Below are 53,838 nucleotides of genomic sequence, written 5' to 3' on the forward strand. Positions count from 1 at the left end.
CCGTCGGCCGCGCGGTGGCCGTCGGCCAGAACCGGTGGGCACCGCCCAGCGCGGTGGCCCCCGCCCAGAGCCGATGGGTGCTGCCCAGCTCCGGTGGCCCCTGCCCAGAACCGGTGGCCGTCGGCCCGAACCAGTGGCCATCAGTCAGCGCGGTGGCCCCTGCTCAACGCCGCTCGCCGCTGACCAGAACCAGTGGGCACCGCCCAGAACCGGTGACCGTCGGCCGCGCGGTGGCCGTCGGCCAGAACCGGTGGGCACCGCCCAGCGCGGTGGCCCCCGCCCAGAGCCGATGGGTGCTGCCCAGCTCCGGTGGGCCCTGCCCAGAACCGGTGGCCGTCGGCCCGACCAATGGCCATCAGTCAGCGCGGTGGCCCCTGCTCAACGCCGCTCGCCGCTGACCAGAACCAGTGGGCACCGCCCAGAACCGGTGGCCGTCGGCCGCGCGGTGGCCGTCGGCCAGAACCGGTGGGCACCGCTCAGCGCGGTGGCCCTCGCCCAGAGCCGGTGGGTGCTGCTCAGCTCCGGTGGGCACTGCTCAACGCGGTGGCCCCTGCTCAGAACCGGTGGGTGCTGGGCAGGGTCGGTGGTGCTGGGCAGGGTCGGTGGGTGGGGCTCAGCTGTTGAGGGCTCCGGTGGCCAGGAGGCCGAACAGGGCCAGGCCGATGACGATGCGGTAGACGACGAACGCGTTGAAGGAGTGCTTGGCGACGAACTTCAGCAGCCAGGCGATGGAGGCGTAGGCGACGACGAAGGACACGGCCGTGCCGACGGCCAGGGGCGCCGCGCCCGCGCCGGTGCCCAGGGCGTCCTTCAGCTCGTAGATTCCGGCGCCGGTCAGGGCGGGGATGCCGAGGAAGAACGACAGCCGGGTGGCGGCGACCCGGTCCAGGTCGAGGATGAGCGCGGTGGACATCGTGGCGCCGGAGCGGGAGAAGCCGGGGAAGAGCAGCGCGAGGATCTGCGAGCTGCCGACCAGCATCGCGTCCTTGAACGAGGTGTCGTCCTCACCCCGCTTGTGGCGGCCCATCTGGTCGGCCGCCCACATCACGCCGCTGCCGACGATCAGCGAGCCCGCGACCACCCACAGCGAGGCCAGCGGCCCCTCGATGAGCGGTTTGGCGGCGAGGCCCACGACGACGATCGGGATGGTCGCGTAGATCACCCACCAGGCGAACTTGTAGTCGTGGTGCTGGCGCTCCTCGCGGTGGCGCAGTCCCCGGAACCAGGCCGACACGATCCGCACGATGTCCTTGCGGAAGTACACGAGCACGGCGGCGATCGCCCCGACCTGGATCACGGCCGAGAACCCGACGACGGCGTCGTCGTCGACCGGGATGTGCATCAGGCCTTCGGTGATCTTCAGATGTCCGGTCGAGGAGACGGGGAGGAACTCGGTCACTCCCTCGACGGCTCCGAGGACGACGGCTTGGCCGACGGAGATGGCGCTCATGGAATCCAGTTCTGAGGAGACGAATCGGTCGACAGCGTTGTAGACGCTCCGGTGTCGTACACAGTCCTACCAGGCCCGCAGCCGACGCAGCCGCTCACGGCCACACCGACTGGCCGATCGCCACCCCGGCGAACGCGGACCCGAGGCCGACGACGACGCTCGCGACGGCGTTGGCGGCGGCATACAGGCCCGCGCCGGTCTCGGTGAGCCGGAGCGTCTCGTACGAGAACGTCGAGTACGTCGTCAGGGCCCCGCACAGCCCTGTCCCCAGGAACAACCGCAGGTCGGGGCCGACACCGGCGGCGCCGGTCAGCGTGCCGAGGACCAGGCAGCCGGTCATGTTGACGACGAAAGTGCCCCAGGGGAAGACGGAGTCGTGCCGGGACTGCACCGCGCGGTCGGTCAGGTAGCGCAGCGGGGCGCCGATCATGCCGCCGGCGACGACGACCAGCCAGTTCACAACGACTTCTTACCCTTCGTGTCCGAATCGCCCCGGTTGTCGCTCCGGTTCCCGCCCCGGCCGACGTACCTGATCACCTCGCACGGATCGAGGGTGACCATGCCCTCCGTGACCAGTTCGTCGAGCTCGGGCAGGAAGGCCCGCACCCGTTCCTCGGTGTCCACGACGACGACCGCCACCGGCAGGTCCTCGCTGAGCGAGAGCAGCCGGGCGGTGTGGATGAGGGACGACGCGCCGAAGCCCTCGATGCCCCGGAAGACGCTGGCGCCGGCGAGACCGGCCGCGTGGGCGCGGTGCACGATCTCCGTGTAGAGGGGCTTGCGGTGCCAGGTGTCGTTCTCGCCGACGAAGACGGTCAGCCTCAGGGCGCTGCCGGTGAGTCTCGTCATGGTCGCCTCCACTGCAGAGTGCGGCGGGTCGCCGTGGCCGCGAGCCACACCGCCGTGAGCGCCGCGCACAGGGTCCCCGCGAGGTAGGCCAGGGCGGTGCCGGGACGGCCGCCGTCGAACAGCTTCTGAAGGTCGACGGCGTACGTCGAGAAGGTGGTGAAGCCGCCGAGCACGCCGGTGCCGAAGAAGGGGCGCACCAGCCGGTGGGCGGTCATGGCCTCGGTGACGAGAACCAGGAAGACGCCGATCACCGCGCAGCCGATCACGTTCACCCAGAAGACGGTCCAGGGGAAGCCGCCGGTCGGGGTGGGCCACCACAGGGAGGCCGCGTAGCGGGCGGCGGCGCCGATGCCGCCGCCGGCCGCCACGACGGCGACCACCGGGAACTGACCCGTCCCGGCGGTGCGCCGCGGTGCGCTGGTGCGCAGGCTCTCGGCCTGCGGGGCTGTCATGTCGTACGTCTCCTGCCCGGTCCGGGAACAGCCCCCTCGTCGGGGTGATCACGGCCGGGCACCAGCGTAGCGCCGCCTCATTTGGGCACGGGCGCCTCACAGACCGCGATGCCCCGCTCCCAGAGGCTGCCCAGGACGAGTCGGCCACCGGTCTCGCAGACGCTCGTGACCATGCGGAACCCGGAGCGGCGGCGGGTGAGGTGGTGCAGGATGCGGCCGTCGTCGTCGATCGCCAGCACACCGGCCCGCCCCGAGGGACGGTACGGCGCTTTCAGGGCCAACCGGGCGGCGCGCCTGCGGACTGCGGGGCCGGTCCGGTGCAGAAGGTCGAGCGGGGGGACGCGCGGCCCGGCCAGCGCCACCCAGACGGGGCCGTCGGGCGCGCCGCGCCACAGGTTGTCCGGGAACCCCGGCAGATGCTCGACGAGGGGTTCGGCCTGTCCGGCCCGGGGGCCGGTGAGCCAGTAGCGGGTGAGGCGCCGGGCGCCGGTCTCGGCGACGATCAGGAAGGAGTCGTCGGCGCTGCGGGCGAGGCCGTTGGCGAACTGCAGCCCCTCCAGGGCGACTTCGGCCTCGCGGGCGCCGGGGGCGAGGCGTAACAGACGTCCGGTGCCGGTGTGTTCGACGAGGTCTCCCATCCAGTCCGCCAAGGGGTGGACCTGGCTGGAGACGGTGAAGTAGACGGTTCCGTCGGGCAGGGCGACGACATTGCTGCAGAAACGCAGCCGCTCCCCCGCCGCCGACTCGGTCAGGACCCGCACGTTGCCGGAGCCGCCCTCGGGGTCGACGCGCAGCAGGGCGCCGTCGGCGCAGCAGACCAACAGGTCGCCGTCCGGGAGGAGTTCGAGGCCGAGCGGACGGCCGCCGATCTCGCCGATGTGCTCGACGCGGGCCGTGGGCGGATCCTCGAGACCCTCGACGCGCAGAATCCTCCCGTCCGACACCCCGGTCAGGATCCGCCCTCTGGGGTCGGCGACGACGTCTTCGGGGCCGTGACCGGGGAGAGTGATGTACCTGAGGGGGACGAGAGGCGCCCGACGGTCCATATGGGTCCGCCCTTCCTTGAGGAGGCGGCCATCCTCGCAGGCGGGAGGGTGGGCGGCGGGTCGTAGCCGTGGTCTTTTGCCGGGCTTTTCCGGAAGGTGATCTCTCTGTCCTCTGTCGCCTCTTCCCGACGTTCTCCACCACTGTCCGTCGAACGGGCGTGCCACTTCGGCACGGTGTCGCGAAACGGGCGGGGGCCCGGCCGCGGGGTGCGGCCGGGCCCCTGCTCGACGGGGTCGGGGATCAGCGGTGGCTGAACCAGGACATGGAGGACAGGGCCTTGTCGTCGTAGCCGAACAGGGCCTGGTTCTCCCAGCCGTTGCCGGAGGCGGCGTCGGTCGGGTCCCAGCCGTTGCCGGTGACGGCCGTCCAGGTCGCCTCCCAATAAAAGACGCCCAGGCCGCGGCCGTTCGGGACGGCCTCCACGATGTTCGCGACGGCGTTCATCCAGGCCAGCTGGCCGGCCGCGGTCGCCGGGTAGCCGGAGACCAGTTCGGAGGACAGGTCGATCTGGTTGGTGAGCGAGTCGTCGCTGTCGAGACGGAACGGGTAGGCCGTCTCGGCGACGAACACCGGCTTGGAGTATCGGGAGGCCGCGTCGTCCAGGGTGGTCTGGAAGTCGGCGAGGGTGCCGTGCCAGTAGCCGTAGTACGACAGGCCGATCGCGTCGAACTTCACTCCGTTGGAGACGGCGTTGTCGAACCACCAGCGGGTGCCGCTCAGGTCGCCGCCCTTGGCGAGGTGCAGGGCGACGGTGGTGGAGGAGCTGACCGCCTTGACGGCGTCGTAGCCGGAGTTGAGCAGCCCGGCCAGCTGGCTCCAGTTGTCGGTGGAACCCTCGGACCACAGCATGCCGCCGTTGATCTCGTTGCCGACCTGGACCATGTCGGCGGTGGTGCCCTGGGCCTTCAACGCGTTCAACACGTCGTAGGTGTGGTTGTACACGTCGGTCTTGAGCCGGCTGTACGAGTGGCCCGCCCAGGCGGCCGGCTTGGACTGGGCGCCCGGGTCGGCCCAGGTGTCCGAGTAGTGGAAGTCGACCAGGAGCTTCTGGCCCGCGGCCTTGATGCGCTTGGCCATGGCGAGGACGCGCGTCTTGTTGTTGTAGCCGTCGGCCGGGTTGACCCAGACCTTCAGGCGCGCGTAGTTCATGCCTGCGTTCTTCAGGATGGTGACCGCGTCGCCGGTGGCGCCTGAAGCGGTCCTGTAGACACCGCCCTTGGCCTCGCTCTTGGCGAGGGAGGAGATGTCGGCGCCCTTGATCGACAGTCCGGTCGTGCCGGATGTGAAGGCCAGGTCGTCCACGTTGATCCAGTTGCCCGCGTTCGCGTCACTGTTGATGCTGATGGTGCACTGGTTGTTGGTGACGCTGACCGGCGTGACGATGTGCACCCAGCCGCTGGACGAGACCGGCAGGTCGGTGCGCTGGTCCGGGCCGCCGCAGTTCTTGAGGGCGATGTAGGCCGCGTTCTGGCCGCCGCTGGAGCGGACCCAGGCGGTCAGCTTGTAGGAGCCGTTGGTCAGGCCCGAGAGGTACTGGTACGTCTCCACCTTGTAGGCGGTGGACGCCCAGTGGGACAGGCGGTAGCTGCCGCCGTGGCCTCCGGCCTCGGTGAACGAGGCGGAGTTCTGGCCGGCCGCCGAGTACGTGGACCAGCCGGCCGGTGTCGCGGTGCCGGTGCCGTCGGACTCGAAGCCGCCGTTGGTGAGGGTGCTCGCCGCCTGGGCGGTCTGCGCGGGCAGGGCGGTGAGGGCGAGTCCCGCGGCGAGCGGCAGCAGCAGTGCCCTGAGGGTGCGTCTGGGATGGAACATCGTCGTCCGTCGTCCCTTCGACGTGATGGGGGTGGTGGGGTTCCCTCGTGCGGGAGGGACCCCCTCCGCCCGCGGCTCGCGGCTCCACGGGCGGAGGGGGAGTCGGCTCAGCCGTCGAGTCGCACGACCCGGACGGCTCCCGCCGGAACCGCGAGGCGGCCGGCGGCGCGTTCGCCCGTCAGCAGTTCGGTGCCGGAGGTCTCCAGCGGCACCTTGGCGTCGGTGGCGGTGTGGTTGATCGCGAAGAGGTAGCTGCCCGTCTCGCCGGAGCGGCGCACGACCTCGACGTCGTGGGGCAGGTCGGCGCGCGGGGCGATCGACGCGTCCTCGGCGGCCCAGCCGAGCACGGCGTCCAGGCCCTCGTGGCCGAGGCGGGTGGAGACGTACCAGGCGGTGCCCTCGCCGAGGCGGTGCCGGGTGACGGCCGGGTGCCCGGCGGTGAGTCCGTCGTCGTAGGTCCAGACGGTCTCGGCGCCCTTCGGGGCGACGAACTCCGTCCACACGTCGCCGCCGAGCTCGGAGCCGTCGGGGCCGGTGAGGCGCACGCTCTCGCCCTGGAGCAGCGGGGAGAACTCCTCGACGGTGAGGCCGAGGACGTCCCGGAGCGCGCCGGGGTAGGCGCCTTCGTGGACGGCGTCGTGCTCGTCGACGATGCCGGAGAAGTACGACACGACGAGGGTGCCGCCGTTCTCGACGTACTCCTTGAGGTTGTTCCCGGCCGCCTCGGTCATCAGGTACAGGGCGGGGACCACGACCAGCGGGTACTGCGCGAGGTCGGCCTCGGGGTGGGCGAAGTCGACGGTGAGGTGGCGGTCGTAGAGGACCTCGTAGAAGGCGTCCGCGCGCTCGCGCGGGTCGGCGTCCTCGCTGGGGCGCCAGGCGAGGTTCTGCGCCCACCAGGAGTGCCAGTCCCAGAGCATCGCCACGTCGGCTTCGGTGCGGCTGCCGCCGATCATGCTGAGGGAGTCGAGGGAGGCGCCGAGCTCGACGACCTCGCGCCACACGCGGGTGTCGGTGCCGCCGTGCGGGACCATCGCCGAGTGGAACTTCTCGGCGCCGCGCCGGGACTGCCGCCACTGGAAGAACATGGCTCCCTCGGAGCCGCGGGCCACATGGGCGAGGGAGTTGCGGGCCATTTGGCCGGGGGCCTTGGCGGGGTTGCGCGGCTGCCAGTTGATGCCCGAGGTGGAGTGCTCCAGCAGGATCCAGGGCGCGCCGGCGCCGACGGAGCGGGTGAGGTCGGCGGCCATCGCGAGGTTGACGTGGGTGCGTCGGCCGTCGGTGATCAGGTAGTGGTCGTTGGTGACGAGGTCGACCTCGCGGCCCCAGGCCCAGTAGTCGACGGAGTCGCACTGGCTGAGGGCGGTCATGAAGTTCGTCGTCACCGGGACGCCGGGCGCGAGACGGTGCAGGATGTCCCGCTCCGCGCAGAAGTTCTCGCGCATGGTGGCGTCGGCGAACCGCTTGTAGTCCAGAGCCTGGCCCGGGTTGCCGACGGTCGGGGTGGCGCGTGGCGGGTTGATGTCCTCGAAGTCCGCGTAGCGCTGGCCCCAGAAGGCGGTGCCCCAGGCCTCGTTGACCGCCTCCACCGTGCCGTACGTCGTCCCCAGCCAGCGGCGGAAGTGGGCGGCGCAGGAGTCGCAGTAGCAGGCCGAGACGGGGACGCCGTACTCGTTGTGCACGTGCCACATGGCCAGCGCCGGGTGGTCGCCGTAGCGCTCGGCGAGCCGGGTGGCGATGTTCGCCGACGCGGCGCGGTAGTCCGTGTTGCTGTGGCAGATGGCCCCGCGCGAGCCGAACTCGTAGCGCACGCCCTCGGGCGTCACCGGCAGCGCCTCGGGGTGGTTGCGGAAGAACCAGACCGGCGGGACGACGGTGGGGGTGCCCAGGTCGACGCGGATGCCGTTCTCGTGCAGCAGGTCGATGATCCGGTCCAGCCAGCCGAAGTCGTACACCCCGGGCGAGGGCTCCAGCAGGGCCCAGGAGAAGATCCCGACGCTCACCATGGTGACGCCGGCCTCCCGCATCAGCCGGACGTCGTCCTGCCAGACGGTTTCCGGCCACTGTTCGGGGTTGTAGTCCCCACCGAAGGCGAGCCCGGTGAGGCCCCTGGGGGTGGTCTCCGGCATGGATTTTCTCCCGTTTGATCGAACATATGGGAACGTGCACACATCAGGTTGGCGGTGCGGGCCCAACATAACCGCACAGCAACAACCATTGACAAGTGTCCGGGATGTTTCTCTACTGTGAACGCTCACAGACACCAGGACCCAGGTCAGGGGAGAGATCCATGCCCAACACGAAGCGTCGGCGGCTCATTGTCAGAGGTGCAGCTTCCGCCATCGCCGTCACGCTCGGCGCCACCGCGCTCGCCGCGTGCGGCTCGTCCGACGACGACAGCAAGGCCGAGTCCGGTCCGGTCTCGCTGACGTACTGGACCTGGACGCCCGGCATGGACAAGGTCGTGGACCTGTGGAACAAGGGCCAGGGCAAGAAGGACCAGATCACCGTCACGGTGAAGAAGCAGGCGTCCGGCGACACGCTGGTCACCAAGATCCTCACCGCGCACAAGGCGGGCAAGGCGCCGGACCTGGTCCAGGCCGAGTACCAGGCACTGCCGACGCTGGTCAGCAATGACGCGCTGGCCGACATAGCCAAGAACGTGGGCGACGCCAAAGCCAAGTTCGCCGACGGTGTCTGGCAGCAGACGACGCTGGGCACGGACGCCGTCTACGCGGTGCCGCAGGACATCGGCCCGATGATGTTCTACTACCGCGCCGACCTCTTCACGAAGTACGGCCTGACGGTGCCGCAGACCTGGGAGCAGTTCGCCGAGACGGCCCGCGCGCTGAAGAAGAAGGCGCCGGACCTCGACCTCACCACGTTCTCCGCCAACGACTCCGGTCTCTTCGCGGGCCTCGCCCAGCAGGCCGGCGCCAAGTGGTGGACCACCTCCGGCGACAAGTGGAAGGTCGGCATCAACGACACGGCCACCAAGAAGGTCGCCGACTTCTGGGGCGGTCTCGTCAAGGAGGGCGCCATCGACAACCAGCCGATGTACACCCCGGCCTGGAACAAGGCGCTCAACACCGGTAAGCAGATCGCCTGGGTCTCCGCCGTGTGGGCGCCGGGCACCCTGACCACGGCCGCGCCCGACACCAAGGGCAAGTGGGCGATGGCCCCGCTCCCCCAGTGGTCGAACGGCGAGAGCGTCACCGGCAGCTGGGGCGGCTCCTCCACGGCCGTGACCACGGACTCGAAGCACAAGGAGGCCGCCGCGAAGTTCGCCGCCTGGCTGAACACCGACGGCGACGCCCTGAACGCGCTGGCCAAGGAGAGCGGCATCTACCCGGCCTCCACCTCGGCACAGCTCAGCGGCGCCTTCACCACCCCGCCGGCCTACTTCTCCAACCAGGCGGACTTCTACACCGCCGCCGCCAAGATCGCGAAGACGACGGCGCCGTCGGCCTGGGGCCCGAACGTGAACGTCGCCTACACGACCTTCAAGGACGCGTTCGGCGCCGCCGCGAAGAACAAGTCGGACTTCTCCGCCGCTCTGGACAAGATGCAGTCGGACACCGTCGCCGACATGAAGAAGCAGGGCTTCGAGGTCTCCGAGTGACCACCGCACGCCGGAAGTCGTACGGGGTCAAGGGGGCCCCGTATGCCTTCCTCCTCCCCGCGACGATCCTCTTCGCCCTGTTCTTCGCGCTGCCCATCGGGTACGCGGTGTGGCTCAGCTTCCACAAGGTGCACGTCTCCGGCCTCGGCCTGGGGTCGGGCGCGCGGAAGGAGGTCTGGGCCGGCGTCGAGAACTACACCGACGCCCTCACCGACAGCGAGCTGGTCGACGGCGCGCTGCGCGTCCTCGGGTACGGCTGCATCGTCGTCCCGGTGATGCTGGGCCTGGCGCTGCTGTTCGCGCTGATGCTCGACTCCGACAAGGTGCGCCTCGCGCCCTTCACCCGGCTCGCGATCTTCCTGCCGTACGCCGTCCCCGGCGTGGTGGCGGCGCTGCTGTGGGGCTTCCTGTACCTGCCGGACGTCAGCCCCTTCTACTACGTGCTGCAGAAGCTGGGCATGCCGCAGCCGGACCTGCTGGACGGCGGTCCGCTGTACCTCGCCCTGTCGAACATCGCGGTCTGGGGCGGCACCGGCTTCAACATGATCGTCATCTACACCTCGCTGCAGGCCATCCCGGCCGAGGTGTACGAGGCGGCGAAGCTGGACGGCGCCACCCCGCTGCAGATCGCGCTGAGGATCAAGATCCCGATGGTGGCGCCCTCGCTGGTGCTGACCTTCTTCTTCTCGATCATCGCGACGCTCCAGGTGTTCAACGAGCCGACCACCCTGAAGCCGCTCACCAACTCCGTGTCCACGACCTGGAGTCCGCTGATGAAGGTGTACCGGGACGCGTTCGGCACCGGTGACATCTACCAGGCGGCCGCCGAGGCCGTGATCATCGCGATCGCCACGCTGGTGCTGTCGTTCGGCTTTCTGCGGGCCGCCAACCGTCGTAACAAGCAGGAGGCAGCACGATGAGTTCTCTTGCCGTACAGAAGGTTCCTTCGGCGGCCGGTACGACGGGCACGGCGCAGAGCCGTCCGCCGCTGCGCAGCCGGATCGCGCTGGTGCCGACGATCACGCTGCTGGTGGGCGCGATCTACTGCCTGCTGCCGGTGGCGTGGGTGGTGATCGCGTCCACCAAGTCGGGCAGCGAGCTGTTCTCCACCTTCACGTTCTGGCCGGGCACCGGCTTCGCCGACAACCTCAGGGACCTCAACGCCTACCGTGACGGCATTTACTGGCAGTGGATGGGCAACTCCGCCCTGTTCGCGATCCTCGGCGCGCTGCTGTCGACGTGTGTGTCGGCGTTCAGCGGCTACGCGCTGGCGACGTACCGCTTCCGGGGCCGCGAGACGATGTTCAACGTGCTGCTCGCGGGCGTGCTGATGCCGCCGATCATCCTCGCCATCCCGCAGTACCTGCTGATGGCGAACGCGGACCTCACGGACTCCTACTGGTCCGTGCTGCTGCCGCAGATCCTCTCGCCGTACGGCGTCTACCTCGCGCGCATCTACGCGGCCGCGGCCGTGCCGAGCGACGTGGTGGAGGCCGGCCGGATGGACGGGGCGAGCGAGTGGCGGATCTTCACCCGGATCGCGCTGCCGATGATGGTGCCCGGCATGGTGACGGTGTTCCTGTTCCAGTTCGTGGCGATCTGGAACAACTTCCTGCTGCCGTACATCATGCTCAGCGACGACGAGAAGTTCCCGATCACGCTCGGCCTGTTCACGCTCCTCGAACAGGGCGCCAACACCCCGGCGCTCTACACGCTGGTGATCACCGGCGCGTTCCTGGCCGTGTTCCCGCTGGTGGCGCTGTTCCTGGTCATTCAGCGCTTCTGGAGCCTGGATCTGCTGTCCGGAGCCGTAAAGTCATGACCATGAACAATGGTGCGGGGGGCCGGCGCAAACCGCCGACCATCCACGACGTGGCGCGCGAGGCAGGGGTCTCACGAGGCACCGTCTCGCGCGTCCTCAACGGCGGGCACTACGTCAGCCCGTCGGCGGCGGAGGCGGTCAACGCCGCGATCCGCAGGACGGGTTACGTCGTGAACCGGCACGCCCGCTCACTGATCACCGGCCGTTCCGACTCCGTGGGCTTCCTGCTGACGGAGCCCCAGGAGCGGTTCTTCGAGGACCCCAACTTCAATGTGCTGCTCAGCGGCTGCACCCAGGCGCTGGCAGCGCACGACATCCCGCTGCTGCTGATGCTCGCGGGCACCAAGGACGAACGGCGGCGCATCACCCGGTACATCACCGCGGGCCATGTCGACGGGGTGCTGCTGGTCTCCAGCCACTCCGGCGACCCGGTCGCGGAGGAGCTGCGGGAGGCGGGGGTGCCCCTCGTGCAGTGCGGCAAGCCGATGGGGCTGCGCTCCAAGGTGAGCTATGTGGCGGCCGACGACCGGGACGGCGCCCGCGACATGGTGCGCCATCTGGTGTCGCTGGGCCGGCGCCGGATCGGCATGGTGAGCGGTCCGCTGGACACCCCGGGCGGGGTGGACCGGCTCGCCGGCTACAAGGAGGTGCTCATGGAGGCGGGCGTCGAGGTCGACGAGCGGCTCGTGGTCTCCGGGGACTACAGCCGGGCCAGCGGCAAGGCGGCGGCCGAACGACTGCTGGCGCAGGCCCCGGACATGGATGCCGTGTTCGTCGCCTCCGACCTGATGGCGCGGGGTGCGCTGAAAGCGCTGCGCCAGGCGGGCCGCCGGGTTCCCGAGGACGTGTCCGTGGGCGGCTTCGACGACTCCGTCGCGGCTACGGAGGCCGTCCCCGCTCTCACCACCATCCGCCAGCCCTACGACCGCATCAGCGCCGAGATGGTGCGGGTGCTGCTCGCCCAGATCGGCGGCGAGGACCCGGCGGCGGTGATCCTGCCGACGGAGCTGGTGAAGCGGGACTCGACGTGAGCTGACCGCGTCGGCGGGACCGGTCAGGATCGGAGAAGCCGTCCCGCGCTCCCCCGGCTTAGCGTGAGAACACGGACGCGGACACCGCGTACCGCATCTCATTCAGGAGGACGCCATGACTGCCGGCCTGCAGACGATCATCTACCCCGTCAAGGACCTCGACCGGGCGAAGGCCCTGTTCAGCGCGCTGCTGGAGGTCGAGCCCTACGCCGACACGCCCTACTACGTCGGCTTCAAGGCCGCCGGGCAGGACGTCGGCCTCGACCCGAACGGACACGCCAAGGGAATGACCGGACCGGTCCCGTACTGGCACGTCACGGACCTGCGCGACCGGCTCGCCGCGCTGGTGGCGGCGGGTGCGGAGCTGCTGCAGGACGCCCAGGACGTGGGCAACGGCCGGCTCATCGCCTTCGTGAAGGACACGGACGGCAACCTCGTGGGGCTGCTCCAGGACCCGTCGTAGGGCTCGGCGCAGCCCGGCGTGGGACCCCCCTCGCCGCCCCCCCGGGGGAAAACTGCTTGCACCCGCACTAGTTGCACTGTAAACGAATGCGCGAAACGGTGTTACCGTGCGGGTATGGCAGCGAAGACGGCCGGGGCGGGCCTCGAAGAACGATGGCGGGACATCCTGTCGGTGCACGCGCGCACCATGTGCGAGATCGACCGCGCGTTGCATCCGCACGGCCTCGGTGCGAGCGACTTCGAAGTGCTCGACATCCTCGCCTCCGAGGCGCCCCGCGAGGGCGACCAGTGTCGGGTGCAGAACCTCGTCGGCCGGGTGCATCTCAGCCAGAGCGCACTGTCCCGCCTCATCGGCCGGCTGGAGAAGGAAGGCCTGGTGGAGCGTTCCGTCTGTGTGGAGGACCGGCGCGGCGTGTATGTCGCCCTCACCCGCAAGGGCCGCAACCTGCACACCGAGGTGCTGCCGCTGCAACGGCAAGCACTCGACCGGATGCTGGGCGCCGCCCCGGAACAGGGCTAGGGCCCGAGGTGCAGCCCGGTGCTGCCCCCGCGCCCGTCCGTCAGACGCACTGCCGGTGATTGTCGCTAGTGCTGTGACCGCACTAGACGCCCTGTTCGCCCTGTTCGCCCGGTCTTCGGTCCGCCGGGCGGCGCGGGGGGATCGGGGTCGTCGGGAAGTCCCGGGGGCCCGTCCACAGGGCGGGAACGGCGTCGCATCGGCGGCACAGGTCGTAGGCGATCGCCTCGTAGTTGACCCGCCAGCCCTGGAAGTGCGGCCAGGCCTCCTCGGTGCCGCGTTCGGCGGTGAAGCCCGTCGTCTCCAGCATCGCCACCGCCGCATCGAACTCGACGAGGGTGAGCCGGATCGGGGCGTCCGGGGCGGGGTCGGAGTCGAAGGGGATGCGCAGGACGCGGGCGATGTCGCGCAGGGCGGTGAATCCGGCGCGCAGGACGAGCCGGGCCTCCGGTGGGGCGCTGCGCGGTGACAGCGCCAGCTGCATGGCCGCCGCGTCCAGCACGGCGACCAGTCCGACCAGCCAGCTGCGGTACGGGCGCGGGGAGCGGAACGCCAGCAGCACGGGGTAGGTGGAGTGGCTCTCCCCCATGTCGGCGGCGAGCCGCTCCCAGGACCGGTACAGCTCGGGCAGCGCGGTCTCGGTGTCGACGAGCCACTGCCGGGCCAGGATCTCCGGACCCCAGGCGGGCTCCCCGGCCCGGGACTGCAGCAGGGTGACCTCGAGTTCGCGGCGGTTGTAGGCGCCGTACAGGGTGGGCAGGTAGGCGATCTGCAGGGCGATGACGACGGGTCCGGTGGCCGCGGCGGCGAAGTCGAGCGCCGACAGCCGCAGGCGGGCGCCGCTGGCGAAGCCGAGGGTCAGCAGGCTGGATCCGGCCTCGCGGAAGGCGGTGGTCCAGGACAGCGGGGACAGGGCGTAGAGCACCAGCCCGTAGCCGGCGAGGGCGCCGCCGAGCCAGATCGTCAGCATGCCGACCAGCATCAGCGGGGCGAGCCAGGCCTGCAGCTGGTCGATGGTCTCGTAGCCGCGGCGCAGGGCCGCGAGGTGCAGCAGCCGGCGCAGCGTCCACCACAGCCGGTAGACGACCACGGAGTACAGGCCGCGCGGGACGACGAGGGTGCGCAGGATGCTGCCGAGGACCAACGCGAGCACGAGTCCGCCGGCCAGACCGGAGAGCCAGATCATGCGGCCATTGTCGATCAGGCGGGCGGTATGCCCCGCACACCGCCTCCGCCGGGCCGGTTGCGGGGCGGGCCGACGGCGGCGAGGAGGGGACGGGTCAGCGGGCGAGCAGGGTGCGGACCCCTTCCGAGGTGAGGGTCAGCGGATGGTCGCCGGCCGCGTCGATGGCGAGGGACAGCTCACCGGTGGGCCACTGCGCGGCGAGCGCTCCGAGGGGCACCAGTCGGTAGCGGGCGACGTCCGGGAGCAGGTCCGCCATCTCGGGTTCGGAGGTGAACACCGGCACGACGGGCGCGCCGCCGGTCTGTTCCAGCACGGGCAGGGCGACCGTGGTCGGGTCGGTGACGTCCTCGTCGGTGGCGTCGTCGGGCACGGGCACCAGGACGTCGCAGTGCGCGAGCGTGTCCAGTGCCGCCGTGTCCTCGGTGTCGCGGGCCAGCGCGTCCAGCGCCAGCGCGGCGGGGTTGTTCGTGCGGTCGTGCGCGGGTGTCTCCATGGCAGGCTCCCCTGGTAGCGGCGGTCCGACCTCGCGTACCCGAGGGGCGGGGGATCAATCCCCCTGGTGGGGGCCGAGGAGTCGGGTCGCCGGGGTGCGCAGCAGTTGCGCGACGGTCGTGACGCGCACGAGCGGCCGGTACAGGTCCATGAGGTGCAGGGCCTGGGCGTGGGAGGCGTCGTCCGCGCCCGCGCACGCGTCGGCGACGACCAGCACCTCCGCACCGGCGTCGGCGGCGGCGAGCGCCGTGGACAGCACGCAGCAGTCGGTGCTGACGCCGGCCAGGACCAGGCGGCCCGTCGGTGCGACACGGGAGGCGAGCGCGGGCGTCCACTTGCCGAAGGTCGAGGCGTCCAGGACGTCGTGCGCGAGGGGCGCGAACTCGTCCGTCAGCCGCCACAGCGGGGCGTCGGGCGGACGGCGGGCGAAGGGCCACCGGTCGTAGTAGGCACGCCAGGCGCCGGTGGGCTGCGCGGGGGCCAGGAAGCGGGTGAAGGTGACGCGGTCGCCGAAGGCCGGCAGCAGGCGTCGTACGCCTGCCGCCGCCTCGGTGTAGCGGGGGGTCGCCCAGGGGCTCGCGGGGTCGGCGAAGACGTGCTGCATGTCGATGACGGCGAGTCGGCCGGCGGTCATCGGCTCACCGCCTGCTCCTGTGCGCGCACGCGGGCGCGACCCAGGGTGAGGGTGCCGAGGAAGCCGAGGGCGAGGGCGGCGAGGACACCGAGGTTGGCGTAGGCCCAGTCCCCGGACCTGCCGCCGAGCCCCAGCGGGCCGAGCAGGTAGCCCTGCCAGTCCAGCCAGTCGGCGGCGGCGTTGGTGACCAGGCCCCAGCCGAGGGCGGTGGCGGTCAGGGTGAGCAGCAGCGGGAGGGCGGGTATGTCGCCGTAGCGGCCGTCGGGCCGGTAGAGGTCGGCCTCGGTGTAGTCGCGGCGGCGCAGGGCGAGGTCGGCGAGCATGATGCCGCACCAGGCGGCGATGGGGACGCCGAGGGTGGTGAGGAAGCCCATGAAGGGGCCGAGGAAGTCGTCGGCGAAGAACACGATGTAGACGGAGCCCGCGATCATCAGGACGCCGTCGAGGAGGGCCGCCACCGGGCGCGGGACGCGCAGGCCCGCCGAAAGCAGGGCCAGGCCGGAGGAGTAGATGTCGAGGACGGCGCCGCCGACCAGCCCGAGGACGGCGACCACGGCGAACGGGACGAGGAACCAGGTGGGCAGGATGGTCGTCAGCGCGCCGATCGGGTCGGCGGCGACGGCCGTGGCGAGCCGCTCGGAGGAGCCGGCCAGCAGCAGGCCGAAGACCAGCAGGAGCAGCGGGGCCACGGAGGCGCCGAAGGCGGTCCAGCCGATCACGCCCCGGCCGGAGGAGGAGCGCGGCAGGTAGCGGGAGTAGTCGGCGGCGGCGTTGACCCAGCCGAGGCCGAAGCCGGTCATCATGAACACGAGTGCGCCGATGAACTCCTGGGCGGATCCTGCGGGGATCGCGCTGACGGTGCTCCAGTGGACGTGGTCGGCGACGAGGGCGATGTAGACGAGGGTGAGCACGCCCGTGACCACGGTGATCACGGTCTGCAGGCGCATGATCAGGTCGAAGCCCATGACTCCGCCGACGACGGTCAGGGCGCCGACCAGGACCAGCGCGACGATCTTGGTGCCGGTGCCGCCGCCCCAGCCGAGGCGGTCGAAGACGGTGGCCGTGGCCATGGCGGCGAGTGCGACCAGGACGGTCTCCCAGCCGACGGTGAGCATCCAGGAGATCGCCGAGGGCAGGCGGTTGCCGCGCACGCCGTAGGCGGCGCGGCCGAGGACCATGGTGGGCGCGGAGCCGCGTTTGCCGGCGACCGCGATGAAGCCGCAGAGCAGGAACGAGAAGACGATGCCGATCACGCCGGCGGCCAGGGCCTGCTGGAAGGAGATGCCGAAGCCCAGCGCGAATGCCCCGTAGCTGAGGCCGAGAATGGAGACGTTCGCGCCGAACCAGGGCCAGAAGAGGGTGCGGGGGGTTCCCTTGCGTTCGGTGTCTCGGATGACGTCGAGGCCGTGGGTCTCCACCTGGAGCGGTCGGTCCGCCGGTGTGCCGGCTCGGGAGTCCGTCATCGTCGACCTGCCTGTCCGGGTGGGTGCGTGGCGGGAGCTTGTCCGTCACAGTCCTACCCGTCGGAAATCCCCGCGATCCACGGAGGGGCCGGCCGGGGTCCACCTGGGGTGGAGTCCCCGGCCCGCCCGGAATCGGCTCAGGCACCGACCTCCGTGACGCGTAATCCCTCGCTGCGCACACACCGCTGGATCATCGCGGCGGCGGCGCGCACGTGGGCCGCCACGCGGACGGGCTGGATCAGGTCGACGGGGCCCACGACCCCGACGGCGGCGATCACCGTGCCGCGGCTGTCACGAATCGGGACCGCGAGGCCGCTGCGGCCCTCGGTCAGGGTGCTGTGGGCGACGGCGTAGCCCTCCCGCCGGATCTTGGCCAGGCTCTGTTTGAGCTGGGTGCCGTGGGCGAAGCCCGTCGGGGTGCGCGAGGGGGCGGAGCACACCTCGTTCTGCACCGCGCTGCCCGCGTGGGCGAGCAGGACCAGTCCCGTCGCGGTGACGTTCAGCGGCATCCGGCGGCCCGATGTGCCGTACGCGGAGGGCGTGTCCGGGTCGTTGGAGACGAACGCCAGGCACACGCTCTCCTTGCCGTCGCGGATGGCGATCGTCGCCGCCGCCGAGGTCTGGCCGTGCAGCGCGACGAGGTGTGGCTGCGCCGTCTCCACCAAGGAGGAGGAGCGCGGCGCCAGGACGGCCGTCTCCCAAAGGCGCAGGCCGATGCTGTATCCGCCGTCGGCGCACCGTTCGAGGGCGCCCCAGCCGTGCAGTTTGTTGACGATGCGGTGAACGGTGGCGACGGGCAGCCCCGAGCGGCGGCTGAGGTCGCTGAGCGACAGGGTCCTGTTGTCCCGGTCGAAGGCGCCGAGGATGCTGAGCGTCCGGTCCACGACTGAGCGCTCCGGAGTGGCGGAGTGGGGAGTGGTCATCCCGATCAGAGTCCCTTCAACCTTCAGTTCTGGGGTGCGTGCTGACACGTGCGTGCACAGATGCGTGCACGCACATGCACCAGGAGTGATCTGGCATCGGGCGACCACCTCTATCATTGAACCCTCAAGTGGCCATTGAAAGGTCGATTCCGGAACGCTCATGGTCGATTTCGCATCGTTACCGATCCCCGTCGTCCCCTACAGACCTGTCTGCCGACCCGGTCTCGGTATCGCGGCGACGACCTTGGACGAACTGCTCGCGTGCGCCCCCCGCGGCTTCGTCGCCGCCCCGCACCGGCTTGAGTTCCACCAGATCATGCTGGTCAGGCAGGGCACGGGGACCTACACGGCGGATTCCACGCAGTTCGACTGCCGACCCGGAACGCTGGTGTGGACCCGGCCGAACCAGGTGATCCAGCTCTGCCCCGACGCGGGCATGAACGCCGACGTCATCATGTTCGAAACGGCGTTCCCGCTGCGGATGGGCGCCCACATGCAGATGCTCGACGACGTGCTGCGGCCCTCGCACTGGCAGCTCCAGGACGACGAACTCAGCGCGCTGCAGCGGGTTCTGAGTCTCCTTCAGGAAGAGTTCGAGCGGCCCGACCAGGGCCTGGGCGTGGAGTTGCTGAAGCATCTGCTGGCCGTCGTGCTGCTCCACATCGACCAGATGTGCCGCCGGCGCCACGACGCCGACCTGGCGGTCAGCGGCGACAACGGCGAACTGTTCCTGCGCTTCCGCCAGGAGCTGGACCGCTCCTTCCGCTCCAGCCGGCTGGTCGAGGACTACGCCACCGCCCTCAACTGCAGCACGCGCGCCCTGGCCCGGGCCTGCCGCGAGGTCGCCGGCACCTCCACCAAGGACATCATCGACGCCCGGGTCGCGCTGGAAGCGCGCCACCTGCTCGTCCACTCCGACCTGCCGATCAGCGCCATCGCCCGACAGCTCGGATTTTCCGAAGTGACCAACTTCGGCAAGTTCTTCGCACGGCGCGTCCAGATGACGCCGGGCGCCTTCCGACGTGTGGCAAAGGTGGGAAAACAGGCGTAATGCGGCCGTGCCGACCGGCACTTCACCCGCGTTTCACCTATTGCCTTCACAAGTCCCCTACCAGGTCTACGCCCGTAAACCTCGATTTCTTTCCACTCTTCGGAAGAGTGCTTGTTCAAGATTCCGAAAACTGGCAAGACTTGGCCTGCGTGCTTCGGGCGGCCACTCCGAGGCACTCCCCACACCTGCGGACTCGCAGGTCTGCACCATCGAGCACAACTGAACGATCGACGGCTTACTGACGAGTTTTAGTCGCCGCACCCCCACGGCGTTCACCAGGAAAGTTTGCGCATAGTTCAAATCCCCGAAATTTAGTCTGGTCCGGACTTTCGACCCGCCGCTTTCACGCCATGTGTGCGTCGCCCCAGTGAGAAATCCGGGCGGTCCCCGGCGCACACGCGAGCCGTGAGGCGCCGTCGGCGCGCCGTCCGCCGCTGCCCACCGGACCCTACCCCCGTTTGCACCAGCATCCATCCGCCCTCCGGCAATCGCTCCGGAGGTGTGCCCGAAGGAAAGGACGTCGCATCATGCCCGCAGTCACCGCACCGGAAGCCGAGGGCTGGCTGATCGAGAAGATCGCCCACCGACTCGGCGTGGCGACCACCGAGGTCTCGCGCGAGGTCTACTTCGACGAGCTGGACCTCGACTCCACCGAAGCCCTCATCCTCGCGGGCGAGTTGGAGAGCTGGCTCGGTTTCGAGCTGAGCACGACGACGCTGTGGTACCACCCGACGGTCAAGGATCTGGCAGCGTACCTGGCCGAGGAGAGCGCTCAGCGTGCGTCCGTCGCGTGAGACAGCGCCGCCGGTCGCCCGGTCGTTCCGGGCCGCCGCGCCCGGTCGGCGCACCGTGTACGTCGTCCACCCCGGCGCGCTGGCGGCCCAGGTGTACCGGGGCCTCGCGAACGCGCTCCCGGAGGGCGACGGGCTGACCGTGCTGGACCTGAGCGCGGTCGCCGAATACGCGGAAGCCGCGCTGACCGGGGGCCGGGCGGCGACCACCGTGGAGGCCCTCGCCGACCGGCTGCTCGTCGCCCTCGGGCCGACCGACGGACCGTACACCCTGGCCGGCTGGTCCTTCGGCGGCACTCTGGCCCTCGCGATGATCCATGCGTTGCCCGCCGACCGACGCCCCGAACGCCTGGTACTGCTCGACAGCATCGCCCCGACCGACGCGTACAAGCAGCCCGACGAATCGCTGGAACCCGACCTGCTCCTGGGCTGGTTCGCCATGTATCTGGGCGCGAAGCGGGGCCGTCCCGTCGACCTGCCGCCCGGCCGGCTCACCGGCTGCGGCGTCGACGACGGACTACCCGTCGTCCTCGACACGGCGGTCGCCTCCGGGGCACTGCTCCCGGACACCCCGCTGCCGGGCCTGCGCAAGCTCTACGACACCTACGTGGACGGGCTGCTGCGCAACAACCGTCTGGTGGCCCCGCACCGAGCCGCCCCCGCTCCGCTTCCCCTCGTGCTGGTCAAGGCCGAGCGGAGCCTGGTTCCGGACGACCCGCACCTCGGCTGGCAGCCGCTCGCCCCGCACGGCCTGACGCTGCACAGCTCGCCCGGCGACCACTACACGATGCTGGGCCGCGCCGACGCCTTCGACGTGATCGTCCCTCTGCTGCACACCGTCTGACTCCTCCACGCGTGTCACCCCCAGGGCCCCGAACCGACCCGGGCTGTCCAAGCCCCGCCGTCCGACCAAGAGAGCCTCGCCGTGAACGCTTCGCACCCTTCTGACCTCGACCGCCGACTCGCGCGGGATCCCATCGCGATCGTCGGTCTGTCCGCGCTGTATCCCAAGTCCCGTGACCTGCACGAGTTCTGGGCGAACGTGGTCTCCGCCGCCGACTGCATCGAGGACGTCCCCGCGACGCACTGGGACGTGTCGGAGCACTACGACCCCGATCCCACCGCGCCCGACAAGACGTACTCCCGGCGCGGCGGCTTCATCCCCACCGTCGACTTCAACCCGCTGGAGTTCGGCCTGCCGCCGAACACCCTCGAAGTCACCGACGTCCTACAGCTGTTGAGCCTGGTCGTGGCCCGCGACGTGCTCAAGGACGCGGGCTCCGACCAGGAGTGGTACGACGCCTCGCGCACCGGTGTGATCCTCGGCGTGACCGGCGCCAACCAGCTCACCCAGCCGCTGTCGAACCGGCTCCAGACCCCCGTCCTCAAAGAGGTCGTCCGCTCCTGCGGGCTCTCCGAGCGGGACGCGGAGGAGATCGCGGAGAAGTTCAAACTGGCCTTCGCGCCCTGGGAGGAGAACTCCTTCCCCGGCATGCTGGGCAACGTCGTCGCCGGCCGGATCGCCAACCGCCTGGACCTGGGCGGCACCAACATGACGATCGACGCCGCCTGCGCGAGCTCGCTGGGCGCGGTGAAGAGCGCGATCAGCGACCTGCTGGAGCGGCGCTCGGACACGATGCTGGTGGGCGGCTGCGACGCCGAGAACACCATCTTCATGTACCTGTGCTTCAGCAAGACGCCCGCCTTCTCCAAGACCGGCGGCATCCGCCCGTTCGACGAGAACGCCGACGGCACCCTCATCGGCGAGGGCATCGGCATGCTGGCCCTGCGCCGACTGTCGGACGCCGAGCGGGACGGCAACCGGATCTACGCCGTCATCCGCGGCATCGGCTCCTCCAGCGACGGCCGCTTCAAGTCCATCTACGCCCCGCGCAAGGAAGGCCAGATGGCCGCGCTGCGCCGCGCGTACGAGGACGCCGACGTCTCCCCGGACTCCATCGAGCTGTTCGAGGCGCACGGCACGGGGACGGCCGTCGGCGAGGCGACCGAGCTGTCCGCGCTGAGCGCGGTGGTCTCGCAGGACGGCCAGGACCGGCAGTTCGCGGCGGTCGGCAGTGTGAAGTCGCAGATCGGCCACACCAAGGCAGCCGCCGGCGCGGCCGGAATGATCAAGCTGGCGCTCTCCCTGCACCACCGGCTCCTGCCGCCCACGATCAACGTGGAGCGGCCGAACCCGTCGGTGGACTGGGAGAACAGCCCGTTCTACGTCAGCACCCGCACCCGCCCCTGGATCCGCGACCCGCGCCGGCCCCGACGCCGGGCAGCCGTCTCGGCGTTCGGGTTCGGCGGCACCAACTTCCATGTGGTGATGGAGGAGCACGGGGTCGGGGACGACCTGCAGGTCATGTTCCCTGTGAGCCGGGTGTATATGTGGCATGCACCTGACACGAATGGTCTGATCAGGGAGCTCGACGAGGGCCCGGAGCCCGCGTCCGCCCCCGCCCCGGCCGGTCACCCCAGGCTCGCGCTCGTCGCCCGCTCCGACGCCGAACTCGCCGAACTGCGCGCCCTCGCCCTGGCCGAGCTGCGCACCCGGCCCTCGGCCGACTCCTGGTCGCATCCCAAGGGCGTCTACTTCCGCGCGTGCGACGCACCCCTCGGCAAGGTGGCCGCGCTCTTCGCCGGCCAGGGCAGCCAGTACGTCGAGCCCGGCCGGACAGCGGTGCTGGCGCTGCCCCCGCTGCGGGCGGCCTTCGACGAGGCCAACGCGGCCTTCGGGGAGCACGAACGCCCGCTGTCCCGGGTGGCGTTCCCGCCCCCCGCGTTCGACGAGATGACGCGCACCGCCCAGGAGAGCGAGCTGCGCCGCACCGAGTACGCCCAGCCCGCGATCGGCGCCCTGGCCGCCGGCCAGTACCGGTATCTGACCGAACTCGGCTTCGACGCCGAGGGTTTCCTCGGGCACAGCTTCGGCGAACTGGCCGCGCTGTGGGCCGCCGGCGCCCTCGACGACGCCACCTACTTCGCGCTGGCCCGGGCCCGCGGCGCCGCGATGGCGCCGCCCGCCGACGCGCCCGCCGGCTTCGACGCCGGCGCCATGGCCGCCGTCACCGCCACCGAGGAGCACGTCGCCGAACTGCTCGCCGCACACGACGGGTTGACGGTCTGCAACCGCAACGCCGCGGACCAGATCGTGGTCGGGGGCGCCACCGACGCGGTGGAGCGGTTCGTGGAGGCGGCCGGGGCGGCAGGCGTCCGCGCACTGCGGCTGCCGGTGTCGGCGGCCTTCCACACCCCGTTCGTCGCCCACGCCGTGGAGGCCTTCGGACGCCGCGTGGCCGAGGCGCAGCTGCGTGAGCCCCGGCGCCCGGTGTACGCCAACTCCCCCGGGGCCGCCTACGGTTCGGACGTCGAGGCCAACCGACGCACGCTGGTCGAGCAGATCGGCAAGCCGGTCGAGTTCGCCGACCGGGTCGAGGAGATGTACGCGGCCGGGTTCCGTACGTTCGTCGAGTTCGGCCCCAAGGGCGTGCTCACCAAGCTGGTCCGGCGCATCCTCGGCGAGCGCGAGCACTTCGCGGTGCAGCTCGACCCGGGCAGCGGCGCGGACGCGGACCTGACGCTGAAGCGGGCGGTGGCCCAACTGGCCGTGCTGGGCCTGCCGTTGGCCACCGACGACCGCTACACCGCCGAGCCGATGAGCACCGAACCCGTCAAGGGGATGACCATCCCGCTCAACGGCATCAACCATGTCCCCGAGACGCGGAAGGCGGCGTACCGCGACGCGATCGAGAACGGCTACCGGGTGAGTCCGCCGGGCGGCGCCGACAGGTCGCGGCCGCTCGCGGGCGTGCTCTCGGCGCCCGCCCCCGCACCCTCCGCACCGCAGCCCGCTGCGGTCCTGCGGCGAGCCGAGGCGCCGTTGCCCGCGCCGGTCGCCGCCGTGACCTCGGGCGCCGTGGCCGGCGCCGTACGGACGGCGCCCGCGGCCGCCCTGCCCGTCCCCGCCGACGTCCTGGAGAGCGAGCCCGTGCACGAAGAACATCCCTCCCCCGCCCCGGCCTCCGCTGCCGCCCCCGCCGACGACCGGCTCTCCGCGCTGATCGCCGATCACCTCGCCCTCCACGACGACTACCTCCAGGGACAGCTCGACAGCGCGCAGCGCATGATGGGGCTGCTCGAGCGAGCCGATGAGCAGGGCCGCGTCGACGTGGTGATCCCGGGCGTGTCCTCGGTCAAGGAACACGGGCTGGCGATCGGGCGCGCACACGTCCGGGCCAACGAGATCCTGCGGGACCTGGCCGCCATGGAGTTGGGGAGCGCGGCTCCGGCGGGCCCGGCGCCTGTTGCTCCGGTCGCTCCGGCCGCCCTGTCCGTGTCCGCGCCCGTGGAGCTGCCCTCGGCTGCGGCCGCTGCTCCCGCAGCCCTTGAGCCGGCCCCCGCCCCGGTGGTCCCGGCGTCTCCCGTCGCGCTTCCCGAGGCTCCGCCGGCCCCCGTCGCGGTGAGCCCGCGGGCGTCGGCACCGACGGCTCCCGCGCCGTCGCAGGCGCCGTCGGCCGACGGCCCCTCGCAGGACGACGTCGCGGCGGCGCTGCTCGACGTGGTGGCGCAGAAGACCGGCTACCCGGCGGAGATGCTCGAACTCGGCATGGACGTGGAGGCGGACTTGGGCATCGACTCCATCAAACGCGTCGAGATCATGGGCGTCCTCCAGGAACGCTTCCCCAGCCCCACCCCCGTCGGCCCCGAACAGCTCGGCGAACTGCGCACCCTCAGCGAGATCGTCGGCTTCGTGCTGAGCCTCGGCGGCGCGAACCCCGGCACCCCGGCCGCCGCCGCGCCCCTCACCGCCCCGGAGCCCGCCCCCGCCGTCAGCACCGAGGACGTCGCCGCCGCCCTCCTCGGCGTCGTGTCGGAGAAGACGGGCTACCCGGCGGACATGCTCGACCTGGGCATGGACGTCGAGGCGGACCTCGGCATCGACTCCATCAAACGCGTCGAGATCATGGGCGTCCTCCAGGAACGCTTCCCGAGTTCCACCCCCGTCGGTCCCGAGCAGCTCGCCGAGCTGCGCACCCTGAACGAGATCGTCGGCTTCGTCCTGGAGCTGCGCGGCCCGGACGCATCCGCCGCCGGCCCGGCGCGGGTCGAGGCCGCCCCCGCGCCGCAGGCCGCCCCGGCGGCCCCGACCGCCACCGCCGACGACGTGTGCGGCGCCCTCCTCGAGGTCGTCTCCGCCAAGACGGGCTACCCGGCCGACATGCTCGACCTGAGCATGGACGTCGAGGCGGACTTGGGCATCGACTCCATCAAACGCGTCGAGATCATGGGCGTCCTCCAGGAACGCTTCCCCAGCCCCACCCCCGTCGGCCCCGAGCAGCTCGCCGAACTGCGCACCCTGAACGACATCGTCGGCTTCGTCGCGGGCCTCTCCGGCCCCGCCGCCGAGCCGCAGAGCGTGCCTCCTACGCTCCAGGCGCCCGAAGCACCTCACGCCTGCGATGCGCCCGCGCCCGCCGGGATCGGCCGCGGACAGGCCTCTCTCGTGGAGCTCCCGGCGCCGGACCAGCTGGTCGACGCCTATCCGCACGGCGCGGCCGCACTCGTCGTCGACGACGGCAGTGAAGTGGCGCGGGCCTCGGCGGCCCGGCTCGTCGAGAGCGGGTGGCAGGTGCGTGTGCTGCGGCTGCCGGGCGTGCCGCAGCGCGTCAGCGGGGCCGCGGACGTGGCCCTCGGCGGCTGGGGCACCACCGAACTGTCGTCCGGCATCGAGCAGTTGGGCAAGGACAAGATCCATCTCGTGCTCGGCTTCGGGGCCGCCGAAGGCCTCACCTGGGCCGAGGGCATGCGCCGGCTGGCCCACACCCTGCTGATCGCCCGGCAGCTGGTCGGACCGCTCGGCGAGGCGGCGGCGAGCGGCCGGCGCGCCGCGTTCGTCACCGTGACCCGGCTCGACGGCTCCTTCGGACTCGACGGAGTCGCCGAGGACGCGGTGCCCGCCGGCGGCGTCGGCGGACTGGTGAAGACCCTCGCGGTCGAGGCGCCGGAGCTGTTCTGCCGGGCGCTGGACCTGTCCTGCTCGCTCAGCGCCGCCGAGGCCGCCGAACTGGTCCTGGAGGAGGCGTACGACGCGGCGGCCTCGCCGGTCCAGGTGGGCCGCGACGGCGTCCGCCGGGTCGCCCTCACCCTGGGCGACGCGACGCCCCCCGCGACGGAGACGGCCGCGGCGGAGCTCACCGAGCAGGATCTCCTGGTGGTCACCGGCGGCGGACGCGGCATCACCGCCGTATGCGTGGCCGAGCTGGCCCGGCGCCACCGGCCCGGACTGCTCCTGCTGGGCCGTACGCCGCTCGACGACGAACCGGCCTGGGCCGCCGGCGTGGCCGAGTCCGGTCTCAAGGCCGCCGCGGCGGGCGAGTTGCACCGGCGTGGGGAGAAGCCCACTCCGAAGCGGGTCGAGCAGCTGTACCGGGCGGTGACCGGCGCCCGGGAGATCCGCGCCACGCTGGCGGAGCTCCGCGCGGCCGGCAGCCAGGCCGAGTACCTGGCGGTGGACATCACCGATCCCGCCGCCACCGCCGCCGCGCTCGCCCCCTACCGGGAGCGGGTCACCGGTCTGGTGCACGGCGCCGGAGTCCTCGCGGACCAGTTGATCGCCAACAAGAAGGCGTCCGAGATCGAGCGGGTCTTCGCGCCCAAGCTGGACGGTCTGCAAGCGGTCACGGCCGCACTGCCCGGTGAGGCGCTGCGGCACGTGGTGCTCTTCTCCTCGGTGGCCGGCTTCTTCGGCAACCGCGGCCAGTCGGACTACGCGATGGCCAACGAGGTGCTCAACGCCTGGGCCGCGTCCTTCAAGCGGCGCCACCCGGCGGCCCGGGTCACCTCGCTCAACTGGGGCGCGTGGGACAGCGGAATGGTCTCGCCCGAGGTGAAGGCCGTCTTCGCCGAGCGCGGTCTGGTCCTGATCCCCTCGGACACCGGCGCCCGGATGTTCGTCGAGCAGTTCGCGGCCGAGCGCTCGCACGACCTGGTGACCGTGCTCGGCCCCACCACACCGCTGTCCGAGCGCGAGACGGCACTGCCGACAGCCCCCGTCACGGTGGAGCGGCCGCTGGCCGGTCTGGAGCACGACCCCATGGTCGCCGACCATGTGATCGGCGGGGCTCCGGTGCTGCCGGCGGCGGTCCCGCTCGGCTGGGCGCTCGCCGCGGTGGAGCGCACGTTCGGCACGACGGCCGCCGTGGTCCGGGACTTCACCGTCTACAAGGGCGTCGTCTTCGACGCCGGCCGGCCGGAGCGGTGGCAGCTGACCATGACGCCGGCCGGGGACGCCGTACGGATCGACATCCGCGGCATCGAGCAGGACGGCACCGCACGGCCCCGCTACGGCGCGGTGGTCGTGCCCGGCGCGGCGCCCGTCGCGACCGAGGTCGCCGGGCTGCCCGGACTGGGCGGCGGCCGGGACGCCTCGGACTTCTACCACGACGGCACCCTGTTCCACGGGCCCGCGCTGCAGGGCGTGCGCCGGGTGCTGGCCGAGGAGCGGTCCCGGCTGGTCCTGGAGTGCGCCCTGCCCGAACTCCACCCGGCGGCAGGCGCCTTCGACAGTTCCCGGTACGCCCCCGGCACCGCCGACCTGCTGCTGCAGGCCGGTCTGGTGTGGGGCAGCCTCTTCCGTGACACGGCCGGGCTGCCGCTGTCGGTGGAGGGCGCCGTGCTGCACCGGCGGCTGCCCGACGCCGAGCCCTTCCTGGTCGTGGTGGAGCCCGTCTCCTCCGACCGGGAGTCGACGGCCTCCTTCACCATCACCGCCTGCACTCCCGACGGGCAGGTCCTCGCCCGTCTCGACGGGGTCTCGGTGGTCTCCGCTCCCCAGCTCGCGGCCAAGTTCGTCAACGACTGACCGTCCAGGAGCGACAGACGCAGGCGATCGCCGGTCCGCACGGCTCTCCCAGCCGCACGCCGGAGCCGTCCGGACCGGCGGTCCCCTCAGAAGGGATCCCAGCTCTCATGAACACCTACGCCATCGTCGGCCTCTCCTGCCTGTTCCCGGGCGCCGCCTCGCCCGCCGGATTCTGGCGGAACCTCCGTGCCGGGGTGGACAGCCGCCGGGAAGGAGGCGAGGAGATCTTCGGCGCGGCGCCGAACGCCCGTGACGCCGACCCGGACCACCCCATCTACTGCCACCAGGGCGGCTTCATCGACGACTTCGCCTTCGACCCGGCCGGCTATCTCATAGCCGCCGACCGGCTGGCCCGGCTCGACCGGCTCTTCCACTGGTCGCTCCATGTGGCCCGGGAGGCGCTGCGCGACTCCGGTCACGCCGACCGGCCCGAGGTGCTGGCCAGGACCGGCCTGATCCTCGGCAACTACTCCCTGCCCACCCCCGTCTCGGCCGAGGGGAGCGTGCCGCTGTTCCAGGAAGCGGTGCTGGCGGGTCTGCGCCAGGCCGGGCTGCCCGCGCTCGACGGGCTGGCGGGGCCCGAGGCGCTCGTCGACCGCAGCGCCCTGCTTCCGGAGAACGCCCGCGTCAGCGGCTCCCCCGCCGGGGTGGCGGCCGCCGCCCTCGGCCTCGGCGGCCCCCGCTACGCCCTCGACGCCGCCTGTGCCTCCGCCCTGTACGCGCTGAAGCTGGCCTGCCATCACCTGGACACCGGGCGCGTCGACCTGGTGCTCGCGGGCGGTGTCTGCGCCCCGGACCCGCGCCTGCTGCACGTGTCCTTCTCGGATCTGCACGCCTACCCGGAGGACGGGTTCAGTCAGCCCTTCGACACCCGTTCCGGCGGCATCGTCACCAGTCAGGGCGCCGGCATGCTCGCGGTGAAACGGCTGGCGGACGCGGTGCGCGACGGCGACCGGATCCACGCCGTGGTGGACGGCGTCGGCCTGTCCAACGACGGCAGCGGCCGTCATCTGCTCGTCCCGCAGGCGGCCGGCCAGCTCCAGGCCTACGAACTCGCCTACGCGCAGGCCGGGTTCGACCCGGCCGAGATCGACTACGTGGAGTGCCACGCCACCGGAACCCCGATCGGCGACAGCACCGAGGCCGAGTCCGTGAGCGCCTTCTTCGGCGGCCGGGGACGGGTACCCCTGATCGGCTCCGTCAAGGGCAACATCGGGCATCTGCTCACCGCCGCGGGTCTCGCGGGCCTGCTCAAGGTCGTACTCGCCATGGGCGAGGGCCACATCCCGCCCACCATCGGCGTCGAGCAGCCCGTCACCTCCAAGGACGGCCGGGTCGGCGCCGACGTCCTGGTGCGGACCGGGCGGGACTGGCCGCGGGGCGCCGGGCCGCGCCGGGCCGGGGTGTCCGCCTTCGGCTTCGGCGGTGCCAACGCGCACGCCGTGCTCTCCGCGCCCGCCGAGCGGTCGGAGGCGGCGGACGGTCCGCCGGTGACCGCCCCCGACCTCGACATCATCGGGCTCGGCGCCCACTTCGGCTCCTTCGAGTCGCTGGAGGCCTTCGAGAGTTCCGTCCACGACGGCGCCGACGCCTTCCGCGACCTGCCCGAGCGGCGCTGGCGCGGCCTGGAGCAGGCCCCCGGCGGTTCCCTGGACCGGGTGGGGACGGGACCGGACCCGCTGCCGGTCGGCGGCTTCGTGGACGGCGTCGGCATCGACCCGCTGGACCTCCGGATCCCCCCGGCCGACCTGCGGATGTACAACCTCCAGCAGGCGCTGGTGGTGAAGGTGGCCGACGAGGCGCTGCGTGACGCGGGATTCAGCCGGGCGCCCGCCGAGGGGCAGTCCGCTCCTCCGCCGCGGCGGATCGCCGTCGTGGTGAACATGGAGATCGAGCCCTACACCCACGCCAGGATCGCCCGCTACGGCCTCGGCGACTTCCTGCGCCGTGAGTTCGAGCGGGCCGGCCTCGATCTGACCGAGGAGCAGCGGGCCGCGCTGGCCGCGCTGTCCCGGGAGGCGGTGGCCGACACCGTGAGCACCAACGAGGTGCTCAGCTTCATCGGCAACGTGATGGCCAGCAAGATCTCCTCGCTGTGGAATCTGACCGGCCCGTCCTTCACCGTCTCGGCGCATGCCGCGGGCACGGTCGAGGCGCTGGAGATCGCCCGGCTGCTGCTGCTCGACCCGGGTATCGAGGCCGTCCTGGTCGGCGCGGTCGATCTGGCGGCCTCCGCCGAGCAGTCCCTGCTGCGTCCCGGGGCGGTCGCCGAGGCCGGGCTGTCCTTCGGCGAGGGCGCCTGGGGGCGGCGGATCGGCGACGGCGCGGGCGCCGTGGTGGTCACCCGCCCCGGCGCCGGCGGCCGGGTCTACGCCCGGCTCGACGGTCTGGCCCTGCGCCACGCCGTGCCCGTCGACGGCGCCGTGCCGGAGGCCGCCGTGGAGCCGATGGCCGAGGCCGTCGAGGCCGCCCTCGCGGAGGCCGGGGTGAGCGCGGCCGACATCGGCTACCTGGAGGCCCACGCGGGCGGATCCGCCGACCAGGACCGGGCCGAACTCGACGCACTGGCCCGCGTCTACCCGGCCGGTCTCGGCAGTACGGCCCTGGGGAGCGCCAAGGCGCAGCTCGGCGACACCGGCTGCGCGGCCGCCATGGCCGGCCTGATCCGCACGGTGCTGTGCCTGCACCACGGCTATCTGCCCGGCGTCCCCGGCTGGAGCCGGCCCGCGGCGGAACTCACCGACGTCTTCGCCGCGTCGGCGCTCTATGTGCCGGAGTACTCCCGGCCGTGGCTGCGGGCGCACGGCGGGGACCGGCGGTACGCGGCGGTCGACGTCATCGGCGCCGACGGCGCCCACGGTCATCTGGTGCTGTCGGCCGACGCCACCAGGGGCCGCACGGTGACGGCCGACTGGCGGCGGGCCGGCGGCCCGGTCCTGCTGCCGCTGTCCGCCGGCACGGTGGACGGGCTGCTGGACTCGGTCGAGCAGCACCGGAAACTGCTGGCCGAGGGCGCCGACGCCGGTGCGCTGGCCCGGACGGCCGCCGCCGCACTGCCGGACGCGGCGCTGCGCGCCGTGCTCGTCGGCGGCGACGGGGCCGAGCTCGCCCACCAGTTGGAGCTGGCGGCCCGCGGTCTGCCCGCCGCGCTGGCGCGCGGCGAGGAATGGGCCACGCCGGCCGGGTCGTTCGCCACGGGCCGCCCGATCGGCCCGCAGGGAAAGGTGGCGCTGGTCTATCCGGGCGCCTTCAACTCCTACCCCGGTCTCGGGCGGGACTTCTTCCGGGCGTTCCCCGGGCTGCTGGACCGGTTCGAGGCCCGCACCGACGAACCCGCCCGGCTGCTGCGCGAGCGTCTGCTGTACCCGCGGACGCAGACCGCGTCCGGGCGGCGCGAACTGATGGAGCACGAGTCGGCGCTCGGCGACGACATCCCGTTCATGCTCGCCACCGGCACCAGCTTCGCCATCCTGTACACCGAGCTGGTCCGTGAGGTCCTCGGCGTCCCCGTCCAGGGCGGGTTCGGCTACAGCCTGGGCGAGTCCAGCATGCTGTTCGCCACCGGCGGCTGGCTGTCGGAGGGCCGCCGCGACACCCTGATCAGCGATACGCCGATCTTCCGCGACCGTCTGTGCGGTCCGCGCCGCACGGTGCGTGAGCTGTGGGGACTGCCGGAGGACACCCCGGACCAGGAGGTGTGGGGCAGCCATGTGCTGCTGGCCGACGCGGAGACGGTGCGCGAGGCGCTCAACCGGTACGACCGGGTGTTCCTCACGCATGTCAACACGCCCGGCGAACTGGTGATCGCGGGCGATCCCGCCCAGTGCCGCGCCCTCATCAAGGACGTGGGCTGCCCGGCGGCCCGCTCCCCCGTCAACGCCGTGATGCACGCCCCCGTCGTGGACGCCGAACTCGACGCTCTGGCCGGCCTGAACGACTACCCGACCGGCTCGCTCGGCGATCTGGAGCTGTTCAGCGCCTACGACTACCAGGCGCTGCCCGGCCTGGACCGCGAGCGGATCTCCCGGCGGATCGCGCACACCCTGCGGTCCACGATCGACTTCCCCCGTCTGGTGCGCACCGCCTACGACGCCGGTTACCGCTACTTCATCGAGGTCGGCCCCAGCGCGACCTGCTCCCGCTGGGTGCGGGACACGCTGGGCGACGCGGCGCACGTGGCCGTGCCCGTGGACCGGCGGGGCAGCTCCGCCGCCAGGTCGGTGGCCCAGCTGGTGGCCCGGCTGGTCGGTCACGGTCTGCCCGTCGACCTGGCAGCGCTGCTCGGCCCCGAGCCGGCCGCGGCGCCGGCCCGTCGGCAGGTCCGGGTGGGCGGGGGCGAGCCGATTCCGGCCCGGGTCGCCCGCGGGGCCAGGGAACTGGCCTCGCTCGCCGTGCGGTCCGCGGCACCGGTCCCGGCCGCACGGTCCGCCGCACCAGCGGCATCCGCCGGGTCCACGACGGCAGCCGCCTCGTCCCTGCCCGGCCTGCCCGAAGCCCCGGCCGGACCTCCCGTACCGCCCGTCTCTCCTGTTCCTGTTCCTGTTCCGTTGGAGGAGCCAGCGCCCATGCCCGCTGACCCGACGCTCGCCGACCCCGAGACCCTCACCTTCGACGGTGACCCGATCGCGTTCCTGCCCTGGGCGCCGCAGGAGCCCGCCACCCCGGCCGACCGCCCCTCGGTCCCGTCCCGCCCGGCGCCCCGGCCCCAGCCGGCCGCGGCGCCCGGCACGACGACGACCGCGGACGTCATCCGTGAACTGCGCGAGCAAATCGTCACCACGCACTCGGTGGTCATGGAGACCCAGCGCGTCCTCCAGCAGGCCACCCTCAGCCGCGCCGAGGCCCTGCTCGACGCGGGAGGGACCCCGACGGCCCAGGCCGCCCCGACCGCCTCGCCCGGACGACGTCCGGCCATCCGGCCCGCCCCCGCCGCCCCCGCCGCCCTTCCGGTTACGCCCGCCCCCGCGCCCAAGGCCCTCGCCCCGGCGCCGCAGCCCCCCGCTCCCCCGGTCAGGTCCGGCGACGAGATCTGGAACGAGGCCGACCTCCTGGAGTTCGCGACCGGCTCCATCGCCAAGGTCTTCGGCGAGAAGTTCGCGCCCATCGACGGCTACGGCAAACGCGTGCGTCTCCCGGCGCCCCCGTACCACTTCGTCACCCGGGTCACGGCCCTCAAGGGCGAGACCGGTGTCTTCGAGCCCGCGACGATCACCACCGAGTACGACGTGCCGGAGGACGCCTGGTACGCGGTGGACGGCGGTGTGCCGCCCGCGGTGACCGTCGAGGCCGGACAGTGCGACCTGCTCCTGGTCAGCTATCTCGGCATCGACTTCAAGAACCGCGGCGACCGCGTCTACCGTCTGCTCGACAGCTCCCTGATCTTCCACGGCGACCTGCCCCGCACCGGACAGACCCTCCGCTACGACATCTCCATCGACCGCTTCGTCCACAACGGCGACACCACGCTCTTCTTCTTCAGCTACCTCTGCTACGCCGACGGCGAGCTGATCCTCGAACTCAAGGACGCCTGCGCCGGCTTCTTCAGCGAGGCGGAGCTGGCCACGCCGCTGGGCGTCGTGATGACAGCGAAGGAGAAGGCCGCACGCGCCGCGCTCACCAGGACGTCGTTCAAGCCGCTGGCCTACACCGACCGCAACCACCTCACCCGGGCCGACCTGGAACTGCTCGCGCAGGGCCGCCCTGGTGACGTCTTCGGACCGGACCACGCCCAGGACCCGGGCGTCAACCCGTCACTGCGCCTCCCGCACGAGATGCTGCGCATGATCGACGAGGTCACCGTCGACCGCACCGGCGGACCGCGCGGCATCGGAAGGATCAGCGCGACCAAGCAACTGCAGCCGGACGCCTGGTACTTCACCTGCCACTTCCCCGACGACCCGGTGCTCGCCGGGTCCCTGGTCGCCGAGGGAGCGGTGCAGCTGCTCCAGATCTACCTGCTGCACCAGGGCATGCACCTCACCCTGCCCGACGCCCGGTTCCAGACCGTGACCGACCGGCGGATCGACGTCCAGGTGCGCGGTCAGATCACCCCGCGCGACCGGGAGATCCGCTACGAGATCGAGGTCATGGAGCTGACCCTGCTGCCCCGGCCCACCGTGGTCGCCGACGTCCTCATCCACCTGGGCGACAAGCCGGTCGTCCGGATGAAGAACCTGGGCCTGAAGATCCAGGAGAAGGAGGGCACGCCGTACCGTCCGGAGACCGGCGGCGTGCCGCGGTTCCTCGGCCGCCGCAACCGCGACGGCGAGCCGGCGATGATCAACGAGCTGCATCTGGCGCACGCGGCCAAGGGGCAGCTGGACATGGCGATGGGCCCCGAGTTCGAGGTCTACCGCACGCGCCGGGCGCCCTACATCCCCAACGGGGACTTCCAGTTCGTCGACCGGGTCATGTCCCTCACCGGCACCCGCGGCGATCTGCGCCCCGGAGCGGAGATGGTGACCGAGTACGACTCGCCGGCCGACGCCTGGTACTACCTGCACAACTCCCACCCGCACATGCCCAACTGCGTGTACATGGAGTCCTCGCTCCAGGCGGCCATCTTCCTCGGCTACTACCTCGGCGCCACCCTCAAGCAGCCGCAGGAGGAGTACGCCATCCGCAACCTCGACGGCCGCGCCACGCTCGTCAAGGACGTGGACCTGCGGGGCAAGACCATCCGCCACCACTCCCGGCTGCTGATGACGAGCGCGGTCTCCGGGGCCGTACTGCAGAACTTCTCCTACGAACTGTCCGCCGACGGCGAGGTCTTCTACACCGGCGAGTCGCTCTTCGGCTACTTCAGCGACGACGCCCTGGCCAACCAGGTGGGCCTGGACAGCGGCACATACGTCGCGCCGTGGCTCGAACAGGAGCGGGCGCATGACCGGTTGGCCGACGGCCGGGTGCGCCGGATCGAACTGCCTTCGGACGCCCCGGTGTTCACCGATCCCGCGCTGGGCCGGCTGCGGCTGCCCGGCGGCCACTTCCAGCTCGTGGACCGTGTCGACCTGGTCGAGGACGGGGGCCGGCACGGCTCCGGCTATCTGACCGGCTACCGGGAGATCCGCCCCGACGAGTGGTACTTCGACTGCCACTTCCACCGTGACCCGGTGATGCCCGGCTCACTCGGCGTCGAGGCGGTGCTGCAGGCGATGCGGCTGTTCGTGCTGGAGCGCGGTCTCGCCGAGGGCGTCGAGCGCCCGCGCTTCGCCATGGCGACCGACGTGGAGATGAAGTGGAAGTACCGGGGTCAGATCCTGCGGGACGACCGGGAGCTCCGGTTCGACGTGCACATCAAGGAGGTCCGCCGGGAGGCGGACCGGGTGCTGCTGATCGCCGACGCCGATCTGTGGAAGCCCGGCCTGCGGATCTACGAACTCACCGATGTGGCGATCGAGGTGCGCTCCTGCGCCGACGACTCCGCCGCCGAGGCCTGACCGGACGCCCGTCCAGCACAAGGAGCTGCGTTTTCATGACCAAGCACGTGCCCCCGCTCCGCTGGTCCGGGGAGGGGTACCCGAGCACCGACTCCGCGAGCGTCTACCAGGCTCTGGCCGAACTGGAGGCCCCCTGTTTCGTCGTCCGGACCCCGGGCGGAACCGGTGTGGTGTCCGGCGGCGCCGCGGTGGCCGGCCAAGCGGGACCCGAGGTGCTCGCCGCGGCCCAGCCGCTGCCGCCGCACCGCCTGGGCTCCGCCGCGTTCCTCGCCGCCCACGGGGTGGGCCAGCCGTACATGGCCGGCGCCATGGCGGGCGGCATCGCCTCCGCGGACCTCGTGATCGCGCTGGCCCGGGCCGGGTGTCTGGCGTCCTACGGCGCGGCCGGCCTGCTGCCGGAGACGATCGCGAAGGCGCTCACCCGGTTCGCCGCCGAGATCCCCGGTCTGCCGTACGCCGTCAACCTGATCCACTCCCCGAGCGAGCAGCGACTCGAGAGGGAGGCGGTGGAGCTTTTCCTCGCGCACGGGGTGCGCTGTGTCGAGGCGTCCGCCTACCTCGATCTCACCCAGCATGTGGTGCGCTACCGGCTGGCCGGGCTGACCCGGGGCGCCGACGGCCGGGTGATCGCCGGGAACCGGCTGATCGCCAAGGTGTCGCGGCCCGAGACCGCGGAGCGTTTCATGCGCCCCACGCCCGCGGCCCTCGTCAGCGCGCTGCTGGCGGAAGGGCTGATCACCGCGGAGCAAGCCGGGCTCGCGCACCATGTGCCGCTGGCCGACGACATCACCGTGGAAGCGGACTCCGGCGGCCACACGGACCGTCGGCCGCTGCCGGTGCTGCTGCCCACGCTGCTCAGGCTGCGGGACACCGTCCAGCGCGAACACCGCTACCCGGTGCCCGTCAGGGTCGGCGCGGCCGGCGGACTGGGCACCCCCGGCGCGGTGGCCGCGGCCTTCTCGATGGGCGCCGCCTATGTCGTCACCGGGTCCGTCAACCAGTCGTGCCTGGAGTCCGGGGCGTCCCCGGCCGCGCGGGCGAAGCTGGCCGAGGCGGGCATCGCCGACTGCGACATGGCGCCGGCCGCCGACATGTTCGAGATGGGCGTGGAGCTCCAGGTGCTGAAGAAGGGCACGCTGTTCCCGATGCGCGCCCGCCGCCTGTACCAGCTCTACCAGGCCTTCGACGGCCTGGAGGCGATCCCGGCGGACGAGCGGGCCAAGCTGGAGCAGCAGATCTTCCGGCGTCCGCTGGAGGAGGTGTGGCAGGAGTGCGTGGGCTACTTCGAGCGCCGCGACCCCGAACAGCTCACCCGCGCCGCCGGCAACCCCAAGCGTCGGATGGCGCTCGTCTTCCGCTGGTATCTGGGCATGGCCTCACGCTGGGCGGTGACCGGTGACGAGGACCGGAGCATGGACTACCAGATCTGGTGCGGCCCGGCGATGGGCGGCTTCAACGACTGGGTGACCGGCAGCTATCTGAAGAACCCGGCCAACCGCAGGGCCGCCGACGTGGCGCATCACCTGCTGCGGGGCGCCGCCTTCCACACCCGGCTGGCCCAGTTGCGCGTCGCCGGGGTGGGCATCCCGTCGGCCTGCGCCGACTACCGGCCGATTCCGCTGGAGACCCCGGCGGGCCAGACCCCGGCAGGTGCCCGATGAGCGCGCTGACGCCCGAGGCGCTGGAGGAGACGCTGGGCGATCCGTACGACGACGACAATCCGTACGGGTTCGCGGCGGCGGTGGCCCGCGACGAGGCCGACGCGTTTCCCGAGGAGCTGTGCGCGGCGCTGCGGGGCACGGGCTTCCATCTCGCCTATCTGCCCCAGGAGTGGGGCGGTTCCTTCGAGACGTTCGACCGCAGCATCGCCCTGGTGCGGGCCGCCGCCCGCCGGGACGTCAACGTCATGCCGGGCACCATGTTCAGCATCATCGCCGCGAGCTGTCTGCAGATCCACGGCAGCCCTGAGCAGCGCGAGCGGGTCGCGAAGATCCTGCGCGACGGCGGGGCGGTGGCGTTCGGGCTGTCCGAGGCGGAGCACGGCAGCGATCTGCTGGCGGGCGAGGTACGACTGGCCGACGACGGGACGCTGCACGGCGAGAAGTGGATGGTCGGCAACGGGCAGCGCTGCGCCGCCGTCTACGTGGTGGCCCGGACCGGGGAGCGCGGGCCCGGCGCCTTCTCCTCGTTCCTGCTGGACGTCGACGAGTCGGCGCAGAACAGCGGCCTGACCCGGGTGCCCTCGCCGCGCACCGGCGGGATGCGCGGCATGGACTTCGCGCATCTGCGGTTCACCGGACTGCCGGTGCCGGAGGCAGCCCGGGTCGGCAGGGCGGGCGAGGGCCTGGAGGTCGCCATCAAGGCGCAGCAGGCGGTCCGGCTGATGAGCATGGCCGGCTCGCTGGGCATCGCGGACTCAGCGGTGCGGCTGACCCTGGACTTCGCCGTCGAGCGCCGGTTCGGGCGGGCCGTCCTGTGCGAGACGCCGTACGCGCGCCGGGATCTGGCGGCCGCCTGTGCCGCGCTGATCGCCGTGGACGCGGTCGCGCTGGCCGCCGCCCGTGGGGTGCACGCGCTGCCGGAGGCCTTCAGTGTGTGGGGTCCGGCGGCCAAGCACGTGGTGGCCGAGGCGAGCGAGGAGCTGGTCCGGCGCTGTGGGACGGTGCTCGCCACGCGTTCGGTGCTGCGGGCCGGGGCGCCGGGCGCCGGGCTGTTCCAGAAGCTGCAGCGCGACGCCCAGGTGGTGCGGGTGATCGACGCCAGCCCGCTGGCCAACCTGCGTTCCTACGCGGGGCAGATCCGCACCCTGGCGGCCGGCGGCACGGAGGTGAAGCCGGACGTGCTGGGATGCGTCTTCACGCCGGGCGCCCCGCTCCCGCCGTACCGGCCGGACCTCTTCGATCTCGTCACCCGGGGCGCCGACCCGGTGCTGGGCGGTCTCGGGGAGCTGGCCGAGGCCGTCGGCGAGGCGCTGCGGGAAGACGACGGCCCCACCGCGGGGCTGGTCGCCGAGCTGGCCGGGCAGGTGGCCGCGCTCGGCGTGCAAACCGAGCGGGCCACCGCCCGCGGCGCCGACCCGAACGACCTGGTGGACCTCGCCGAGCGGTACGCCTGGCTGCACGGCGCCGCCGCCTGCCTACGCCTGTGGTGGGCGAACCGGGACCGCTCGCTCTACGGCGCGGCACCGGGCTCCCCCGGCTGGCTGGGCGCGGCCCTCGGCTATCTCCTGGCCCGTGCCGACGGCATCGACCCGCGCCGGCGCGGCACCGCGCTGCTGCCCGCGCTGGACGCGGTGCTGGCGCTGCGCGAGCGCAACCGGATGTTCACCGCCCTGCCCGTCGCCCTGGCCGCCCGGCGGCACGAGACCTCCTGACAGGAGCACCCATGCCAAAGAACGAACTGACAGCGCTCGCAGCGCAGTTGGAAAGCTTTCTCGGCGATCCGCACGATCCGGCCAGCCGGATGCCGTTCGACCAGGTGATGGCCTACGACGAGCGGGAGGAGTACCCGTTCGCGCTGGTCAGCATGGTGCGCCGGTGGGGGGTGCCGGAGTATTCGCTGCCCGGCGCCCAGGGCGGCAGGGCCGGGAACGTGGAGACCGGGTTCAATCTGGCGCGGATCGTCGCCCGCCGCTGCTCGTCCACGGCCACCGCCATGGTGATCAACAACCTCGCGTTCATGCCGGTGTGGATCGGCGGCACCGACGAGCAGAAGCGCCGGCTGATCGCGGACATGAAGGACGGCCACAGCATGTCCTGGGGGCTGTCCGAACGCGCCCACGGCAGCGATCTCCTGGCCAGTGACATGACCGCGCGCAAGGTGGACGGCGGCTATCTCGTCAGCGGCGAGAAGTGGCTGATCGGCACCGCCACCATGGCCGACCGGATGACGCTGTTCGTGCGCACCGGCGAACGGCCCGGCCCCGGGGCCTTCTCCATCCTCGTCCTGGACAAGGCGCGCACCCCCGCCGACACCATCCGGGAGTTGCCCCGCGAGCAGTTGCACGGACTGCGCGGGATGGACATCAGCGGGCTGCGCGCCGACGACGCGTTCGTGCCGGCGGAGAACCTGATCGGCGCGGAAGGCCAGGGCCTGGAGATCGCCCTGAAAGCCACGCAGGCCGCCCGCGCGGTCATCAACGGCCTGGCGATGTCGGCGGCCGACACGGCGCTGCGCCTCACGCTGGACTTCACCGAGCAGCGGATGATCTTCGGTCAGGCCGTGAGCGACATCCCCTACAGCCGCCGTCAGCTCACGGAGGCCTTCGCGGACCTGATGATCTGCGACGCGGTGAGCCTCGGGGCGGTCCGCAGCCTCCAGGCGGCCCCGGAGCAGACCAGCGTGTGGACGTCCGTCGCCAAGTACTTCCTGCCGACCCTCCTGGAACGCACGGTGTCCCAGCTCAGCGTGGTGCTCGGCGCCCGCTTCTTCCTGCGCGGCCATCCGCGCTACGGCATCTTCCAGAAGAAGCTGCGCGATCTGCTGGTCGCCAACTTCGCCGACGGCAACACGGTGGTGAACCTGCGCAACCTCGGCCAGCAGCTGGGCGGGCTGCTGGACGGCGCGAGGGGCGCCGACGAGGCGACCAGGGCGCGGGCCGCCGAGCGGGCCGCCACCCTGTTCGGCATGCACCGGCCGCTGCCGGTGTACGAGCCGTGGAAGCAGGAGCTGTTCAGCCGGGGCGCGGACGACGCGCTGCTCGCCGCCCCCGACGGGCTCGCCCGGTTGCGGGAACTGGCCATGGACGCCAAGGAGGAGGAGCGCGGCCGGCTGCTGCGCGCCGCCGACGCGGCGCAGGAACTGCTGGACCACGCCGAGGAGTTGGCCGAGCAGCACGCGGCGCTCCAGGCCCGCCTCGGCCGCACGTTGGGTCAGAGCGCCGAGCTCTTCGACCTGGCCAAGCAGTACTGCCTGCTGCACACCACCGCCGCCTGCGTACTCACCTACGTCCACTCGCACGAGGTGCTGGAGGACCCGCTGCCCAACGCGGCCGTACTGCTGCTCCAGTTGGAGCGGCTGCGCCGGCATCTGCGCCCGCACGAGTCGATCACCGACCAGGCGGACATCGACGAGGTGATGCGGGTGTTGCGCCACCAGTACCGGGAGCACCGGCTGTTCTCGTACTGGCAGTTCCCGCTGGCCCACAGCTGAGATGACGGACCGATATCTCTGGTTGCTGCCGGAGCCGGCCGCCGCGGCGTTCGTGGCCCGTCTCGGCGGCACGGCCCTGCTCAGCGGCGGCGAGTGGGCGCGCTGCGAGCGCACGCGTGTCGCGCGCGGTCGGCTGCGCCGGGTCGCCGCGCGGCTGCTGGCGCGGCACGCGCTCAGCGCCCGGTCCGGCCACCCGGTCGGCGCCTGGCGGTTTCGCACCACCGAGGACGGCAGGCCGGAGCTGGATCTGCCGGCCGGCTCGGGCCTGCGCTTCAACCTCTCCCACACCGACGGTCTGATCGCCTGCGTGGTCACGGAGGACGGCCGGGCCTGCGGTGTGGACGCCGAGGCCTCGCCCGCCGGCGCCGACGCCGTGGCACACCTGCCGCAGCACTTCGCCGAGCGGGAGCAGGCCGACCTGGCGGCGGTGGCGGACCCCGAGGCCCGGGCAACGCGGGTCGCCGCGCACTGGGTGCTCAAAGAGGCCTACCTCAAGGCGCTCGGCACCGGGCTGCGCCGCCCTCTGTCCTCGTTCGCGTTCACCGACCTGTCCGGCCCCCGCATTCGCCTTCACGACCCCGAACTGCCCGTGGGGCGCTGGCATTTCGACCTGGTGCGCCCGACCCCGCACCACGTGGTGGCCGTGGCCACCGAAGAGTCCCGCCCCGGCGGGCTGAGCACCGTCACGCTGTCCGGCTGACCCCCGTAAGGAGCTTCGATGTCCCCCACCAAGCCCAGCATCGCCGTCGTCGGCGGTGGCGTCGCCGGCCTCTCCGCAGCGTATGTCCTGCGCGAGCACGCCGAGATCACCCTGTTCGAGCGCGAGGACCGCTACGGCGGCCACGCCAGCACCGTGGAGGTGGAGGACGGGGGCCAACTCCTCGGTCTGGACACCGCGTTCGTGGTCCACAACCGGCCCGGCTACCCCAACCTGACGGGGTTCTTCGACGAACTGGGCGTGACGACCCAGCCGTTGCCGACCGGCTTCAACTTCTTCGACCTCGACTCCGTCTTCCAGTACGGCAGCGCCGAGCTGGATCTGCCGGAGGAGGAGGTGGCCGCGCGCTACCCCGAGTACTTCCAGACCATCTGGCGCGAGGCCCGCCGCTTCCATGAGGAGGGCCGCCGGGACTTCTTCCGCAAGCGCACGAACATGCCGATGGGTGAGTACCTCGACCGCAACGGCTACAGCCAGGAGTTCCGCCACGGCTACTTCATCCTGCTGTGCAGCGCGGTGTGGTCGGTGCCGGCCGAGCTGATCTGGGAGATGCCCGCCACGACCGTGATCGCCTTCTTCATGGCCCACGACGAGGGCGGCCTGGGCGGCCGCCGCGTCGACTGGCGGACCGTGACGGGGGGTTCGGTCTCCTATGTGCGCAAGGTGCTCGCCGCCATCGACCCGAAGGTGCGGCTGTCCGAGCCGGTCACCGGGATCCGGCAGCTCGGGGACGGGGTCGTCGTACGCACCGAGTCCGGTGAGGAGCGCTTCGACCACGCGATCGTCGCCACCCACGCCGACACCACCCGCACGCTGCTGGAGAACCCCACCCCGGCCCAGCAGAAGCTGCTCGCGGACCTGCGCTACAACGCCTCCACGGTCGTTCTGCACACCGACGCCTCGGTGATGCCGGTCGACGAGAAGCGGTGGGAGGCGTGGAACTACGGCAAGGTGACGCTGGACGGGGAGCCGCGCACGTTCGTCGTCTACTACATGAACAAGCTGCACGACTTCGAGTCGACGACCGACTACTTCGTCACGCTCGACTGTCCGCTGCCGATCCGTGAGGAGTCGGTCATCCGGACCTTCCACTACGAGCACCCGGTCATCGACATGGCGATGCGCGACGCGCAAGCGACCATCTACGACGTCAACGACGGCCCGCGGGTCAAGCTGTGCGGCTCGTACTTCCACTCCAAGCAGCAGTACCACGACCAGATCGGCTCGCACGAGGCCGCGTTCTCCTCCGGCAAGGAGGCCGCCGCCCAACTACTGCGCGAACTGGGCCGCTAGGGCGAAACACGCCCTAGGGAGCGTGGCGGCGGGCTGATTCGTTTTCCTGGGCCATGCGCCTGAGTGCCATCAGGGCGGGCTCCAGGAGGACGGTCAGCAGGAGGGCGCGCTCGGCGGCCTCCAACGGGTCGTCGAGACCGGTGAGCTGGTCGAGGTCGAGGACCGCGGTGCGCTCGGCGAGCTGCGCGTACGGCAGGAGGGTCCGCCAGTCGAGCGGGACGCCGAGGGCGCGCAGGGAGCCGAGGGTCTCGGCGAGGGCGGCCCGGGCGGGCGCCGACGCGTGCACGTCCCAGTCCAACTCCTTGACCAGTGCCTCGACTTCGGCGGCCTCAGACGCGTCGTCGGAGGGTGCCTCGCCCACTCGGATGGCGCCGAGGGCGACGCCCAGCAGACGGTGGGTGTCCCCCGTGTACTCCGCGAGGGCGTCGAGCACCTCCCGGGTGGTGCTGACCGACAGACCGCGTACACCGGTCAGGGCTCGGATCAGGCGGAGTCGGCGCAGGTGCTGGTCGTCGTACTCGGCCTGGGTGGCGGCCGTCTGACGGCCGGACGGGAGCAGGCCCTCGCGGAGGTAGTACTTGATCGTCGTCACGGAGACGCCACTGCGGCGGCTCAACTCGGAGATTCGCATGGGGTTCGGCTCCGGTTCGGTCGTCGGCCTTGCACTTGAAAACTGGATACCTCTACTGTCTAACATAGATAGTCGAGGTATCCAATATTCCTTCGCGCCGCCGGAGAGAAGGCATCAGCCATGCCCACCCTGCGCTGGACCACCGTCAGCACCCCCGCACCCGACACCGAGGCGTTCGTCATGGCGTCCCGGCTGGAGGTCCGCTCGCTCAGCGACGTGCCGCGTTTCTTCCTGAAATCGCTGGCCGCGTGGAAGCAGGTGTCCGGCGCGCCCGGCGCGTACGGCGCCTCCCTGATCGCCCAGCCCTTCAAGCGCACCTTCTGGACCCTGTCGGCCTGGGAGGACAAGGACGCGCTCTACACGTACGCGAAAACCGAGCCGCACCGGTCGATCATGAACGGGCTGCGGCCCACGATGAAGGACTCGGTCTTCACGTTCTGGCAGGTCCCCGCCGCGGACCTGCCGATCGACTGGAAGGACGCCCGGCGCCGCCTCGCCGAGCAGGAACGCACCGGTGCCTGACACCCCACGCCTAGGAGAGTCCCCCGCCATGACGCTGTCCGAAGAAAGCCCGGTCCTCGACGAACCGGCCGCCTCCGCCCCCGACGCCGGGGGCCGGCGCATACCCCTCTGGCTCGCGATCGTCGCGGCGAGCGTGCCGATGTTCATGGTCGCGCTCGACAACCTCGTCGTCTCCACCGCCCTGCACACGCTGGCCGTGGACCTGGAGGCGAACACCCAGGAACTGCAGTGGTTCGTCAACGCCTATGTGCTGAGCTTCGCCTGTCTGCTCATGACCGGCGCCGCGCTCGGCGACCGGTTCGGGCGGCGGATGGTCTTCGTCGTCGGCATCGCCGTCTTCACGCTGGCCTCCATCGGCTGCGGGCTGTCCGACACCAGCGCCCAGTTGATCACCTTCCGTACGATCCAGGGCTTCGGTGCGGCGGCCGTGATGCCGCTGTCGCTGACCCTGCTGTCCCACGCGGTGCCGGACCGGCTGCGCGGAATGGCGCTGGGCGTGTGGTCCGGCGTGAGCGGTCTGGCCGTGGCGATGGGCCCGGTGGTGGGCGGCGCGGTGGTCGACGGTCTGGACTGGCGATGGATCTTCTGGATCAACGTGCCGGTGTGTGTGATCGCGATCCCGCTGGTGCTGTTCGCCCTGCGGGAGAGCTCCCTGCCCGGCGTCCGCCTCGACCTGGTCGGCATGGTGCTGGCGGCGGCCGGTCTGTGCGCGGTGGTGTGGGCGATCGTGCACGGCGAGCCGGACGGCTGGACGTCGGCGAAGGTGCTGGGCGCGTTCGTGGCGGGCGCGGTGCTGCTGGCCGTGTTCGTCGTGTGGGAGTCCCGGGTCGCCGAGCCGATGCTGCCGCTGTCGTTCTACAAGGTGCGGGCCTTCACCCTCACCAACATCGTGTCGGCGACCATGTACTTCGGTGTCTTCGGCTCCCTGTTCCTGTTGGCCCAGTACCTCCAGATCGTGCCGCCGCGCACCCCGCTGGAGGCCGGTGTGCGCACCCTGGCCTGGACGCTGATGCCGATGTTCGTCGCCCCCGTGGCGGGCCTGCTCACCGACAAGGTGGGCGGCGGCCGGCTGATGGCCCTCGGCCTGTTCCTGCAGGGCGTCGGCCTGGGCTGGATCAATCTGGTCGCCGACGTCGACACGGAGTACTCGTCGCTGGTGGGCCCGATGATCGTGGCCGGCATCGGCATGGGCTTCGTGTTCGCGCCGACGGCGGCGGTGGTGCTGGGGTCGGTGGCCAAGAGTCATGCGGGCAAGGCGTCCGGCGCCAACACCACGGTCCGCGAGATCGGCGGCGCACTCGGAATCGCCGTACTGAGCACGGTGTTCGTGGCGCACGGCAGCACGCAGGGGCCGCAGGAGTTCGTGGACGGGCTGCGTCCCGCGGTGTGGGTGGGTGTCGCGGTGGTGTTCGCCGGTGCGCTGTGCGCCCTCGGCATCCCGCGCCGCCGGCAGGCTCCCGAAGAGGTCTGAGCGACGCCGGTGAGCGCGGAGGAACGGCGCGGGAGTGTCATTCGCGTGGCGGTCGCCGAGCTCGCGCGGACGGGCTTCCACGGAGGTGATCGCCCGGCGTGTGGAGGTCTCGCAGCCGTACGTCCGCCACTCTTCCGCGGCAAGAGGGAGGCGGCCCGCGCCGACCGGCAGCGGCTGCGGCTGCTGCTGCGGGAGCCGGTGCGCCTCCCGCTCGGGGCCGACGTGAACGGGACCACGGCGTTCCTGGCCTACGGCATGCTCGTCAACTCCCGTGCAGAGATGGGCTTTCCGTCCGAGCACCGGGTCCTGGAGGGGCTGTATCCGCCGGCCCGGCCGCCCTCATGACGCCCTCCCTTCCCTGACCGACGGTCGGGGCGGACGCCTCTCCATTCCCCCGCCGAGGCGCCCGCCCCGACCGTCCTGCACACCTGAGCACCGGCCCGCTTGAATGATCGAATGAGCCGGGGGTTAGCATATGAGCGCCACCTAGCTCGAAAGATAGGCCCGTGACGCTCAACGACGATTCGTTCACTGACTGGAAGAACCGCGAGGAGATCGCGGAGTCGATGATCCCGATGATCGGGAAGCTGCACCGCGAGCGGGACGTGACGATCCTGCTGCACAGCCGCTCCCTGGTGAACAAGTCGGTGGTCAGCATCCTCAAGACCCACCGGTTCGCCCGGCAGATCGCGGGCGAGGAGCTCTCGGTCACCGAGACGCTGCCCTTCCTCCAGGCCCTCACCACGCTCGACCTCGGACCGTCGCAGATCGACATCGGCATGCTCGCCGCGACCTACCGGGCCGACGACCGTGGCCTGTCGGTGGCCGACTTCACCGCCGAGGCGGTGGCCGGCGCCGCGGGCGCGAACAAGATCGACCGTCGTGAGCCGCGCGACGTCGTGCTCTACGGCTTCGGCCGCATCGGCCGCCTCGTGGCCCGCCTGCTCATCGAGAAGTCCGGCTCCGGCAACGGCCTGCGGCTGCGCGCCGTCGTGGTGCGCGGCGGCGGCGACCAGGACCTGGTGAAGCGCGCCTCGCTGCTGCGCCGCGACTCCGTCCACGGCCAGTTCCAGGGCACGATCACGGTCGACGAGGCCAACAACAAGATCATCGCCAATGGCAACGAGATCACGGTGATCTACGCCGACGACCCGACCGAGGTCGACTACACGGCATACGGCATCAGCAACGCCATCCTCATCGACAACACCGGCAAGTGGCGCGACCGCGAGGGCCTCGCCAAGCACCTCCGGCCAGGTGTCGACAAGGTCGTGCTCACCGCGCCCGGCAAGGGCGACGTGCCGAACATCGTGCACGGCGTCAACCACGACACCATCAAGCCGGACGAGCAGATCCTGTCCTGCGCGTCCTGCACGACCAACGCGATCGTCCCGCCGCTGAAGGCGATGGCCGACGAGTACGGCGTGCTGCGCGGCCACGTGGAGACCGTCCACTCGTTCACCAACGACCAGAACCTGCTGGACAACTACCACAAGGCGGACCGTCGCGGTCGTTCGGCGCCGCTGAACATGGTCATCACCGAGACCGGCGCCGCGTCGGCCGTCGCCAAGGCGCTGCCCGACCTCAAGGCGCCGATCACCGGCAGCTCGATCCGGGTCCCGGTGCCGGACGTGTCGATCGCGATCCTCAGCCTGCGCCTGGGCCGGGAGACAAGTCGTGACGAGGTCCTGGAGTACCTGCGCGAGGTGTCGCTGACCTCGCCGCTGAAGCGCCAGATCGACTTCACCACGGCGCCGGACGCGGTCTCGATGGACTTCATCGGCTCGCGCCACGCCTCGATCATCGACGCCGGCGCCACCAAGGTCGACGGCGACAACGCGATCCTCTACCTCTGGTACGACAACGAGTTCGGCTACTCCTGCCAGGTCGTCCGCGTCGTCCAGCACGTCTCCGGGGTGGAGTACCCGACGTACCCGGCGCCGGCCGTCTGACCGACGGGCATGCGGCCGGCGGTCGCCGGCATCGCACAGAGGGGCGGGGCACTCGTGGAGTGGCCCGCCCCCGCTCGTTACGGGATCCGTCAGGCGGACGTCTCCGGGCGGCCGGCCTGCGCCCAGTGGGTGTGGAAGGCGCCGGGGCGGTCGGTGCGCTGGTAGGTGTGGGCGCCGAAGAAGTCGCGCTGGCCCTGGAGGAGGGCGGCGGGCAGACGGCCGGCGCGCAGCGTGTCGTAGTGGGCCAGCGCGGCGGAGAAGGCCGGGACGGGGATGCCTCGGCGGGCGGCGGAGGCCACGGTCTCCCGCCAGGGCACCTGTGCGTCGGTGATCTCCATGGCGAACTCCATCTCGCCGAGCAGGCTGACCAGGTCCGGGTCGGCGGCGTACGCGGCGCGGATACGGTCGAGGAACGAGGCGCGGATGATGCAGCCGCCGCGCCAGATCCGGGCGACCGCGCCGAGGTCGATCTTCCAGCCGAACTCGCCGGCCGCGTCCAGGATCATCTTCCAGCCCTGGTCGTAGGCGATGACCTTCGACGCGTACAGGGCGTGCTCGACCTGGGAGGTGAAGCGCGTGGCCTCGGTGCGGCTGAGCGGGGGCGTGGTGCCGCCGGGGAGGCCTGCGTAGGCGGCGCGCAGTTCGGCCTGGCTGGAGGCGGCACGGGCGAAGGTGGCCTGGGCGATGGCGGTGACCGGGGAGCCCAGGTCCAGGGCGGTCTGCACGGTCCAGCGGCCGGTGCCCTTCTGACCGGCGGCGTCGGCGACGATGTCGACGAACGGCTTGCCGGTGACGGCGTCGGTGTGGGCGAGGACCTCGGCGGTGATCTCGATCAGGTAGGAGCCGAGCCGGCCCTCGTTCCAGGTGCGGAAGACGTCCGCGATCTCGGCCGGGGTGTATCCGGCGACCTGGCGCAGCAGGTCGTAGGCCTCGGCGATGAGCTGCATGTCGGCGTACTCGATGCCGTTGTGGACCATCTTGACGAAGTGTCCGGCGCCGTCGGTGCCGATGTGCGTGGCACACGGCTCGCCGTCGACCTTCGCGCTGATCGACTCGAACATGGGGCCGAGCACGTCGTACGACTCGGTCGAGCCGCCGACCATGACGGCCGGTCCGTTCAGCGCACCCTCCTCACCGCCGGAGACGCCGGCGCCGACGAAGTGGAGGCCGCGCTCGCGCAGGGCCTCCTCGCGGCGGCGGGTGTCGGCGTAGTGGGCGTTGCCACCGTCGATGATCATGTCGCCGGGCTCCAGGAGCGGGGCGAACTCGTCGATGACGGCGTCGGTGACCGCGCCCGCCTGCACCATGATCATCAGTCGGCGTGGCCGTTCGAGCGCGGCCACGAAGTCCGCGGCCGACTCGGCGGGGACGAAGGCTCCCTCGTGGCCGAACTCCTCGACAAGCGCGCGGGTGCGTCCGGCGGAACGGTTGTGGACGGCGACGGTGTAACCGTTGCGGGCGAAGTTGCGCGCGAGGTTGCGGCCCATCACGCCGAGGCCGGTGACGCCGATGGCGGCGGTTGCGTTCACGAGGTACGTCCCTAGGATCGGTGGCGTGGTCGGAGGGGCGCGCGGCCCCCGGTACCCCCAGGTACGCACGGTCGGCCGGTTCTTCTCGATCCCCCACGGATTCCTTGCGCCGATCGGTCCCACCCGACCCCCCGACCGGACGACCCAGCCCCCGGACCGGCCCGGCCCTAGCCTTCCGACCGACCAAAGCAGCCCTACCCGCCCGACCGGACCGGCCCTAACCGCCCGACCGGCCAGCCCTACCCGCCCGACCGGACCGGCCCTACCCGCCCGGGCAGTCGCTACCGGCGGCGCCAGGGCAGCACCGTGGGGTCGGCGTGGGTGCTCTCGGCTCGGTGCAGGGCCTGGCTGATCGCCTCGCCGATCTCCGCGAACTGGCGCACCTGTTCGGGGGTGAGGACGTCGAACACCACACGGCGCACGGCCTCCACATGGCCGGGGGCGACCTTCTCCAGCAGGGCCTTGCCCTCGCCGGTGAGAAAGGCGAGCTGGCCGCGGCCGTCGGCCGGGTCCTCCCTGCGGTCGATCAGTCCGACCTCGCGCAGCCGGTTCACCGCATGGGTGAGCCGACTGCGCGTGATCTTCAACCGCTCGGCGAGCTCCGACATGCCGAGGGTGGTGTCGGGGGCCATGGAGAGATAGGCCAGCACGCTGTAGTCGGCGTGCGTCATCCCGGCGTCGCGCCGCAACTGCCGGTTGAGGTGGTCGGCCAGCAGGGTGGAGAAGTCGACGTAGGCCAGCCAGGCTCGTCGTTCGTCGGCGTTGAGCCAGCGGGGCGTCGTGGACATGAGCACACATTACCCACGACACCCCACGTTTGAGACTTCAATCACTAAACGGAGAGCGCCTCGGCCAGCCGGTCCACCTGGTCGGGGTCCGAGGACCAGCAGTAGAGCATGACCTCGTCGGCGCCGATGCCGGTGAAGGCCTCGACCGCCGCGCGGATCTCCCCAACCGTGGTGAGCAGCCCGTTCACCACGTAGTCGGCGCGGCCGGTGAAGGCGTAGTAGCCGAGGAGGTGCCGGCGGGCCTCCTCCACCGTGCCCGGCGGCCCGAGCGCGACGTTGACCTGGGCGACGAGCCGCGGGCGGCCGGGGCGGCCGTACCTCTCCCAGACCGTCTCCACATCACGGAACAGGCCGTCCATCAGCTTCGGCGGCAACGCGGCGCCGAGGAAGCCGTCGCCGAACCGGCCGACGCGTTCGACGGCCGCCGGGGCGAAGCCGCCGAACAGCACCTCCGGCCCGCCGGGTGTGAGGGGGGCGGGCCCGATCGGCCCGACCCCTTCGCCGTACGGCTGTCCGGCCCAGGTCCGGCGCAGCAGGGTCATCTGCTCGTCGAGGCGGCGGCCTCGCCGGTGGACGTCGATGCCGGCGGCCAGGCAGTCGTCCTCACGAACGCCGACGCCGATGCCGAGCGTGAAGCGGCCGCCGGACATACGGTCCAGGGTCGCGGTCTGCTTGGCCAGCAGGGCCGTGTTGTGCACGGGCGCGATCAGCACCTCGGTCTGCACGCGGATACGGGAGGTCGCGCCGGCGAGGGTCGCCAGGGTGACCAGGGGTTCGGGGTTGTGAAAGACGAGCCGGTCGAGCAGACCGAGCGAGGTGAAGCCACCCGCGTCGGCGCGCCGGGCCCAGCTCAGCAGCAGGGCGGGGTCGTCGACGGGGAGACCGAGACCGATCTTCATGGGAGCAATCCTCCGGAGGGCATGACAACAGAAGCTGCCGCCCCTCCATGGCCCGCGCGCCCTGCGCGGACCTGCTCCCGTACTGCGGCGTTGGTTCCAGAGAGCTGTTTGTTCAGAGTGCGACGAACGTAACGCGAGGGCCGAACCTCGACAAACGCTTTTCCGGTGGGGCCGTCGGCGCGGTCGGCGTTCGTGACGGGCGGGGGCGGCGCGCCCGCCGCCCCCGCCAGTCGGTGCGAGACCCGGGTCAACTGGTGGCGCAGGGACTGCCGTTGAGGGTGAACGCGGTCGGTGCGGTGTTGGTCGCGCCCTTGCTTGCGATGAAGCCGACGGTGACCGAGCCGGCCGCGGGGATGGTGGAGGTGTAGGAGGCGGGGGCGACGCTCACCGCGCCGCCGCTCTGCGTGGCGGTCCCGCCCCACATGTTGGTGACGGTCTGACCGTCGACGAAGGCGAAGCCGAGCTTCCAGCCGCTGATGGCGGTGGCGCCGGTGTTGCGCAGGGTGATCTCGCCCTGGAAGCCGCCCGGCCACTCCCCCACGACGCGGTAGCCGACGGAGCAGGCCACGGCCGGTGCGCTGCCGGTGGTGACGTTCACCGTCGCCGAACGTGCGGAGCGGTTCCCGGCGGCGTCGCGGGCGTAGACGGCGAAGGTGTACGCGGTGTTCGCGGTCAGCCCGGTCACCGTCGCGGTGCTCGTGGTGGACGCGGCGACGTTGGTCTCGGCCGTTCCGTTGATCCGTACGACGTCGTAGCCGGCGACGCCGACGTTGTCGGTGGCGGCGCTCCAGGCGAGGGTGGCGGAGGTCGCCGTCACGGCGGACGCGGTCGGTGTGCCGGGGGCGGTCGGCGCCTGGGTGTCGCCCGGGGTGCCGCCGCCGTAGACGGTGGCTTCCTTCGCGGTCTGGGCGATGCCGTTGACGCCGTTGAAGACGCGCTGCCCCCACGAACTGAGCTGCTTGGGATCGAAGTTGAGCGTCAGGTCGAGGATCGGGTCGGTGTTGCCGCTCCAGGACCAGGCCAGGTAGCCGAGCTTGAGCTGCTGGGCGGCGGCCATCATGGTGTCCTCGTCGGGGTCGCCCCACTGATCGGCGGGACCGCCGAACTCCCCTATGAGGATGGGGAGTTTGGCGTTGACGAAGGCGTTCAGATAGTCGGTGATCTCCGCCGCGGTGTCGTAGACGCTGTACATGTGGATCGAGAAGATCAGGTTGCCGGTGGGGTCGGCGGCGTAGACGGACTGGGCGTTGGCACGCATGACGCCCTGCAGGTCCTGGCCCCAGTTGGGTGCGTCCACCATGATCGTGTGCTCGAACCCGGCGTTGCGCAGCTTCTTGATCGCAGCGATGGTGGGGGCGGTCCAGCCCTCGGGGCTGCTGTTGCCCCAGGGCTCGTTGCCGATGTTGACGATGATGTAGTTCTCCTGGCCGGCGAGCACGTCCTTCAGGCCGATCCAGTAGTCGGCCGCCTGGTCGAGCGTGCCTGCCGAGCCGTCCTCGCCGTAGCCGGTGGTGTCGTGCACCTCCAGGACGCAGATGAGCCGGTTGGCCTTGCACTGGGCGACGACCGTCGCCACGTCCGCGGCGCTGTTGGCGGTCCAGCGATGGCCGTCGGCGAGGACGACGCGCACGGTGTTGGCGCCCATCGCCTTGATGTCGGCGAGCGACTGCTGCGTCTTGCCCTGGTACCAGGTGTGGGCGTGGTTGACGCCGCGCATGACGAAGTCGTTCCCGTTGCCCTCGACCAGACGGCCGTTGCTGATGTGCAGTCCGGTGGCGAGGGCCTTGGGCGACGGCTGGGCCCGGTCCTGGGCCTGCGCGACGGCGGGGCAGAGAGCGCCGACGAGGACCACCAGCCCGAGGAAGGCGGCGAGCCTGGTCAGCAGGGCGGTCAGGGGCCGTGGGCGGGGGGCGGTGCGCGTGGCGGTGCGCGTCGCGCCGCGTGTCGTGCTTCTGGTCGTGCCTCTTGTCGTGCTTCTTGTCGTTCTCACTGCGACTCCAGGAGTGAGGCCAAGAAACGGGGGTATGGGAGCGCTCCCATAAAGCCATCACGTCAAGTACACGTCAAGACATCGCGCAGAGGGATCAAGAAGGGGGCAGTCTCACTCGGCCGTGCGGCGCTGCCCCCGTGCCGGTGTCAGGCGAGGGTGACCTCGACGGGCAGTTTCTTGATCCCGTCGAGCTCACGCTCAGGCGCCCGCCGGCCGGTCCGCGAGGTCAGCGGCCCAGAACGTGCCGTCCGGGTAACGGAATTCGGCGAGGGACTCGGGGTGCATGGCGGCGGAGAAGCCGGGGGTGAGCGGGGCCGTGTAGTGGCCGTCGCGCATCACCACCGGTGCGGTGAAGTGTTCGTGGAGGTGGTCGACGTACTCGATGACCCGGTTCTCGGTGGTCCGGGACAGGGCCAGGTAGTCGAACATCGCCAGATGCTGGACGAGTTCGCACAGGCCGACACCGCCGGCGTGCGGGCACACCGGCACCCCGAACTTCGCGGCGAGCAGCAGGATCGCGAGGTTCTCGTTGACGCCGCCGACCCGGGCCGCGTCGATCTGCAGGACGTCGAGGGCGCCGGCCTGGAGCAGCTGTTTGAAGACGATGCGGTTCTGGACGTGCTCACCGGTGGCGACCTTCACCGGCGCGACCGCCGCGCGGACGGCCGCGTGGCCGAGGATGTCGTCCGGGCTGGTGGGTTCCTCGATCCAGTACGGGCCGAACTCGGCGAGGGCGCGGGTCCATGAGACGGCCTCGCCGATGTTCCAGCGCTGGTTGGCGTCGATGGCGATGCGCACCCCGGGACCGACGGCGGCGCGGGCCGTGCGCAGCCGGCGGAGGTCGTCGTCGAGGTCGGCGCCCACCTTGAGCTTGATCTGGGTGAAGCCGTCGGCGACGGCCTGCTTGGCGAGCCGGGTGAGCTTCTCGTCGGAGTAGCCGAGCCAGCCCGGCGAGGTGGTGTAGCCGGGGTAGCCGCGCGCCAGCAGGGCCGTCTCACGCTCGGCCAGCCCGCCGCGCCCGTCCCGCAGCAGGCTGAGGGCCTCTTGCGGAGTGAGGGCGTCGGCGATGTAACGGAAGTCGACCTGGGAGACCAGCCACTCGGGGTCGGCGTGGGCGAGCAGCCGCCACAGCGGCTGGCCGGCGCGTTTGGCGGCCAGGTCCCACACCGCGTTGAGCACCGCGCCGACAGCCATGTGCATCACCCCCTTCTCGGGGCCGAGCCAGCGCAGTTGGCTGTCGCCGATCAGGTCGCGGCTCAGGGAGCCCGGGTCGGCGCACAGCTCGTCCACGGACCGCCCCAGGACGTGCGGGCGCAGGGCCGCGATCGCGGCGACCTGCACGTCGTTGCCGCGTCCGATGGTGAACGTGAAGCCATGGCCTTCGAGCCCGTCGCCGGCGTCGGTCCGCAGCACGACGTAGGCGGCGGAGTAGTCGGGATCCGGGTTCATCGCGTCGGAGCCGTCCAGCTCCCGCGAGGTCGGGAAGCGGATGTCGTGGGTGTCCACCGCGATGATCCGGGCGGGGGTTGCGGTCAAGGGGGTGCCTCTCTTGGCTTGACAGCATTCATTCATCGGAGGTCGGAGGAATGACAGAACTGCGACTTTAGGGGCAGTGCGACTCCGTGACAACACCCCAAGAGGCCCAAGGATTCGGTTGAGGACGACCCCTTGTCAGCGCGGGCAACGCCGTCGTAACGTCCTCGGCGTTCCGAGATACATCGGAGGAATCACCCCGCGCGGCTCCCAGCCCTGGCTAAGGAGATAACCCGGCCATGAAGCTCGCTCGCACCCGCTCCACCGCCGCCGCAGTCGGCGCCGTCGTCGCGGCCCTCAGCCTCCTCACCGCGTGCAACCGCGACAGCGGGGGGTCCGACAGCGCGGGCGGCGGCAGTCCCGCCATCGGGATCGACCTGCCGCGTTCCGACTCCGACTTCTGGAACTCCTACGCGCAGTACCTGAAGAAGGACGTCAAGTCGGACGGCGTCAACGC

At 71.5% G+C, this 53,838-nt stretch carries 38 protein-coding genes and 1 pseudogene; 21 read left to right on the forward strand and 18 right to left on the reverse strand.

Features of this window, described 5'->3' with window-relative positions; genetic code table 11:
* Positions 1 to 613: 613 nt before the first annotated feature.
* The 7 genes from ACZ5SK_RS42120 to ACZ5SK_RS42150 form a co-directional block, all read right to left on the reverse strand.
* A complete protein-coding gene (locus tag ACZ5SK_RS42120) occupies positions 614 to 1,450 on the reverse strand; it encodes an undecaprenyl-diphosphate phosphatase (RefSeq protein ID WP_334582497.1) in 837 nt (278 codons plus the stop codon).
* 94 nt (positions 1,451 to 1,544) lie between these two features.
* Positions 1,545 to 1,910, reverse strand: a complete 366-nt coding sequence (gene crcB, locus ACZ5SK_RS42125) for a fluoride efflux transporter CrcB (protein WP_334582498.1) — start codon at positions 1,908 to 1,910, stop codon at positions 1,545 to 1,547.
* Positions 1,907 to 2,299, reverse strand: coding sequence for a DUF190 domain-containing protein (locus tag ACZ5SK_RS42130; RefSeq protein ID WP_334582499.1), 393 nt, complete (start codon positions 2,297 to 2,299; stop codon positions 1,907 to 1,909). Before ACZ5SK_RS42130 ends, crcB (ACZ5SK_RS42125) begins: the two co-directional genes overlap by 4 nt.
* Positions 2,296 to 2,751, reverse strand: a complete 456-nt coding sequence (gene crcB, locus ACZ5SK_RS42135) for a fluoride efflux transporter CrcB (protein ID WP_334582500.1) — start codon at positions 2,749 to 2,751, stop codon at positions 2,296 to 2,298. Before crcB (ACZ5SK_RS42135) ends, ACZ5SK_RS42130 begins: the two co-directional genes overlap by 4 nt.
* Positions 2,752 to 2,828: 77 nt before the next feature.
* Positions 2,829 to 3,797 (reverse strand): SMP-30/gluconolactonase/LRE family protein, encoded by a 969-nt coding sequence (locus ACZ5SK_RS42140; protein WP_334582501.1) that lies wholly within the window; start codon positions 3,795 to 3,797, stop codon positions 2,829 to 2,831.
* Positions 3,798 to 4,038: 241 nt separating this feature from the next.
* Complete coding sequence (locus ACZ5SK_RS42145) at positions 4,039 to 5,607, reverse strand: glycoside hydrolase family 53 protein (protein ID WP_468577598.1); 1,569 nt, start codon at positions 5,605 to 5,607, stop codon at positions 4,039 to 4,041.
* Positions 5,608 to 5,714: 107 nt separating this feature from the next.
* Positions 5,715 to 7,736, reverse strand: a complete 2,022-nt coding sequence (locus ACZ5SK_RS42150; RefSeq protein WP_361709145.1) for a beta-galactosidase — start codon at positions 7,734 to 7,736, stop codon at positions 5,715 to 5,717.
* Positions 7,737 to 7,897: 161 nt separating this feature from the next.
* On the opposite strand from ACZ5SK_RS42150, the gene ACZ5SK_RS42155 reads away from it, so the two are divergent.
* From ACZ5SK_RS42155 to ACZ5SK_RS42180, 6 genes are all read left to right on the forward strand, one after another.
* Complete coding sequence (locus ACZ5SK_RS42155) at positions 7,898 to 9,229, forward strand: ABC transporter substrate-binding protein (RefSeq protein ID WP_468158840.1); 1,332 nt, start codon at positions 7,898 to 7,900, stop codon at positions 9,227 to 9,229.
* A complete protein-coding gene (locus tag ACZ5SK_RS42160) occupies positions 9,226 to 10,149 on the forward strand; it encodes a carbohydrate ABC transporter permease (protein ID WP_334582505.1) in 924 nt (307 codons plus the stop codon). Before ACZ5SK_RS42155 ends, ACZ5SK_RS42160 begins: the two co-directional genes overlap by 4 nt.
* The gene (locus ACZ5SK_RS42165) at positions 10,146 to 11,051 is read left to right on the forward strand and encodes a carbohydrate ABC transporter permease (protein WP_334582506.1); all 906 of its coding nucleotides are present in this window, start codon (positions 10,146 to 10,148) and stop codon (positions 11,049 to 11,051) included. Before ACZ5SK_RS42160 ends, ACZ5SK_RS42165 begins: the two co-directional genes overlap by 4 nt.
* On the forward strand, positions 11,048 to 12,082 hold the full coding sequence (locus ACZ5SK_RS42170; protein WP_334582507.1) for a LacI family DNA-binding transcriptional regulator: 1,035 nt from the start codon (positions 11,048 to 11,050) through the stop codon (positions 12,080 to 12,082). Before ACZ5SK_RS42165 ends, ACZ5SK_RS42170 begins: the two co-directional genes overlap by 4 nt.
* A gap of 115 nt (positions 12,083 to 12,197) precedes the next feature.
* The gene (locus ACZ5SK_RS42175; protein WP_334582508.1) at positions 12,198 to 12,545 is read left to right on the forward strand and encodes a VOC family protein; all 348 of its coding nucleotides are present in this window, start codon (positions 12,198 to 12,200) and stop codon (positions 12,543 to 12,545) included.
* A gap of 114 nt (positions 12,546 to 12,659) precedes the next feature.
* Positions 12,660 to 13,064, forward strand: a complete 405-nt coding sequence (locus ACZ5SK_RS42180) for a MarR family winged helix-turn-helix transcriptional regulator (RefSeq protein WP_334582509.1) — start codon at positions 12,660 to 12,662, stop codon at positions 13,062 to 13,064.
* A gap of 82 nt (positions 13,065 to 13,146) precedes the next feature.
* On the opposite strand, the gene ACZ5SK_RS42185 is transcribed toward ACZ5SK_RS42180, so the two are convergent.
* The 5 genes from ACZ5SK_RS42185 to ACZ5SK_RS42205 all read right to left on the reverse strand — a co-directional run bounded on the left by ACZ5SK_RS42185 (position 13,147) and on the right by ACZ5SK_RS42205 (position 17,759).
* Positions 13,147 to 14,247: a hypothetical protein gene (locus ACZ5SK_RS42185; RefSeq protein ID WP_457495911.1), complete on the reverse strand. Its 1,101-nt coding sequence runs from the start codon at positions 14,245 to 14,247 to the stop codon at positions 13,147 to 13,149.
* 94 nt (positions 14,248 to 14,341) lie between these two features.
* On the reverse strand, positions 14,342 to 14,740 hold the full coding sequence (locus tag ACZ5SK_RS42190) for an SseB family protein (protein WP_334582511.1): 399 nt from the start codon (positions 14,738 to 14,740) through the stop codon (positions 14,342 to 14,344).
* Between the two features lie 54 nt (positions 14,741 to 14,794).
* The gene (locus tag ACZ5SK_RS42195) at positions 14,795 to 15,373 is read right to left on the reverse strand and encodes a cysteine hydrolase family protein (protein ID WP_334582512.1); all 579 of its coding nucleotides are present in this window, start codon (positions 15,371 to 15,373) and stop codon (positions 14,795 to 14,797) included.
* Positions 15,370 to 16,836, reverse strand: a complete 1,467-nt coding sequence (locus ACZ5SK_RS42200; RefSeq protein ID WP_334582513.1) for a purine-cytosine permease family protein — start codon at positions 16,834 to 16,836, stop codon at positions 15,370 to 15,372. The genes ACZ5SK_RS42195 and ACZ5SK_RS42200 overlap by 4 nt, the downstream gene beginning before the upstream one ends.
* 137 nt (positions 16,837 to 16,973) lie before the next feature.
* Positions 16,974 to 17,759: an IclR family transcriptional regulator gene (locus ACZ5SK_RS42205; protein WP_334582514.1), complete on the reverse strand. Its 786-nt coding sequence runs from the start codon at positions 17,757 to 17,759 to the stop codon at positions 16,974 to 16,976.
* Positions 17,760 to 18,003: 244 nt separating this feature from the next.
* Between ACZ5SK_RS42205 and ACZ5SK_RS42210 the strand changes: the two genes are divergently transcribed.
* The 10 genes from ACZ5SK_RS42210 (at position 18,004) to ACZ5SK_RS42255 (ending at position 42,066) form a co-directional block, all read left to right on the forward strand.
* Positions 18,004 to 18,810, forward strand: coding sequence for a helix-turn-helix transcriptional regulator (locus tag ACZ5SK_RS42210; RefSeq protein WP_334582515.1), 807 nt, complete (start codon positions 18,004 to 18,006; stop codon positions 18,808 to 18,810).
* A 527-nt stretch (positions 18,811 to 19,337) separates the two neighbouring features.
* Positions 19,338 to 19,604 (forward strand): acyl carrier protein, encoded by a 267-nt coding sequence (locus ACZ5SK_RS42215; RefSeq protein WP_334582516.1) that lies wholly within the window; start codon positions 19,338 to 19,340, stop codon positions 19,602 to 19,604.
* Entirely contained in the window at positions 19,588 to 20,445 is an 858-nt protein-coding gene (locus ACZ5SK_RS42220) for a thioesterase domain-containing protein (RefSeq protein ID WP_334582517.1), read from the forward strand. Before ACZ5SK_RS42215 ends, ACZ5SK_RS42220 begins: the two co-directional genes overlap by 17 nt.
* Positions 20,446 to 20,526: 81 nt before the next feature.
* A complete protein-coding gene (locus ACZ5SK_RS42225) occupies positions 20,527 to 27,465 on the forward strand; it encodes an SDR family NAD(P)-dependent oxidoreductase (protein ID WP_361709159.1) in 6,939 nt (2,312 codons plus the stop codon).
* A 107-nt stretch (positions 27,466 to 27,572) separates the two neighbouring features.
* Positions 27,573 to 34,904, forward strand: a complete 7,332-nt coding sequence (locus ACZ5SK_RS42230) for a beta-ketoacyl synthase N-terminal-like domain-containing protein (protein WP_468577605.1) — start codon at positions 27,573 to 27,575, stop codon at positions 34,902 to 34,904.
* 35 nt (positions 34,905 to 34,939) lie between these two features.
* A complete protein-coding gene (locus tag ACZ5SK_RS42235) occupies positions 34,940 to 36,565 on the forward strand; it encodes a PfaD family polyunsaturated fatty acid/polyketide biosynthesis protein (RefSeq protein ID WP_468577607.1) in 1,626 nt (541 codons plus the stop codon).
* Positions 36,562 to 38,277: an acyl-CoA dehydrogenase family protein gene (locus ACZ5SK_RS42240; protein WP_334582521.1), complete on the forward strand. Its 1,716-nt coding sequence runs from the start codon at positions 36,562 to 36,564 to the stop codon at positions 38,275 to 38,277. Before ACZ5SK_RS42235 ends, ACZ5SK_RS42240 begins: the two co-directional genes overlap by 4 nt.
* An 11-nt stretch (positions 38,278 to 38,288) precedes the next feature.
* Positions 38,289 to 40,055: an acyl-CoA dehydrogenase family protein gene (locus tag ACZ5SK_RS42245; protein WP_334582522.1), complete on the forward strand. Its 1,767-nt coding sequence runs from the start codon at positions 38,289 to 38,291 to the stop codon at positions 40,053 to 40,055.
* Between the two features lies 1 nt (position 40,056).
* On the forward strand, positions 40,057 to 40,755 hold the full coding sequence (locus tag ACZ5SK_RS42250; protein ID WP_361709169.1) for a 4'-phosphopantetheinyl transferase family protein: 699 nt from the start codon (positions 40,057 to 40,059) through the stop codon (positions 40,753 to 40,755).
* Between the two features lie 18 nt (positions 40,756 to 40,773).
* On the forward strand, positions 40,774 to 42,066 hold the full coding sequence (locus ACZ5SK_RS42255) for an NAD(P)/FAD-dependent oxidoreductase (RefSeq protein WP_361709172.1): 1,293 nt from the start codon (positions 40,774 to 40,776) through the stop codon (positions 42,064 to 42,066).
* Between the two features lie 13 nt (positions 42,067 to 42,079).
* Here the strand turns inward: ACZ5SK_RS42255 and ACZ5SK_RS42260 are convergent, their stop codons facing one another.
* Entirely contained in the window at positions 42,080 to 42,697 is a 618-nt protein-coding gene (locus ACZ5SK_RS42260) for a MerR family transcriptional regulator (protein ID WP_099938014.1), read from the reverse strand.
* Between the two features lie 120 nt (positions 42,698 to 42,817).
* Between ACZ5SK_RS42260 and ACZ5SK_RS42265 the strand changes: the two genes are divergently transcribed.
* The 4 genes from ACZ5SK_RS42265 (at position 42,818) to ACZ5SK_RS42280 (ending at position 46,642) form a co-directional block, all read left to right on the forward strand.
* On the forward strand, positions 42,818 to 43,219 hold the full coding sequence (locus ACZ5SK_RS42265) for a DUF3291 domain-containing protein (RefSeq protein ID WP_079664360.1): 402 nt from the start codon (positions 42,818 to 42,820) through the stop codon (positions 43,217 to 43,219).
* Positions 43,220 to 43,247: 28 nt separating this feature from the next.
* Complete coding sequence (locus ACZ5SK_RS42270; RefSeq protein WP_361709175.1) at positions 43,248 to 44,690, forward strand: MFS transporter; 1,443 nt, start codon at positions 43,248 to 43,250, stop codon at positions 44,688 to 44,690.
* Positions 44,691 to 44,735: 45 nt separating this feature from the next.
* The gene (locus ACZ5SK_RS42275) at positions 44,736 to 45,035 is read left to right on the forward strand and encodes a hypothetical protein (RefSeq protein WP_361709177.1); all 300 of its coding nucleotides are present in this window, start codon (positions 44,736 to 44,738) and stop codon (positions 45,033 to 45,035) included.
* A 161-nt stretch (positions 45,036 to 45,196) separates the two neighbouring features.
* The gene (locus ACZ5SK_RS42280) at positions 45,197 to 46,642 is read left to right on the forward strand and encodes a glyceraldehyde-3-phosphate dehydrogenase (protein ID WP_334582528.1); all 1,446 of its coding nucleotides are present in this window, start codon (positions 45,197 to 45,199) and stop codon (positions 46,640 to 46,642) included.
* A gap of 89 nt (positions 46,643 to 46,731) precedes the next feature.
* Here ACZ5SK_RS42280 and gndA read toward each other — a convergent pair whose 3' ends face one another.
* The 5 genes from gndA to ACZ5SK_RS42305 all read right to left on the reverse strand — a co-directional run bounded on the left by gndA (position 46,732) and on the right by ACZ5SK_RS42305 (position 53,384).
* Positions 46,732 to 48,171: an NADP-dependent phosphogluconate dehydrogenase gene (gene gndA / locus ACZ5SK_RS42285; RefSeq protein WP_334582529.1), complete on the reverse strand. Its 1,440-nt coding sequence runs from the start codon at positions 48,169 to 48,171 to the stop codon at positions 46,732 to 46,734.
* Positions 48,172 to 48,452: 281 nt separating this feature from the next.
* Positions 48,453 to 48,959 carry a MarR family winged helix-turn-helix transcriptional regulator gene (locus tag ACZ5SK_RS42290; RefSeq protein ID WP_457495962.1) on the reverse strand — a complete coding sequence of 169 codons (507 nt, stop codon included), beginning with the start codon at positions 48,957 to 48,959 and terminating at the stop codon, positions 48,453 to 48,455.
* Positions 48,960 to 49,003: 44 nt separating this feature from the next.
* Complete coding sequence (locus ACZ5SK_RS42295; RefSeq protein WP_457495963.1) at positions 49,004 to 49,858, reverse strand: LLM class flavin-dependent oxidoreductase; 855 nt, start codon at positions 49,856 to 49,858, stop codon at positions 49,004 to 49,006.
* Positions 49,859 to 50,105: 247 nt separating this feature from the next.
* The gene (locus tag ACZ5SK_RS42300) at positions 50,106 to 51,752 is read right to left on the reverse strand and encodes a cellulase family glycosylhydrolase (RefSeq protein WP_457495965.1); all 1,647 of its coding nucleotides are present in this window, start codon (positions 51,750 to 51,752) and stop codon (positions 50,106 to 50,108) included.
* Positions 51,753 to 52,046: 294 nt separating this feature from the next.
* Positions 52,047 to 53,384, reverse strand: coding sequence for an enolase C-terminal domain-like protein (locus ACZ5SK_RS42305; RefSeq protein ID WP_457495964.1), 1,338 nt, complete (start codon positions 53,382 to 53,384; stop codon positions 52,047 to 52,049).
* 236 nt (positions 53,385 to 53,620) lie between these two features.
* On the opposite strand from ACZ5SK_RS42305, the pseudogene ACZ5SK_RS42310 reads away from it, so the two are divergent.
* A pseudogene (locus ACZ5SK_RS42310) lies at positions 53,621 to 53,838 on the forward strand (sugar ABC transporter substrate-binding protein); the annotation flags it as partial.

The organism is Streptomyces sp. NPDC031474 (genome assembly GCF_055581185.1).

Bases quoted from the DNA above. Each gene is read 5' to 3' on its own strand.
- ACZ5SK_RS42185 (WP_457495911.1), bottom strand. From the start codon at position 14,247: ATGATCTGGCTCTCCGGTCTGGCCGGCGGACTCGTGCTCGCGTTGGTC.
- ACZ5SK_RS42155 (WP_468158840.1), top strand. From the start codon at position 7,898: ATGCCCAACACGAAGCGTCGGCGGCTCATTGTCAGAGGTGCAGCTTCC.
- ACZ5SK_RS42150 (WP_361709145.1), bottom strand. From the start codon at position 7,736: ATGCCGGAGACCACCCCCAGGGGCCTCACCGGGCTCGCCTTCGGTGGG.
- ACZ5SK_RS42235 (WP_468577607.1), top strand. From the start codon at position 34,940: ATGACCAAGCACGTGCCCCCGCTCCGCTGGTCCGGGGAGGGGTACCCG.
- ACZ5SK_RS42245 (WP_334582522.1), top strand. From the start codon at position 38,289: ATGCCAAAGAACGAACTGACAGCGCTCGCAGCGCAGTTGGAAAGCTTT.
- ACZ5SK_RS42255 (WP_361709172.1), top strand. From the start codon at position 40,774: ATGTCCCCCACCAAGCCCAGCATCGCCGTCGTCGGCGGTGGCGTCGCC.
- ACZ5SK_RS42140 (WP_334582501.1), bottom strand. From the start codon at position 3,797: ATGGACCGTCGGGCGCCTCTCGTCCCCCTCAGGTACATCACTCTCCCC.
- ACZ5SK_RS42180 (WP_334582509.1), top strand. From the start codon at position 12,660: ATGGCAGCGAAGACGGCCGGGGCGGGCCTCGAAGAACGATGGCGGGAC.
- ACZ5SK_RS42240 (WP_334582521.1), top strand. From the start codon at position 36,562: ATGAGCGCGCTGACGCCCGAGGCGCTGGAGGAGACGCTGGGCGATCCG.
- ACZ5SK_RS42170 (WP_334582507.1), top strand. From the start codon at position 11,048: ATGACCATGAACAATGGTGCGGGGGGCCGGCGCAAACCGCCGACCATC.
- ACZ5SK_RS42205 (WP_334582514.1), bottom strand. From the start codon at position 17,759: ATGACCACTCCCCACTCCGCCACTCCGGAGCGCTCAGTCGTGGACCGG.
- ACZ5SK_RS42165 (WP_334582506.1), top strand. From the start codon at position 10,146: ATGAGTTCTCTTGCCGTACAGAAGGTTCCTTCGGCGGCCGGTACGACG.
- ACZ5SK_RS42130 (WP_334582499.1), bottom strand. From the start codon at position 2,299: ATGACGAGACTCACCGGCAGCGCCCTGAGGCTGACCGTCTTCGTCGGC.
- ACZ5SK_RS42230 (WP_468577605.1), top strand. From the start codon at position 27,573: ATGAACACCTACGCCATCGTCGGCCTCTCCTGCCTGTTCCCGGGCGCC.
- ACZ5SK_RS42215 (WP_334582516.1), top strand. From the start codon at position 19,338: ATGCCCGCAGTCACCGCACCGGAAGCCGAGGGCTGGCTGATCGAGAAG.
- ACZ5SK_RS42200 (WP_334582513.1), bottom strand. From the start codon at position 16,836: ATGACGGACTCCCGAGCCGGCACACCGGCGGACCGACCGCTCCAGGTG.
- ACZ5SK_RS42195 (WP_334582512.1), bottom strand. From the start codon at position 15,373: ATGACCGCCGGCCGACTCGCCGTCATCGACATGCAGCACGTCTTCGCC.
- ACZ5SK_RS42290 (WP_457495962.1), bottom strand. From the start codon at position 48,959: ATGTCCACGACGCCCCGCTGGCTCAACGCCGACGAACGACGAGCCTGG.
- ACZ5SK_RS42190 (WP_334582511.1), bottom strand. From the start codon at position 14,740: ATGGAGACACCCGCGCACGACCGCACGAACAACCCCGCCGCGCTGGCG.
- ACZ5SK_RS42265 (WP_079664360.1), top strand. From the start codon at position 42,818: ATGCCCACCCTGCGCTGGACCACCGTCAGCACCCCCGCACCCGACACC.
- ACZ5SK_RS42270 (WP_361709175.1), top strand. From the start codon at position 43,248: ATGACGCTGTCCGAAGAAAGCCCGGTCCTCGACGAACCGGCCGCCTCC.
- ACZ5SK_RS42295 (WP_457495963.1), bottom strand. From the start codon at position 49,858: ATGAAGATCGGTCTCGGTCTCCCCGTCGACGACCCCGCCCTGCTGCTG.
- crcB (WP_334582500.1), bottom strand. From the start codon at position 2,751: ATGACAGCCCCGCAGGCCGAGAGCCTGCGCACCAGCGCACCGCGGCGC.
- ACZ5SK_RS42175 (WP_334582508.1), top strand. From the start codon at position 12,198: ATGACTGCCGGCCTGCAGACGATCATCTACCCCGTCAAGGACCTCGAC.
- ACZ5SK_RS42260 (WP_099938014.1), bottom strand. From the start codon at position 42,697: ATGCGAATCTCCGAGTTGAGCCGCCGCAGTGGCGTCTCCGTGACGACG.
- ACZ5SK_RS42120 (WP_334582497.1), bottom strand. From the start codon at position 1,450: ATGAGCGCCATCTCCGTCGGCCAAGCCGTCGTCCTCGGAGCCGTCGAG.
- ACZ5SK_RS42145 (WP_468577598.1), bottom strand. From the start codon at position 5,607: ATGTTCCATCCCAGACGCACCCTCAGGGCACTGCTGCTGCCGCTCGCC.
- ACZ5SK_RS42250 (WP_361709169.1), top strand. From the start codon at position 40,057: ATGACGGACCGATATCTCTGGTTGCTGCCGGAGCCGGCCGCCGCGGCG.